The following is a 57,671-nucleotide window of genomic DNA, read 5'->3' as shown; positions in this document are numbered from 1 at the left end:
TCAGCAACTTGGTCAAGGTTTTCCTGTGCTTCTACTTCTTGCTCTGGCTGATTATTTTGCTCAGACATTGATACTCTCCGAAATCTTACAACTGTTGCTAATTATGGGGATTGAAAAATGCCTTTCAAGAGCTAATTGCGCAATTAATCGATATTTCATTGATAATTGATTCAATTTTCGCCGATTTGGGACAAACCACACACAAGCGTCCTTGATATATTTCCTGAGAGAAATAAGGAACACTTAATAATAGATAATCTTGCAACGCATCGAATGGAAATTTTTCATGGTACATAACTGACATCCCCATTTTCATCGCTAGTTTTTCTTCAACAAAGTCTAAAAATGGCGCACCAATTTGGTTTAGCTGCTGATTAGTAAGCGCACCATATAAATGGTGGCTACCAATCACAATACTATTATCAACATTCAATTGCGCCGCAAGCGCTTTAATCCACATTCCAAGAGAGCCATGGCAGAACATCGGTGCACTTTGTCGCATCGCAGCCATTCGACGCAATCCTTCAGCAAGGTTATGTCCCGCAAAAACCGTATTGAGCCATGCGTTAAATTGATTCCTAAGCGAATCGTTTGCTTCAAATGGTTTGGTAATTTGAATATTTTGGCTGTTTCCTTCTTTGTCGAAAAGCAGAATAAGCCAGTTTTCAACACTAAAATCCAGCACTTCAGCGCGATAAATATGCTGTTGCATTGCCTCGGGTAAACTCACCAACACACAGACTTGAAAGTGTTGGCTTAAACGATGAGAAAACTCGGTGAGTTGTTGTGCCGAAGGTTGCCAATAATCAGCTATATTTGAAAGCTGAAAGAACTCTTCAAACCAATATCTAAAGCCAAGTTCAGTTGGCACCCGTCCTGATGACGTATGTGGTGCATATAACAGGCCTGATTTTTCCATACGCGCCATCGCATTTCGCACAGTCGCACTACAGATGTTAATTTGCTTCTGCTTAACTACATGACTAGAAGCAACGGGGGTACCTTGACCATTGCAATAGAGGTCCATCACTGCAGAAAAGATGAGTTGATCACGGGCACTTAATTTCATAATTATTATTTATGGCCTGATGATTAAAAATCAAGATATACTGTAGGCAAGACTTTAACAGTGACGATTTTATGGCACAAGTATTTAATAATATTGGATTGATAGGCAAACCGAATCATCAAGGTGCGGCTATTACGCTTGCCAAATTACATACCTTTTTAACTGCATTAGGTTACCAAGTTTATGTTGAAAGCCGTGTTGCCGAACCAATAGTCAGTGAAGAGTTCAGTGCTTCCCTTGTCGAGATTGGTCGTAATTGTGACTTAGCCATCGTAGTAGGCGGAGATGGTAATATGCTGGGTGCGGCAAGAGTGCTCGCCCGGTTTGATATTGCTGTTATTGGCGTTAACCGCGGTAACTTAGGCTTTTTAACCGACCTTGATCCAGATAATTTTGAACGAGAGCTTGAACAAGTATTAGCTGGCAAGTTCAGCGAAGAAAAGCGCTTTTTATTAGAAGTTGAAATTTACCGCCACGAAAAGCTTAAAAGCTCAAATACAGCAGTAAATGAAGCTGTGCTTCATGCTAACAAAGTCGCTCATATGATTGAATTTGAAGCATTCATTGATCGCGAGTTTGTCTTTTCGCAAAAATCAGATGGTCTGATTGTGTCTACCCCAACAGGCTCAACAGCTTACAGCCTCTCTGGCGGTGGCCCAATTCTCAATCCAAAATTAAATGCCATTTCTTTGGTACCTATGTTTCCGCATACCCTCACTAGCCGTCCACTGGTGGTCGATGCAAATAGTGAAGTGAAATTAGTACTGAGTCCTGCAAATGATGTTGACCTGCAGGTAAGTTGCGATAGTCATGTGGTGTTAGCTGTGCTTGCAGGTGATGAAATTGTAATAAAGCGAAGCGAACAGCAGCTTAGACTCGTGCATCCAAGCAAATATTCGTATTACAATGTGTTGCGCCAGAAGTTAAACTGGGGCAGCCGTTTATATTAATAATTAAAAAATAACGAAATAAGGAACAAGAAAGTGGGGTTTGTAGTATTTTTAGCCACCGTTTTACTAATTGTATTATTGACGACCTATTTGATAATCGATAATAACCGCAAAAAAGCCATTGCGCTTGTTAAACAACAACAAAATGAACGCATTGAAGAAGTAAGCAATCGCTACCAGCAAGTGGTACAAAAATACGGAAAAATGCGCATCATAAAACCAAAAGATTTAAGCAGTTTGTCACAAATCAATAATAATTTTTTTGTGATGCAAAGCAAAAATGATGAAAACATTTGCCACTACGAAAAAATTATTGGTCAATTAACTGATTTGCTAGAAATTGAACTCAGTAAATTTGATATCGCTGAGGATAAAAGCCAACTGACCAAGCAAATTTATTCTTTTACCGAGCAATTACCGAGTTCAGGGCACCAGTTTAATAGTGATTTTTATATTCACCAATTACCTTCGTTAAGCCAGCAAGTGATAACTACTCAATCACATATTCAGGAACAACCAGAAGCTGAATTAGAAATCGAAGCTTAACGTATAGAGGTGTTAAACGCGCTTTAGCACCTCTCATATCCCCAATTAATTATTTGACCAATAAATTTAATATCCTCAAGTGTAAATAATCGTAATTTTTAACTTGCCTATTTTTTAATTACTGTATAAATTAACAGTTAATGTACTGTATGGATAATCAGTTATGTTAACGTCATTACAAGTAACTAATTTTGCAATTGTTGAACACCTTGATATCGAGTGGCAATCAGGCATGACCACTATTACGGGTGAAACTGGTGCGGGTAAATCTATTGCGATTGATGCACTTTCTCTATGTTTGGGCGAGCGTGCAGAAGCCTCAATGGTTAGAGAAGGCGCAGATAAAGCGCAAGTATCGGCAGTATTTGATATTCAAAACTTGCCTGCGGCAAAACATTTTATAAATGAGCACGAACTTGGCGATAACACCGAATGCGTAATTCGTCGTGTCGTTGCAGCCAATGGCCGCAGCAAAGCATTTATAAATGGGGTTATGGTTCCTGCCGGTCAATTAAAAACGCTTGGCAATTTATTGATTTCAATTCACGGTCAACATGCGCATCAACAGCTAAATAAAGCAAACTATCAACTTTCAGTAGTCGATAGCTTTGCCGATCACACTGAGCTTTTAAACGAAGTTAAAACATCGTACAACCAATTACAATCGCTTGAGCGAGAGCAAAAACAGTTAGCTCAAACGCTACAACAGGCTGCAGCTGAAAAACAACTGCTTGAGTACCAGGTTGCTGAATTAGACGAATTTGCCCTAGCAACTGGCGAGTATGAAGAAATTGAGCAGCAACATACCTTATTAAGTAATGCAAATTCATTGCTAGAAGGCACGCAAAAAGAGTTACAAATTATCTATCAACAAGATAATTTCAACGCTTACTCTATGGTGCAATCAAGCGCAAACCAAATCGCAGAGCTTGCTAGCCTTGATAAGAAACTTGCACCTATTGCAGATTTACTCTTTGAAGCAAGCATCACGCTTGAAGAAGCCGCCCGTGAATTAAGCCATTATCAAGACAGTGTTGAAATGGATCCGAGCCAATTATCTGAACTTGATGAGCGTATATCACGTGCGCTTGATTTAGCTAGAAAACATGATATTACCCCTGAAGAATTGCCAAACCTGCATGCCGAGTTACAACAAAACCTTGCAAATATAGAGCAAAACGATGAGCGATTTAATGAGTTAGAAGCTGAAATAGCCAGAGCAAAAGAGCATTATTTTGCTTGTGCTAGCGTACTATCTGAAAGTCGCTCAGCCGCGGCAAAGGCATTGTCAGAGCAAGTCACCAAGTCGCTTGTCAGTTTGTCGATGGAAAATGCAAAATTTGCCATTTGCATAGAGCATCAAGAATCGGTTACCAGTAGTAAAGGGTCTGACACAGTTGATTTTCAGGTTGCTGCCAATACAGGTCAACGCTTACAACCACTGCATAAAGTAGCATCTGGCGGTGAGCTTTCTCGTATTAGCCTTGCCATTGAAGTGATTATTGCTGACAAGATGACAACACCAACGCTTATTTTTGATGAAGTAGACGTGGGTATTTCAGGACCAACCGCTTCAGCTGTAGGTAAACTACTTCGTCAATTAGGTAAAAGTACACAAGTTATTTGTGTCACTCACTTACCGCAAGTAGCATCAAGTGGTCATAACCAATTTTTTGTTAGTAAAACTGACGATGGCACACAAACAAATACGCGCATGACAGTGCTTGATAACTCAGGCCGTATTGATGAAATTGCGCGTTTACTCGGTGGTACAAATATCAGTGATATTACGCGCACTAATGCCTCTGAGTTGCTATCGCAATATCACTAAGCGATAACAATTTTCAAATAAGATAAAGGTGGGCAATGCCCACCTTTTTATGTTCTAAATAAAATTGAATCGATGAAGATTAAACCTCAAGATAATCCATGATACCTTCTGCAGCATTTCGCCCTTCATAAATAGCGGTAACCACTAAGTCAGAGCCCCTAACCGCATCACCACCAGCAAAGATTTTTGGGTTAGATGTTTGATGCGTAAATGCACCTTGTTCTGGCGCAACAATACGTCCCCATTTGTCGAGTTCAACATCGAACTCACTGAGCCAAGGCATTGCATGCGGTTGGAAACCAAACGCCATAATCACAGCATCGGCTGGCAGGATATGTTCTGAGCCAGCAACCTCTTCAGCACGACGACGACCATTTTGATCCGCCTCACCAAGTTGTGTTTTAACCATTTTAACACCAGTCACCTTACCGCTGTCATTGAGCACTACGCCCTTAGGTTGCACATTAAACAGAAACTCAACGCCTTCTTCTTTGGCATTTTTTACTTCACGAACAGAACCAGGCATGTTTGCTTCATCACGACGATAAGCACATACGACATTGCTAGCGTCTTGACGAATTGAAGTACGCACACAGTCCATCGCTGTGTCCCCCCCTCCCAGAACAACAACACGCTTACCCTGCATATTAATGTATGCATCAGAATTATTGTCATAACCCATTTGGTAATTAGTATTGGCAATTAAGAACGGTAAAGCATCATACACGCCATCAGCATCTTCATTTTCAAGACCTGCACGCATATTTTGATAGGTGCCCACGGCTAAAAAGACAGCATCGTACTCATCTATAATCGACTGAAGTGCGATGTCTTTGCCTACTTCCGTATTAAGTACAAACTCAACACCCATACCTTCAAAAATTTCGCGGCGATTTTCCATTACTGACTTTTCGAGTTTAAATGACGGAATACCGAAAGTCAGTAAGCCACCAATTTCTGGGTGACGATCAAATACCACAGGTTTTACACCATTTCGCGCTAGAATATCAGCACAACCTAACCCTGCAGGACCTGCACCAATAATCGCGACTTTCTTGTCACTCCAAACCACATGTGACATATCAGGCTTCCAGCCCATTGCGAAAGCAGTATCAGAAATATATTTTTCGATATTACCAATGGTCACAGCACCAAACTCATCATTCAGCGTACATGCACCTTCACACAGTCTATCTTGCGGGCAAACACGACCACACACCTCGGGAAGGCTATTAGTACGATGAGATAACTCAGCAGCTTCAATTACTTTGCCCGCTTTAATTAACTTCAACCATTGTGGAATGTAGTTATGCACTGGGCATTTCCATTCACAATATGGATTTCCGCAATCTAAACAGCGATCTGCTTGCGAATCTACTTGCTTAGCCGAAAATGGCTCATAAATTTCAACGAACTGCTTTTTACGTGACGAAATAGGCTTTTTACGCGGATCGACACGTTGCACATCGATAAATTGATATACGTTTTGCGACATACTACTTCTCCTATTGCGCCTGTATTCTAAGTTCTGCACTTGAGCGTGCTCTGTGACCAAGTAATCCTTGAACATCGCTTGATTTAGGCTTAACTAACCTAAACTTGCAAATAAATTGCTCAAAGTCAGCGAGAATTTCTTCAGCACGATTCGACTGTGTTGCCTCTAAATGTTCACCAATTAAACCGCGTAAGTGCTCATGGTGAATATTAAGATCTTCAAGTTCTACTAGCTCGACTAACTCTGTGTTGATGCGTTTATCAAAGTCACCTTTTTCATCAAGAACGTAAGCAAAACCGCCTGTCATACCTGCACCAAAGTTAATGCCTGTATCCCCTAGCACACACACAATACCGCCTGTCATATATTCACAGCCATTATCGCCCAAGCCTTCAACCACTGCGATTGCACCTGAGTTACGTACCGCAAAGCGTTCACCTGCGCGACCTGCGGCAAATAAACGTCCTCCTGTAGCACCATATAAGCAGGTATTACCGGCAATGGTTGCTAAATGAGATTTAAACGATGAACCAATTGGTGGGCGCAGTGAAATTTTACCGCCCGCCATGCCTTTACCAACATAGTCATTTGCATCACCAGTTATATGGAGTTCTAAACCACCGGCATTCCAAACACCAAGCGATTGGCCTGCTGTGCCCTGCAGCTCAATAATAATTGGATCGGCAGCTAGGCCCTGATTACCATGTTGATCCGCAATGTAACCAGACAACAACGCACCTACTGAACGATCAGTATTACGAATTGCAGCGCGAAGCTTGATAGATGTTTTGCCATCAATTGCCTCTTTCGCTTGTGCTAGTAACTGCTCGTTTAGCTTACCTTCATAATGGGACGTATTAGCAGCGCTACAATAGAGCGTTTCTCCACTTTTGTTATTTGGTGTTGCAATAACAGGCGAAAGATCGAGCTTACTTTGTTTTGCGGTTGTGCCTTCAAGCACTTCCAATAAATCGGTACGACCAATTAAATCCACTAGTTTACGAACACCTAGGCTTGCCATAATTTCACGGGCTTCATGTGCAATAAACTTAAAGTAGTTCATCGCCATTTCTGGTAAGCCATGATAATGCTTGGCACGCAGTGTTTCGTCTTGCGTTGCAACACCGGTTGCACAGTTATTTAAATGACAAATTCGTAAGTATTTACAACCAAGCGCAACCATTGGACCCGTGCCAAAGCCAAAGCTTTCTGCACCTAGAATTGCTGCTTTAATGATGTCTAAACCCGTTTTTAAACCGCCATCTGTTTGCAGACGAATGCGGTGTCTTAAACCATTCTCTACCAGCGCTTGTTGCGTTTCAGCAAGGCCTAACTCCCAAGGACAACCAGCATATTTAACAGACGTTAATGGTGATGCACCTGTACCACCATCATAGCCTGCAATTGTAATTAGGTCTGCGTACGCTTTGGCAACACCTGTAGCAATCGTACCAACACCTGGCTCAGATACCAGTTTGACCGAAATCATTGCGTCTGGATTAACTTGCTTTAAGTCGAAAATTAGCTGAGCTAAATCTTCAATTGAATAAATATCGTGATGTGGCGGTGGCGAAATTAAGGTAACGCCAGGTACCGAATAACGCAGCTTAGCAATGTATGGCGTTACTTTTTCACCTGGTAACTGACCACCCTCACCTGGTTTTGCGCCTTGCGCTACTTTAATTTGAATGACATCGGCATTTTTAAGGTAATGTGGCGTTACCCCAAAGCGCCCTGAAGCAACTTGCTTGATACGTGAGTTCTTTTCAGTACCGTAACGTGCTACATCTTCACCACCTTCACCCGAGTTAGAACAGCCACCTAAGCGGTTCATAGCGATGGCTAATGCTTCGTGAGCTTCTGGTGATAATGCACCAATACTCATAGCAGCAGAATCAAAACGTTTGTATAACTCAGTCGCATCTTCAACTTCGCTAACATCAATCGCGGTTTGACCTGTTTTGAGTTTTAATAAATCACGAATGTTTGTTACAGGGCGATTATTTACCAAATCTGCGTATTTTTCGTAGTCTTGGTAATTGCCCGAACGTACCGCTACTTGCAGTGTTTGAATAACGTCTGGGTTATATGCATGGTATTCACCATTATGTACATATTTTAATAATCCACCATGCTCCAGTGGTTTACGCTTAATCCACGCTTTACGTGACAGGTTCAGCAAATCTTGATGGAAATCGCTAAAATCTGCGCCTTGAATACGTGAGACCACGCCAGAGAAGCAAAGATCAATGACTTCATCGCTAAGCCCTACAGCTTCAAACAACATTGAGCAGCGATAACTAGCAACGGTACTAATGCCCATCTTCGACATGATTTTGTATAAGCCTTTGTTTATCGCATTGCGATAAGCCAAGGTTACATCACGGTATGATTTATCTAAGCTACCGTTATCAACCATTTGCGTCAGTGTTTCATACGCTAGATACGGATAAATAGCCGTTGCACCAAACCCTAACAACACCGCAAATTGGTGTGGGTCACGACAGCTTGCTGTTTCAATAATGATGTTCGTATCGCAGCGTAAATTTTTACTTACTAAACGACGCTGTACTGCGCCAACGGCCATTGCAGCTGGAATTGGTAATGTGTCTGGTGTTAAGCCTTTATCGCTTAACACAATTAACACGGTACCGTGACGAGCTAGTTCTTCTGCTTGATCGCATACTGTTTCAATCGCGGACAATAACGACTCATCTTTATCGTAGTTAATAGATAATGATGCAAACGAATAATGTGCCTGATCAGCCGATAAAAGCTGAGTCATATCCGAGTAAGTAAGTACCGGCGAGGAAAACTGTAGACGCTTAGCGTGACCCGTTGTTTCATTAAATACATTTTGTTCACGGCCAATACAGGTGGCCAGTGACATTACATGATTTTCACGTAATGGGTCGATTGGTGGGTTAGTTACCTGCGCAAATTTTTGACGGAAATAGTCATACACTAAACGAGATTGCGATGAAAGCACCGCAAATGGCGTGTCATCCCCCATCGAGCCTGTTGCCTCTTGGCCCGAATTACCCATTGGACGAATAACTTGGTCTAGCTCTTCATTACTGTAAGCGAATTGCTTGTGGTAAACAGACAGTAATTCATCATCAAATTCACGTTGGCCAATAAGGTTTTTGTCTTCTAGGTCTTCAAGCGGCTTTAAACGCTTAACATTGTCACTAAGCCATGCTTTATATGGGTGACGGGCTTTTAAATCTTCATCAATTTCTGATGACTGCCATACTTTGCCATGCAGCGTATCAATGACTAATAACTCACCCGGTCCTACGCGACCTTTTTCTTTTACTTCGTCAGCAGTGTAATTCCAAATCCCCACTTCTGAGGCTAAGGTAATGTGATTATCTTTAGTGATGACATAGCGAGCTGGACGAAGACCATTACGGTCAAGGTTACAAGCGGCAAAGCGACCGTCTGACATTACAAGGCCCGCCGGACCATCCCAAGGCTCCATATGCATTGAGTTAAAATCATAAAATGCTCGAAGATCTTCATCCATCGCGCGGTTTTTTTGCCATGCAGGTGGCACGAGCATTCGCATCGCACGGAAAATATCCATACCACCGGCTAAAAATAGCTCAAGCATGTTATCTAAGCTCGAACTGTCTGAGCCTGACTCATTAACAAACGGTGCTGCTGATTGTAAATCTGGTAATAGTGGTGAAGAAAACTTGTATGCACGTGCTCTCGCCCATTGACGGTTACCTTCAATAGTATTGATTTCACCATTATGTGCTAAGTATCTAAATGGTTGCGCAAGTGGCCAGCGTGGCTGGGTATTAGTAGAAAAACGTTGGTGGAATACACAAATGGCAGACTCCATTCGCATATCTGCTAAGTCAAGGTAAAAGTTTGGTAAATCTGCAGGCATCATTAAGCCTTTATAAACCGTTACCAAACCTGACAAGCTTGCAATATAAAAATGCTCATCAGTGATTTGCTTTTCAATGCGGCGTCGTGCGATGTACAAGCGACGCTCTAAATCTTTCGGGCGCCAACCTTCTGGTGCTGAAATAAAAATCTGTTGGAAACTTGGTAACTGCTCAAGTGCAATTGGTCCTAAACTAGCAGGATTAACTGGTACATCACGCCAACCCACTAGGGTCAGTGTTTCTTTTTCTAATTCATCACTAATAATCTGTTTATTTTGCTGTGCAATAACAGGGTCTGGGCTTAGGAAAAGCATACCCACGGCATAGTTTTTACCTAAGTGCCAATCATTTTCAGCAGCAACGGCTCTGAAAAAACTGTCTGGCTTTTGTAATAGTAAACCACAACCATCACCAGTTTTCCCATCTGCAGCAATACCTCCTCGGTGCTGCATTCGATCTAACCCGGTAATTGCCGTGCGAACTAACTTGTGACTCGGTTGACCTTCAATATGCGCGATAAGGCCAAAACCGCAATTATCTTTTTCTAATTTCGAGTCATATAACATGTTGGACTCCTCCCTTGCTACAGCTTAAGTGAACAATACAGTTGTGATTGACGGAAGCGTTGGCTTAAACCTATCGAATAAATATTTCAATTCGAGAAGTCGCAACATTTTTGTTAACGCGAAACAAAGGTTGCTTGGTTGGTTTTTGCCGTGTGTTCACCTGCGCGATGCTCAAAATTAACCAAGATAAGGTATATAGTCAACACAATTATGAATACATATTCATGTTATTGAATATTTTTCATTTATACATAAAATCAACAAAAGTACCGCTAAAGCGCCCATAAAAAGGGTTTTTTAATTATTAAGATCATTTTGACACCGGTATCATATTAATGTCATGTAAATGAAAATAGGTCTCAAATGTAGTTTACGTAAACGTAAACTATGCATATTAATGAATAGTTATTCATGGTAATACCAATTAACCGGATTTTATTTTTTTAAGTTGAATAAACTTATAGATTGCAGATTAATTTTAATCTTTTGGAGTGCAGTTTTCTGATTTCTGCTTAATTTCAGCAAGGGTGCCTAACTCAATAAACTCAGCAAGTTTTGCATTTATTTCTGTTTGAAGTGATTGCCAATTGGTCGACTTTTTACTTATCGCAAAATAAAAGTCATTCTCTTGAAACGGCGGGTGTACAAGTTTGATTGCGTTATCTTCAATACCTTTATCATTTGCGAGCAAGTAATTTGCCACATTGGGATCTGCAACAATGTAGTCTACACGTCCAGCCAACAGCATTTTTAAGTTCTGTGCATCATCACGCGCTTCGATAGCATTAAAAAAGCCTAAATCTAGGTGTTTATCGAATTCAGGCGTGTTTTGGTAACCCCTGACAACACCAATCCTCGCCCCTTGAATCGATGAAAAAGACCCATCATAGTTACTTTTAAAATCGTTTCGACTAATTAAGCCAATAAGCCCACCAGGGTAAGGGATTGATAGATCAAGATTATTACGTCGAAATGAGTTTGGAATTACATCACTAGGGGCCGTAACCTCAATAAAATATTCAGGGAACAAAATATCAGCTTTACCTAGTTCAGCCATTCTCACAGAGCGAGCCCAAGGGAGAAACTCTATCGTAATGCGGTAACCTAATTCTGAGAAAAGTGCACCAGTCAGCTGAAATACCCAGCCGTTTCCACACACTTTTCGATCTATATATGGCGGCCAATCAAGCGTCACTAATCTAATTATCTTTTGTGAATTTGATTGCGATTGTGGAATGATTTCAAAGCTATTTGCTGCGAGTTGTTTAACACTAGAGATTTTTGTTTGATTTTGATGCTGATAAACAAGTTTATCAGTAACCGCTAAACCTTCGATGGTATATATAAGTAGAAAAAAATATATAATAAAGTAGCGGTAAAGAACTGTCATACTAAGCTTAAAACATCAATTAATGCTTTAAGCTTAGCAAATGTAGAGGGGAATCAATTAGTAATTCACTAAAAATTATTCTGCCTCTTTATTCTTTGCAGCAACTTCAGTGATCAGTGGCTGAAGTTCACCACGCTGAAACATTTCAACAATAATGTCACAACCGCCAATAAGCTCGCCTTCTACCCATAATTGTGGGAACGTAGGCCAGTTTGCATAAGCTGGTAGCTCAGCACGAATATCTGGATTTTGAAGAATATCAACATACGCAAACTGCTCGCCACACGCCATTAATGCTTGTGAAGCTTGTGATGAAAAACCGCAGCTCGGTAATTTTGGAGAGCCTTTCATATACAGTAGAATCGAATTTTCTGCGATTTGTTGTTTGATCTTATCTAAAGTTTCCATTTACTACCTCGACACCCTAGTCACATAAGGTGAATTTTCTTTAAGTTAATACTATGCTATTTGCCTGAATTCGTGGTTTAACAGTGACTAACTGACTATAAAATAACCGCAAATTTTTATCTAGCATTGCTGTTTATAAAAACTTGAGTAAAATACTCGGGTATAGTTTAACACTTATATCGGACATCTTCATGTAAAAAGTTGTCCGCTTTTTAACGCCAACGGAGAAATAAAATGGCTTTTGAACTACCGTCACTACCTTATGCAATCGATGCGCTTGAGCCGCATATCTCAAAAGAAACTCTAGAATTCCACCACGGTAAGCACCACAACACTTATGTTGTTAAGCTTAACGGTTTAGTTGAGGGCACTGACTTCGAAGGTAAAACACTTGAAGAAGTAGTATGTAGCTCAGAAGGCGGTGTATTTAACAACGCAGCACAAATTTGGAACCACACTTTCTACTGGAACAGCCTATCTCCAAATGGTGGTGGCGAGCCATCAGGTAAAGTTGCTGAATTAATCAATGCAAAATGGGGTTCTTTTGCTGAATTCCAAGCTGCATTCAATGACAAAGCGGTTAACAACTTTGGTTCAAGCTGGACGTGGTTAGTACAACTAGCTGACGGCAGCCTAGACATCGTTAACACTTCAAATGCAGCAACACCACTAACTGAAGAAGGTGTTACGCCAATCATTACTGTTGACCTTTGGGAACACGCTTACTACATCGATTACCGTAACGTTCGTCCTGAATACCTAAATGGTTTCTGGGCATTAGTTAACTGGGAATTTGCAAACGCAAACCTAGCTTAATCTATTCCAATGTTAGTAAAGCACCTTAGCTTTACTAACATTTCCTCTTTCCCATTACAAAAAACTTACCCACTATTGCACAATATTCAACACTCTGAAAAATAGTGAAGTTTTTTCTTTAAAAATCTTTTATTTACCTCGCACATTCAAAAAACCCGTCTAACCTTATAAGTAGTGGCTAGTTTTATTGCAGTTGCAAACTTTCCGGTATTTAGGAGGTCTTTATGACAATATTTGATCATTTTCAATCTCGTTACGAAGCCGCAAAAGAAGAAGAATTTACTATTGCTGAGTTTCTTGAGATTTGTAAAGAGGATAAATCAGCCTATGCCAGCTCAGCTGAAAGGCTATTAATGGCGATTGGCCAACCCGAAATGGTAGACACATCGCAAGATCCAACTCTCAGCCGTATATTTTCAAACCGTGTTATTCCACGCTACCCTGCTTTCCAAGAATTTTATGGTATGGAAGAAAGTATCGAGCAAATTGTTGCTTACTTGAAGCATGCAGCACAAGGACTCGAAGAGTGTAAACAAGTGCTTTATTTACTTGGGCCTGTAGGTGGCGGTAAATCTTCACTTGCTGAAAAACTTAAATATCTAATGCAAAAAGTGCCAATTTACTCTTTAAAAGGTTCGCCGGTTAATGATCACCCACTGTGTCTTTTTGATCCCGTTGAGGATGGTGAGATTCTTGAAAAAGAATACGGTATAAGCAATCGCTACATCAAAACTATTATGTCACCTTGGGCGACAAAACGCTTGCATGAGTTCAATGGCGATATTACCCAATTTAAAGTAGTAAAGCGTTACCCCTCTATACTTGATCAAGTGGCAATTGCAAAAACTGAACCTGGTGATGAAAACAATCAAGATATCAGTGCATTAGTCGGTAAAGTGGATATTCGCAAACTCGAACACTATGCACAAAATGATGCCGACGCGTATGCCTATTCTGGTGCCCTTTGTCATGCAAACCAAGGGTTGATGGAATTTGTTGAAATGTTTAAAGCACCGATAAAAGTGCTTCACCCATTATTAACAGCTACACAGGAAGGCAACTATAACGGCACCGAAGGCCTCTCAGCTTTACCGTTTAATGGTATGATTTTAGCTCACTCTAACGAATCAGAATGGCAAACCTTCAAGGGCAACAAAAACAATGAAGCGTTCTTAGACCGTGTATATATTGTCAAAGTACCATATTGTTTACGTGTAAATGAAGAAATCAAAATTTACGATAAGCTACTGCAGCATTCAGAGTTAAATGAAGCGCCATGCGCTCCGGGTACGCTTGAAACACTCGCCCAATTTTCGGTACTTTCGCGTATTAAAGAGCCTGAAAACTCAAGCATTTATTCAAAAATGCGCGTGTACGATGGTGAGAGCCTAAAAGACACCGATCCAAAAGCTAAGTCGTACCAAGAATACAAAGATTATGCTGGTGTAGATGAAGGTATGAATGGTTTATCCACTCGCTTTGCATTCAAGATTTTGTCGCGCGTGTTTAACTTTGATCATACCGAAGTAGCAGCAAACCCTGTTCATTTATTTTATGTACTTGAACAACAAATTGAAAGAGAACAATTCCCGCAAGAAACGCAAGAGCGTTACCTTGAATTTTTAAAAGGATTCTTGATTCCCAAATACGTTGAGTTTATCGGCAAAGAGATCCAAACCGCCTATCTAGAGTCGTACTCTGAATACGGCCAGAATATCTTTGACAGATATGTTACCTATGCCGACTTTTGGATCCAAGACCAGGAGTTCCGCGATCCAGATACTGGCCAGTTATTTGATAGAGCAGCGCTCAATGCTGAACTTGAGAAAATTGAAAAACCCGCGGGTATCTCTAATCCAAAAGATTTCCGTAACGAAATTGTTAATTTTGTACTAAGAGCACGTGCCAATAACAATGGCAAAAACCCTGTTTGGACAAGTTATGAAAAACTAAGAACGGTCATCGAAAAGAAAATGTTTTCAAATACCGAAGATTTGCTCCCAGTTATTTCATTTAATGCAAAAACCAGTGCTGAAGATCAGCAAAAACATGAGGATTTTGTTAATCGTATGGTCGAAAAAGGCTACACAGCGAAACAAGTTCGCTTGCTCAGTGAATGGTATTTACGCGTTCGTAAGTCGCAGTAATTGAGTAGTAATAGTAACGAAGACTTACGGAGGCGTGTATGGCACATTTTATTGACCGACGCTTAAACGGAAAAAACAAAAATACGGTAAACCGCCAACGTTTTATAAGACGGTATAAACGCCAAATAAAAGAAGCGGTATCGGATGCAATTGCTAAAAGAAGCGTTACTGACGTTGAAAATGGCGAAAGCATCTCGATTCCAAGCCGTGATATGCAAGAACCGATTTTCCACCAGGGAAAAGGTGGAAAACGGGATATGGTTCACCCGGGTAACGACCAATTTAGCCAAGGGGATAAAATTAAACGTCCTCTTGGTGGACAAGGCCAAGGTGCTGGCGAAGGCGATGCTAGTGACTCGGGTGAAGGCCAAGATGATTTTGTTTTTTCAATTTCAAAAGATGAATATTTGGATTTGCTTTTCGAAGATTTAGCTCTGCCTAACCTCAGAAAAAACCAGCTTAACAAACTTGTTCAAATGAAAACCCACCGTGCTGGGTACAGTAACGACGGCGTACCTTCCAATATTGATATTGTGCGTTCATTACAAGGCTCTGTGGCAAGACGTATTGCTATGACTGCTGGTAAAAAACGCCAGTTGGCCGAATTAGAAGAAACGCTTGCAAAGCTACAAACAAACAAGAAAGAGAATCAAAGTGAAATAGCTCTACTTGAAAAAGAAATTGAGCAACTAAAAAATAAAATCGCTACCGTGCCTTTTATTGATACCTTTGATTTACGTTTTCGAAATTATGAAAAACGCCCTGAGCCTAGCTCAAAAGCAGTGATGTTTTGCTTAATGGATGTTTCTGGTTCAATGGATCAAGCAACAAAAGAGACTGCCAAACGGTTTTATATCTTGCTTTATCTATTCCTCACGAGAACATACAAAGACATTGAAGTTGTTTATATAAGGCATCACACACAAGCAAAAGAAGTAGATGAACACGAATTTTTCTACTCGCAAGAAACTGGCGGCACAATAGTATCCAGTGCATTAAAGTTAATGGATGAAATCATAAAAGAGCGTTACGACTCAGAACAATGGAATATTTATGCAGCTCAAGCTTCTGATGGCGACAATTGGGCTGATGATTCTCCACAATGTAGCGATTGGCTAACAAATAAAATCCTGCCAGTGACGCGTTATTATGCTTACATTGAAATCACAACGCGAGCACATCAAAGCTTATGGCGAGAATATCAAGTACTTGCTGATACTCACGAAAATTTTGCCATTCAACATATTAAATCTGTAGAAGATATTTACCCTATATTCAGGGAGCTATTTAAAAAAGATGCCACTGCAGATGTAGCTTAATAAAAGGACTAGTTATGAGTAAAAACATACTAAGTGATGGTCCTGATTGGACATTCGATTTACTCGGAGAATATCAAACCGAGATTGCTAGAGTTGCAGAGTTTTACCGCCTTGATACCTACCCTAATCAAATTGAGGTAATCACTGCTGAGCAAATGATGGATGCGTATTCCAGCGTCGGTATGCCTATCGGTTACAGCCATTGGTCTTTTGGTAAGAAATTTATTCAAACAGAGCAAAACTACAAACGCGGTGCAATGGGTCTTGCGTATGAAATTGTAATTAATTCTGATCCCTGTATCGCATATTTAATGGAAGAAAACACCATGCCCATGCAAGCTTTAGTAATGGCGCATGCATGTTATGGACACAATTCTTTTTTTAAGGGTAATTATTTATTTAAAACATGGACTGATGCCAGTTCGATTATTGATTATCTGTTATTTGCAAAAAACTACATAGCTGAATGTGAACAAAAATACGGTGTAGATGAAGTTGAACAACTTCTCGATTCATGTCATGCCTTAATGAATTATGGCGTAGACCGCTATAAACGCCCTCAGCAAATTTCACTTTTTGAAGAACAAAAAAGGCAAAAAGAGCGTGAAGATTATTTGCAGTCGCAAGTAAATGAGCTTTGGAAAACCATTCCATCACAACACAATGAAACAGAAACACAACAGGCACGATTTCCCAATGAGCCACAAGAGAACATTCTTTACTTTATTGAAAAACGCGCCCCTTTACTAGAAATTTGGCAGAGAGAAATAATTCGTATTGTGCGTAAAATTTCGCAGTATTTTTACCCACAAAAGCAGACCCAAGTGATGAATGAGGGATGGGCTACATTTTGGCATTACACCTTGTTAAATCATTTATACGATGAAGGTAAACTCACTGACGCCTTTATGTTAGAAATACTCCAATCGCATACCAATGTAGTCTATCAACCTCCTTATAACTCGCCATATTATTCTGGTATTAACCCCTATGCGCTCGGGTTTAATATGATGGTTGATATTCGTCGAATTTGTGAAAACCCAACTGAGGAAGATAAATATTGGTTCCCTGAAATTGCTGGCAGTAACTGGCTCGACACCCTTCATTTTGCGATGGAAAATTTTAAAGATGAAAGCTTTATTAGCCAGTTTTTATCTCCCAAATTGATGCGTGACTTCAAGTTTTTTTCCATTTTAGATAATGAAAAGGAAACTCACCTTGAGGTTAGTGCAATTCATAATGAGTCTGGCTATCGTGCTATTCGCCAAGCATTATCAGAGCAATATAACTTAAGCAATCTAGAGCCTAACATTCAGGTGTTTAATGTTGATATTCGTGGCGATCGTTCACTTACATTACGCTATACACCGCATAACGATATTCCTTTAGCAAATACCAAAGATGAGGTAATTAAACATCTTCACCGTTTGTGGGGGTTTGATGTGATATTAGAACAAGAAATGGCAAGTGGTGAAATAAACGAACTAGCTCGATGTCCGCTTGCAACAGCAAACACCGCTTAAATAAAGTTTAATAAAAAAGGCTGGTTACCAGCCTTTTTTATTATCGAATTGTCAATTACAAGTATTTGCTTAAATCTACTTTATCTACTTGCTGAACCGGCATATATTTTTTTGCATACTCTTTGTAAATACCAGAACGTAAAAACAATTTGAACACTTCAATATCAACGTGTTCATCCAAGCACATTTTATGCAAAATATCGATTGCTACACTCAATGGTTTGGCTTTTTTATAAGGCCTATCTGACGCTGTTAAAGCCTCAAATATATCCGCTAATACTAAAATTCTTTCTGGAATAGATAGATCTTCCGCTTTTAATTTTCTTGGATAACCTGTGCCTTTTAAAGTCTCATGATGAGTTGATGCAAAACGCGGTACATTCGCTAGCTCTTCTGGGAATGGCAACGAATCTAGCATTTTAATCGTGCCAATAATGTGTTCATTAATAATAAATCGGTCTTCACTGGTAAGCGTACCGCGCCCTACTTTAAGGTTATAAAGCTCACCTAAATTAGCCTTATGTTCAGGTATCTCAACATTAATACCTAAGTGGGGAGCATATTCAACTGCATGCTCGCGTTTTATAATATGCGATGTTTTATCTGCCAGTAACTGTTCTTTTACTGGCAAACATTCGTCATCATCATTTAATAAAAACATCTCTTCTAACGGAGACAGCCCTACTCTATCACTGAGATTGCGCTGCCAAGTACGTTTGGCAATTGCTTCAAGCCGCTCAAGTTTATCGTCTTCCATAAATTCGCCACCTTGGTTAATTTTGGCAACAAATTCATACTCTTCATTAAGTGATTGTCGTGTTGCGATTAACGCAGATTTTAATTCGTTTTCACGCGTTGGGTGTTGTATTAACTGCTGATAAAAATCAATTTCAGCATCGCGTAACAACACTTCAAAACGCATACGTATCTCATGAATACGATTATAAATGCATTCTAATTTACTACCTTTATCAACTATATGTTCAGGGGTTATTATTTTGCCGCAATCATGCAACCATGCCGCTAATTTGAATTCACGCTTTTTGTCATCACTATCCAGCTTAAATGCTTTAAAGTACGCATCTTCACTATCACTCGCATAATTAGCCAACATCAATCCAAGTTCAGGCACTCGATTACAGTGACCTGCAGTATATGGCGATTTATCATCAATTGCTTGTGCGATTAATTTTACAAATGAATCCAGCAGTTCAGCTTGTTTCGCTTCATAAGCTTTAATCGACTCAGCCATTTGATTAAGCGAATCAAACACCTCATCAATTTCTTTAATAAAGCTGTGTTCAACTTCAATCGCATCATAATTACGTTGTTGTATTTTTAAGTTTTCAATACTTAAACGGCGCATTGCCGCAACAATGGGGCTTGCAACAAAATAAGTCAGTGGCATTAGCAAACATAAGATTAAAATGGTCACTATAATTGATTTAGTAACATAGCTAAGCCCTTCTGCATAAGCGAGTTTTGTTGGGATCAATAGGGCTAAATAGTTTTGTTCTTCCGTGCCAAGCGTTGTTGGTGCAATAAAGAGTAAATAATCGGTATTGTTAATTTCGACAACCTGTAAGCGATTATGATTAGCATTGTCAGTGGAGAGTGTAATTAACTGTTTGTATGGTACTACGTTAGAAGCATCAACTGCTTTCGCATTAAGATCGAACGTTAACCATTGCTCAGATAAAAAAGCGAGTTCTTGCTGCGTAATATTTTCAAGTGCGAAATTCAGCAAATCGACAATTTTTTTATTTTTTGCCACCATGCGTAAGTTAGTATCAAAACTTAACAAGCTTGCATCAATATTCTTATGAAATTGCAGTCCTTCTATAAAAAACATTTTTGCGGTATAAGCTAGGATCAGCTGGCTATCAATTGCGGCATCAACTTTACCATCTTTAACAGCCAGTAAGGCAGCTTGCAAATCGCTCACTTCAATAATACTGATTTCTGGATAGCTCTGTTCTATAGCAGAAATGAGCGACCAGCCTTCAGGTATAGCTAACCGTTTATTGTTAAGTTCTGACAGTGACGAAATTGTGTTATTGCCTGGCAATGTTGCAAGTGTTAAGGGCAAATTAAGCAGCGGCTTGGAATAGGTTCCCCAACCTTTATTACTCAATGTTTGATGAACAGGTTGCAACACATCAATTTTATCATTTTGATATAAACTAACTAATTCCGACCAAGCATAACCATTGATAAAGTTAATTTCTAAGTTAAGTTTTTGCCCCAGTAAAGAGATTAATGCCGGCGTGTAACCTTTTGGCATACCTGAAATTGAAAAGTCGATCGGTGCCCAATCTAATTCATTACTCACACTTAAAGCACCTATTCTTTCTACCAATGCTTGTTGTTCTTCAGAAAGTACCAAAGGTTGCACCTTAAGCGATGCCTTTTCTTCAGCACTTTTATTACTGAGTAATAGCTCACCTTGGCTATCATAAATATAGGCTTCAATGCTGTCTGAATTGCCATTACGCTCGAAGCTACTGTTCAGTTGTTTAGCAATTGTTTGTAATGTTAAGTCAACAGCAACAACGTGGTTAGTACCATTGACGATTTTTGAATAGGTTTGCCCTGATGCCTGTAAATGATGGAACAAATAAGGTGGTGACTTTACTACATGTTTGGTGTTGGCATTGATAAACCAGTGTCTACTGCTAGCATCGTAATCGCTCTCTTCGAGCTTGCTATGTCTCACCTGCAACTTATCATTGAGGAACTCTGTTTTCCTTACTCTTCGCCCATTTTCTGTATAAATATGAATTTTAACAAAGCGATCTTCCATTGCGGCATTCAGTTGTTTGCGTACTTTTTGATTGGTCTCTAGATTTATCAATTCATAAAAGTCGCCATTATCAAAGCCGTAGTAAATAGCATAGAAATCGTTATGATCAATGAGTAGATCGGTAAGAATTTGGTCTGCTTTACCAGCCAGCGTATGCCCTTCAATTAACGACGAGTACTTAGCGAGTAATGATGCGGTATTTTTAGCAGTATCATCCATTTTAGATACCGATAACTCTACTTGCTTGGATACTTGCTCTGCAAACTGTTGACTAGCACTGACCGTTATTTGTTTAGAAAAATAATATTGTAAGCCTATAGCAACGGATGCTGTAATCACAGCTATTAGCAAGCATATAAATGCGAGAGTCACGCGAAATGTAATTTTAGTACTTGAAAACATCGTCCTTGCCTGTTTTTTTATTTAGAGTTTAGGTCTATTTTTAAGCAAGTACCAAATACTTATTGTTTGTTTTATATAAATTTTTTATCTTAATTCATGCGCTTTTCTAAATTGACCTTGGTAATCAAAAATTCGCTCCACCACTTTATGTTTACCTTTGTCTCGTTTTGCAACCACAAAGTCCGGTACCTTAAGTAGTGATTGATGAGTAACTACTGAGTTAGGGTTAGAAAAATCAATTTTACTGGTAACACCCACGCGCAAAAACTGCCGTTTAAAATAAAATGACGCTTTTTCTGAGGATAAGCTAAAGTATTCGCTAACGTCTGCACCATCTTCATCATGATAAGTCACTTTCAGCCTCTGGTTTTGCGCTTCTAGTTGCATGCCACTCACCCGCAGCACTAGGGCATTTTTCAAATTTAACGCGTCACGCAGTTTATCATCAGGGTCTACTATTGGTTGTTTGCATTGATGGCATACTCTTGCTGCGATGTCATTTTGTGCACCGCAGTGCTCACATTCCTTAAAGCGAAAACGAAAATCACATTGTTCGCTCTGCTCCCCGTCTTCTAGTATGCCCTGACAGCGTCTGCCGAAATGTTCAATCACCTTGCCATCACTGTCAGTTTTCCCCCAAAAAGTATTAGCAAAACCACAACCAGGGCAAAGCACCTGTACGGGTTCACTATCACTATCAGGTTTCACGCTGCCTACTTCAGGATGAAATAAGTCAAAGCCATTTGCCGCATAGTCAACCACTAAGCATTCAGTTTTACCTGGGGCTAAGCGCAAACCACGACCAACGATTTGTTGATACAAGCTAACTGATTCGGTCGGCCTTAATATCGCAATAAAATCAACATGTGGCGCATCAAACCCCGTAGTAAGTACAGAGACATTAACCAGATATTTAATCTGTTTTTCTTTAAACTGTCGAATAATCGCATCACGTTCAGCATTATGGGTATCACCAATCACCAAAGCCGTTTCATCACTTGGTAAATAACTTTGAATTTCCTGAGCATGCTGAATAGTTGATGCAAATATCATTACACCAGTACGATCAGTAGATAGCGTTAAAACCTGATCAATAATCGCTTTTGTTGCCCGCTGATTTTCTTTAAGCAGTTGATTGATATCCTTTTCACTAATACGTCCAAACGCATCTTTACTCAGTGAGTCAAAATCATAGTGGGTGATCGCCGCGTCGATTAACTTTGGTGGGGTAAGGTAATTATTTGAAATCATATACCTTAATGGCAATTCATAAATGCAATGTTCAAACGGGGCATGTTGATCCCCCCTGACAAAACCGTGGTAATGAAAGCGATAAATAAAGCCCATGCCGAGTCGATAAGGCGTTGCAGTTAAACCCAGCACCTTAAGTGCCGAATTATTGCTTCTAATGTGCGAGATTAATTTTTGATATTGCGTGTTTTCGTCACCAGAAACACGGTGGCACTCATCAATAATAATTAATGAGTATTCCTCATCTAAAGCATTTAAATTATTTCCCAAAGATTGCACACTGGCAAACGTCACCTGCTGGGCAAGTGATTTTTGCTTAAGACCGGCAGAATAAATACTCGCTTTCAAGCCAAAGCTTTCATATTTCTCATGGTTTTGTTCTACTAATTCCTTAACATGAGTAACCACCAAAATTTTCTTACGAGCAAGCCTTGCCAGTTCGGCAATAACTAAACTTTTACCAGAACCTGTGGGTAATACAATGACTGCTGAACTGTTCGATTTGCGAAAATGAGTAAGGGTTTTTTCAACCGCTTCTTGTTGATAAGGTCTTAGTTGATACGCCACAGTTAAAATACTTAGTTCAATTACTACTAAGCGATTATGCCATGTTGCACAAAAATCATAAAATCAATCCCGTTATTAAAAACCACAATAATAGTTTCTTTTATCAAGTGGCAGTGTTACTATAGCGCGCCTTTTTTAGGTGAGAGCTTTGGTCGCGAAGCTTTCAACAAACTTTAAATTATTATTGGAGACATTTATGTCTAACGAATTATACACATTAGATGCAGAAGTACGTTCTGACTTAGGTACTGGTGCGAGCCGCCGCCTACGCCGTGCTGACAAAGTTCCTGCTGTTCTTTACGGTGCAGAAAAAGAAGCTGTATCTCTTACTCTAGCTCACAACAAAGTGATCAAAGCGCAAGAAGATGAAGGTTTCTACAGCCACATCCTTACTTTAAACATTGGCGGTGAAAAAGTTGAAGCTATCCTTAAAGATATCCAACGTCACCCGTTCAAGCCTAAAGTAATGCACTTAGATTTCCAACGCGTTGACGCTAACCACAAGATCCACACTAAGGTTCCTGTACACTTCATCAACGAAGAAGCTGCAACTAAAGGCGGTAACACAGTTGCTCACCTTGTAACTGAAATCGAAATCACATGTCTTCCAGCACAACTTCCTGAGTTCATCGAAGTTGACGTAGCTGCGCTAGAAGTTGGTGCTACTTTACACCTATCTGATATCGCTCTTCCAGCTGGCGTTGTTTCAGTTGAGCTTGCTAAAGGTGCAGATCACGACCAAGCAGTTGTGACTTTAAACGCTCCTAAAGGCGCTGCTTCTGAAGAAGCTTCAGAAGACGCTGCAGAATAATTATTAAGGTGTTAGCACCTTGAATAATATTCAAATGCTTGTGGGCCTGGCTAATCCAGGCCCCGAATACGCAAAAACCCGTCATAATGCTGGTGCATGGTTCATCGAAGAACTTGCCAAACGCTACAACTGCATTCTCAAACACGACTCTAAACATCACGGCCTAGTTGGCAAAGTGATTATTCAAAATCAAGAATTCAAATTATTGATCCCCACTACTTTTATGAATTTAAGTGGTAAAGCGGTCAGTAGTTTAGCTAACTTTTACAAAATTCCTGTCGAAAATATTTTAGTCGCACACGATGAAATGGATCTTGAACCAGGCATCGCCAAATTAAAAAAAGGTGGTGGACATGGTGGCCATAACGGACTAAAAGACATTATTAGTAAAATGGCAAACCAAAAAGAATTTATGCGTTTGCGAATTGGTATTGGTCACCCAGGTCATAAAGACAAAGTCACTGGCTGGGTACTAGGTAAAGCTCCCGCCGCAGATCAAGCTCTAATTGATGATGTGGTGGATGAGGCAGTTCGCTGCATGGAAATACTAGCAAAAGACGGTGTGTTAAAAGCACAAAACAGATTACATACATTTAAACCAGTCGCTTAAGACTGGTTTAACTTAGTTTAAGGTTTATTATTATGGGTTTTAAATGTGGCATCGTTGGTCTACCAAATGTAGGTAAATCAACACTATTTAATGCACTTACGCAGGCTGGTATCGAAGCTGCAAACTTTCCATTTTGTACCATCGAACCAAATACAGGCGTTGTAGCGGTTCCAGATTCACGCCTTGATCAACTCGCTGCAATCGTAAATCCACAAAAAGTACTGGCAACAACAATGGAATTTGTTGATATTGCTGGTCTTGTAAAAGGTGCATCGAAAGGTGAAGGTTTAGGTAACCAATTCCTTGCAAATATTCGCGAGACAGACGCAATTGGTCACGTTGTACGTTGTTTTGAAAATGAAAACATTGTACACGTTGCAGGTCAAATTGACCCTGCAGACGATATCGACGTTATCAACACCGAATTAGTACTTGCTGATATGGAAGCGGCTGATCGTGCAGTGCAACGTAACGCAAAGAAAGCAAAAGGCGGCGACAAAGACGCGAAATTCGAACTAGTTGTGCTTGAAAAAGTGAAAGCGCACTTAGATGAAGGCCTGACACTTCGTTCATTAGAGCTTGAAAAAGAAGAAAAAGCAGCAATCCAGTACATTAACTTCTTAACGATTAAGCCGACAATGTACATTGCCAACGTAAATGACGATGGTTTCGAAAATAACCCATTCTTAGATAAAGTGCGTGAGATTGCAGCGCAAGAGAATGCGGTGGTTGTGCCTGTATGTGCTGAAATCGAAGCTGAGCTTTCAGAATTAGACGACGAAGACAAAAAAGAGTTTATGGATGACTTAGGCTTAGAAGAGCCAGGTTTAAACCGTGTAATTCGCGCGGGCTATGAATTGCTTAACTTACAAACTTACTTCACTGCTGGTGTTAAAGAAGTTAGAGCATGGACTATTCCTGTTGGTGCAACTGCACCGCAAGCGGCAGGTAAAATCCACACTGACTTTGAACGCGGCTTTATTCGTGCTCAAACCATCGGCTTTGATGACTACATTGAGTTCAAAGGCGAATCAGGTGCTAAAGAAGCAGGTAAAATGCGTCAAGAAGGTAAAGACTACATCGTTAAAGATGGCGATGTAATGAACTTCTTATTTAACGTATAAGAAAACAGTGTTTAAAAAGGCTCGCATTTGCGAGCCTTTTTTATTTTTCGAGCATTATATCCCTGTCATGCCGCTAACTCAGTAATCACATTACAGTGATAAATCATTGCTTGAGTAAATTTTTCATTCAAATCTTATATTAACTTCTCACCATAAGATCCAATTATTCTGAAAAAACACAAACAGCGCATTACGACTATACTGTGTAATTCAAAATTTAAATCGTCAACCTGTATAATATTTAACTCAAATAACGATGTGTTGTGCGGTTTTTTGCTCAGTTCGAATAAAAAAAACGCAAACGACTCGGAATATTCATTTTTTTGAAAAAAAGGTGTTGACGGATTTGGGGGTAATCAGCATAATACGCCCCGCATCAGCGATGATGACAACGAACAAAACATGGCTACGTAGCTCAGCTGGTTAGAGCACATCACTCATAATGATGGGGTCCCCTGTTCAAATCAGGGCGTAGCCACCATGTTTTAAAACATGCTACCATAGTTTTGTTCAAGTATGCGGGAGTGGCGGAATTGGTAGACGCGCTGGATTTAGGTTCCAGTATCTTCGGATGTGTGAGTTCAAGTCTCACCTTCCGCACCATGTTCTGATAGGAACTAAAACTATCTACTACCATTGCTGGAGTATCGCCAAGCGGTAAGGCAGCGGGTTTTGATCCCGCCATTCCCAGGTTCAAATCCTGGTACTCCAGCCATCTCTTCTAGAGATACCCTGTGCGGGAGTGGCGGAATTGGTAGACGCGCTGGATTTAGGTTCCAGTATCTTCGGATGTGTGAGTTCAAGTCTCACCTTCCGCACCATGTTCTCGATAAGAACTAAACTAATCACTTTCTCGAAAGAGTAATCGTTGGAGTATCGCCAAGCGGTAAGGCAGCGGGTTTTGATCCCGCCATTCCCAGGTTCAAATCCTGGTACTCCAGCCATCTCTTCTAGAGATACCCTATGCGGGAGTGGCGGAATTGGTAGACGCGCTGGATTTAGGTTCCAGTATCTTCGGATGTGTGAGTTCAAGTCTCACCTTCCGCACCATGTTCTCGATAAGAACTAAACTAATCACTTACTCGAAAGAGTATTCGTTGGAGTATCGCCAAGCGGTAAGGCAGCGGGTTTTGATCCCGCCATTCCCAGGTTCAAATCCTGGTACTCCAGCCAACGGCTACGTAGCTCAGCTGGTTAGAGCACATCACTCATAATGATGGGGTCCCCTGTTCAAATCAGGGCGTAGCCACCATGTTTTTAACATGGACTACCAAAAACAGTTCTCTGTTTGAAATATCCTTGTGCGGGAGTGGCGGAATTGGTAGACGCGCTGGATTTAGGTTCCAGTATCTTCGGATGTGTGAGTTCAAGTCTCACCTTCCGCACCATGTTTCTTTATCCTTTTATCCTTTTATCCTTTTATCCTTTTATCCTTTTATCCTTTTATCCTTTTATCCTTTTATCCTTTTATCCTTTTATCCTTTTATCCTTTTATCCTTTTATCCTTTTATCCTTTTATCCAAAATAATTTACTTTCGTTTACTCCTCTATGGATTAAATTCTAAAAAAAGGCCATTATAAATAATGACCTACAGCATATTTTAACATCTGGCTTTTTATCGGGCTTAATTTACTTAGGCCTGTAATCGCGCTTTGCCGTAATATTTTTAATGGTGTGATTTCGTTAGAAAACGCAAAATAACATGCATCCATCATACTCATCATTGCTAAGTTAGGGATTCGGCGTTTTTGCTCGTAATCTTTTAATGCTTTGGCTATATTCGCTTCCTTTGACAAACTATTCACTAATTGCGCAACATCTTTAAAACCTAAGTTTACACCCTGCCCTGCTAATGGGTTGATAGCATGAGCGGCATCCCCCACTAACACACAACGACTTTTGCTGTATTGATTTGCATGTTGGCGTGTCAGAGGGAAAACCGCGGTTTTAAGAATTTCAAAATCCCCAGGCAGTTCAGGATAGTTTGTTACAATGGCATCCTTTAAATTATTTTTATCACCGTCAGCGAGTTTTCTTAACGTGTCCTCGTGGTGATACCAAATTAAATTCGCATAAGGTGCCTGCATTGGTAAGAACGCAACTGGCCCTGTTGGTTGAAACTCTTGCCAAGTAATATCTTGCTGCTCAGCATCTAATTTAATTAATACCCCCATACACGCTTGTTGGTATTGCCAACCAGTAGTACCAATACCTAATAGCTCTCGCGTATGTGATCGTGCTCCATCGGCTACAACAACCAAATCGGCTTCAAGTGTCTGAGATTCAAAACACAAGGTCTCTTTATCATTATGATGTAAGATCCCTTCCAACTTACCCAAATCACTTAGCACCGAAATATTGTGGTGACTGAATTCTTGCCAAATACTGGTCTGAATCACATTATTTTCAATAATATGCCCTAAGTGCGACTGACCAATTTCTTGATTGTTAAATATCAACGGCGATTTTTGGTAATCCTGTACACTCAGTCGTTTGTACTCTGCACTACGTGATTTTCTAATATGCTGCCACGCACCTAATTCTGAAAGTAAGTTTTCGGAAAATAAATTAAGTGCCGAAACACGTATATCTATTTGATCACTACTTAGTACTTTATTTTCATCAATCGGATTATTTTCAACTAACTGTATGGTATGGCCTTGTTTGGCTAATGCCACTGCAGCAGCAGCCCCAACCATGCCACCACCGATAATACAAATTGATAAACTCATAGGAAAAATCTCTCAGCTTTAAGTACTTATTATTCTAACGTAAGCACTCAGCAAAAGTTTGATTTTGATTCATATTTTTTACGAAAAAATCAAAAGTCATAAATCAGTTTTAGGATTTCGTTAATAACTGCTGATGATTTTGCAAACATATTTGAATCCACCTACGCTTAAGGATAAAATACGCGTCCTTTAAGCTGTAAGTAATTTGTTGAGGCACGAAAACATGGGTAAAAAGCTGCATATCAAAACATGGGGCTGTCAAATGAACGAGTATGACTCGCAAAAAATGGCAGACCTATTAGATGCTAGCAATGGTTATGAATTAACTGAAGAAGCTGAAAATGCAGATGTAATTCTTCTCAATACGTGTTCAATTCGTGAAAAAGCACAAGAAAAAGTATTTCACCAATTGGGCCGTTGGAAACTGTTAAAAGATGACAACCCTGATTTAGTCATTGGTGTAGGTGGTTGTGTTGCGTCTCAAGAAGGCGAAACTATTCGTCAACGTGCGCCTTTTGTCGACATCGTTTTTGGACCACAAACATTGCACCGTTTACCTGAAATGATTAAGCAAGTTCAGGAAGAAAATGGCTCTGTAATTGATATTTCTTTCCCTGAGATTGAAAAATTCGACCGTTTACCTGAGCCAAAAGCAGAAGGTCCAAGTGCGTTCGTATCTATCATGGAAGGCTGTTCTAAGTACTGTACTTTCTGTGTTGTACCATACACGCGTGGTGAAGAAGTAAGCCGCCCACTTGATGACGTATTACTTGAAGTTGCACAACTTGCCGAGCAAGGCGTGCGTGAAGTAAACCTACTAGGCCAAAACGTAAATGCATATCGTGGTGAAACGCACGATGGTGAAATTTGTTATTTTTCAGATTTACTGCGCTATGTTGCTGCTATCGATGGCATTGACCGTATTCGTTATACGACTTCTCACCCAGTAGAATTCACGCCTGATATTATTGAAGCCTATGCTGATGTGCCAGAGCTTGTTGACCACTTACACTTACCTGTTCAAAGTGGTTCAGATCGAGTACTGGCATTAATGAAGCGTGGTCATACAGCACTTGAATACAAATCAACTATTCGTAAGTTACGTAAGATCCGCCCTAATTTAAGTATGAGCTCAGACTTCATTATTGGTTTCCCTGGTGAGTCTAAAGCGGATTTTGAAGCGACGATGAACCTTATCAATGACATTGGTTTTGATATGAGTTTCAGCTTTATCTACAGTGCGCGCCCAGGTACACCAGCTGCTGATTTACCTGATGATGTACCAGAATCAGAAAAGAAAGAACGTTTATACATTTTACAAAACCGTATCACGCAAATGGCGCAAGATATCAGCCGTAAAATGTTTGGTACTGAACAACGTATTTTGGTTGAAGGCCCATCGAAAAAGAATCCAATGGAGCTTCGCGGCCGTACTGAGAACAACCGCGTTGTTAACTTCGAAGGCCCTCATTCAGTGATTGGTCAATTTGTCGATGTAAAAATTACTGAAGCCTTACCTAACTCACTTCGTGGTGAGCTAATTCGTACCGAAGCAGAAATGGATCTGCGTAAAGACGTTGCGCCAAGTGATATTTTAGGTAAAGCACAAAGCCAAGAAGCTAACGAATTGGGTGTAGCAACATTTACACCTTAGTTTTAAATTTGGTGTGGCACTAATTGCCACACCAAGCCAAGGAACCCATTTTGAGTACCCAGTTAAAAACTTTAGAAACTTATCTCGAACCTTCTGACAACAAACGTCTTGCTTCACTATGTGGCCCATTCGACGAAAATATAAAACAAATCGAACGTCGTCTTGGTGTTGAAATAGCTCATCGTGAAAACCACTTTAAAATCACCGGAAATGCACATAATGTAATTGCGGCAACCGAGATTATTAAAAACCTTTATATCGAAACACAGCCAGTGAAAGGTATCAGCAAAGATATCGAACCTGATTTAGTGCATTTAACTATTCAAGAAACCACGGTACTTGAGCAAGACGATGATTTATATCGAGACGAACTTGTAATTAAAACCCGCCGTGGTGTTGTAAAGCCTCGCAACCCAAACCAAGCAACCTATATCAAAAATATATTATTGCATGACATTGCCTTTGGTATTGGCCCCGCGGGGACAGGTAAAACATACCTTGCAGTTGCAGCCGCGGTGGATGCATTAGAACGTCAAGAGATCCGTCGTATTTTGCTGACACGCCCCGCAGTAGAAGCAGGTGAAAAACTGGGCTTTTTACCAGGTGATTTAAGCCAGAAAGTCGACCCATATCTGCGCCCACTTTATGATGCACTATTCGAAATGCTGGGTTTTGAGCGAGTTGAGCGTTTAATCGAAAAGAATGTGATTGAAGTTGCACCGCTTGCATATATGCGTGGTCGTACATTGAACGATGCATTTATTATCTTAGATGAAAGCCAAAATACCACGGTAGAGCAAATGAAAATGTTCTTAACCCGTATTGGCTTTAATTCAAAAGCCGTGATTACTGGTGACATTACGCAGGTTGATTTGCCGCGCGGTGCGCGCTCAGGGCTTCGTCATGCAATTGAAGTATTAAGCGATGTAGAAGCCATCAGCTTTAACTTCTTTAAGTCACACGATGTTGTGCGTCACCCTGTTGTTGCAGCGGTTGTAGAAGCGTACGAAAAACATGATGAAGTTGAACGCTTAAAGAAAGTCGAAAAGAAAAAACAGCAAGAGCTTGAAAAAGCCAATGCAGAGAATGAGTCAAAAGCCTAATGATAGATTTAGATTTACAAATTGCTCATGAATTTGACAACTTGCCGACCTTTGAGCAGTTTGAACAGTGGGCGAATAAAGCGCTTGCAAGCTTAAAACCGGATGCCGAACTTACGATACGCATTAGTGATGCCAGCGAAAGCCAGCAATTAAATCATGAGTATCGTGGTAAAAATAAGCCAACGAATGTACTGAGTTTTCCATTTGAAGCGCCACCAGGTATTGAGTTACCTCTCATAGGCGATTTAATTATATGCCCCGAAATTGTGTTACAAGAATCTATCGAACAAGAAAAGGGGTTTCATGATCATTTTGCGCATATGGTTATCCATGGATGCTTGCATTTAATGGGCTATGACCATATAGATAGCGAAGAAGCGTTAGAGATGGAATCACTAGAAAAACAGCTACTTGCTGATTTAAACATCGATGATCCCTATCGCGACTAATTTTGTTTTTGAAATTCAAACTAAATTTGGTATAACAGGCTTGGATTAGCCAATAATTAATCCTTACTTTTATTTAAATGGAGCTAATAAAGCGCTTATGAGCGACGAAAATTCGCAATCTAGTCAGGGTTCTTCTGGTAAAACTTGGTTAGACAAAATCACCCAAATGTTACAAGGGGAACCCCAGAATAAAGAGCAGTTAGTCGAAGTTATTATCGACGCTGAAGAAAGAGATCTTATAGACCCTGAAACCAAAGATATGATGAAAGGTGTTTTGGGTGTATCTGAACTAAAAGTTCGCGACATTATGATCCCTCGTTCGCAAATGATTACACTGGATGTAGAGCAATCAATTGCCGAATTATTGCCAGTTATGGTCGAATCCTCGCACTCACGCTTCCCTGTGGTATGCGAAGACAAAGACCATGTTGAAGGCATCTTACTCGCTAAAGATTTATTACCGCTTATTTTAAAAAATCAAGAAGAGCACCCACCACTACGTGATTACTTACGCCCAGCTGTTGTTGTGCCCGAAAGTAAACGTGTAGATACACTGCTTAATGAGTTCCGTCAGCAACGATATCATATGGCAATTGTAATTGATGAATACGGTGGCGTATCAGGCTTGGTAACAATTGAAGATATTCTTGAGATTATCGTCGGTGAAATCGAAGATGAGCACGATGACGAAGAAGAAACGCAAGATATCCGTCAAGTTGCAAAACATGTTTACCTAGTGCAAGCACTGACACCATTGGACGTCTTTAACCAGTATTTTGGGAGTTATTTTGATACCGATGAAGCTGGCACGATTGGTGGTATAATCCTTCACGCATTTGGTCATATGCCTTCTCGCGGTGAAACAATCGAAGTTGAAGGCATCCAGTTTAAAATCACCAATGCCGATAGTCGTCGTATTTTACAAGTGCAAGTAACGCTGCCAAAAAACGATGAACCTAACGAAGACGACACAATAGAAACTTAAACGTGTTTTACGCTTCTCACAAACATAAAATGCTGGCATTTATTGCCGGCATTTTAACTGTTTTTAGTTACGCCCCCTTTAACCTCTGGTTTGTAGCACCATTTGCCGTTGCTACGCTTTTCTATGTAAATCAAAACGTTTCAGCTAAATCAGCTGCCAGAAATGGATTCTTTTTTGGTTTAGGCTGGTTTGGTGCAGGCATTAGTTGGGTGCATGTATCGATAGCACAATTTGGTGGTCTTCCTTTAATCGCATCTTTGCTGTTAATGTTACTGCTGGTGTCCTACTTAGCCGCTTACCCGACACTAGCGTGTTGGCTAACGCACAAACTTAGTCGTACTAATTCGCTATCTATTTCTTATATAGCCATGTTTATTCCACTCTTTATTTTAATGGAATACCTACGTGGCACACTTTTAACGGGGTTCCCTTGGTTAAGTTTTGGCTACACTCTAACCGATAGCCCATTCGCAAAATTCGCACCTTGGATTGGCGAGATGGGGTTAACGGCCCTAGTGTTGTTGATTGCTTTCGCGCTATTTTCATTAGTGAAGAAAAGCATCAAACCTTCATTAGTGGCTAGTTTTATTATCGCTGTTGCTTTAATTAGTGTTCAACTTTCAAACCCTGTAAGTTATCGCGATAAAACAATCGATGTTGTGCTCGTGCAAGGTAATATTAAGCAAGAGCTTCGATTTGCACCTGAAAACTTCTGGCCTACCATGGCGAAGTATCAGGATATGACTCGTCCTAATTGGCAAGCGGACCTTATCGTTTGGCCAGAAGCGGCAATTCCTGAAATTGAAGTACTGGTAGACGATTACCTTGCAAATCTTGATAAAGCCGCGGCATTTAATAATACCGCACTAATTACCGGTATTTTAGATTATCAACTGGGCACCAAAACGGTTTATAACAACTTAATTGCTGTTGGTAAAAAAAATGCAGAAGATACAGAGGGTCACTACCGCTACTTGCATTCGAATCGTTATAACAAACATCAATTGCTACCAATTGGCGAGTTTGTACCATTTGAAGAGTTACTTCGCCCTATTGCCCCTTTGTTTAATCTAGATCACTCCTCTTTTACCCGAGGGGAAGCAAAACAGGCAAATTTAATGGCAAACGGTTTTAATGTTCTGCCAGCAATTTGTTATGAGATTGCGTTTACAGATTTAGTTCGTGGTAATTACACAACCGATTCAGATCTTTTATTTACCGTAAGTAACGATGCTTGGTTTGGCAACTCACACGGTCCACACCAACATATGCAAATAGCTCGCATGCGCGCGTTAGAGCTCGGTTTGCCATTAGTGCGGGTTACGAATAACGGAATAAGCGGGGTTTACGACCCGATTGAACAACAAGGGCACTATTTACCGCAATTTGAAGCCGCAGTTGAACGCTTTCAAGTACCATTGCTAACTGGCAATACGTTTTTCAGCCAATTCGGCAACCGTTCTTTGTATCTGTTTTTACTGGTGAGCTTAGTGATAAGTTTAGCTGTTCAATACCGCTCTGGTTTATATAGAGAATAACTGGTATCCGCTTTGAGGCTCTAACAAGGGGTCATTGTTTTATCTAACAATTACATCTAAGTTTATATTGTCCCTTGTTTAAAGCAGCTTCTAAGGAATTGTATTGCTTCAGCTAAGTGAAACACACCGTTTAAGTAAAGCTATTGTTATCACAATCTTTCTTAGTGCTTTAATCCATTTAACCACCTTTATGTTAGCTAAAACCATGATGGCTGATTGGCGATGGGTCAACATTCCGGTGCATACTGCAATAGAAGTGCTAGGTGGTGTTATCGCTCTGTTGGTATGTTTTTTATTAGTCAATTTAGAGCAAAGCAATCGCGGTACTAGTTATAACATTATTATCGCTGCGGCCATTGGTGTCATGGGTATTTTAGATATTGCCCATGCCCTACTTGCCCCAGGCAATACTTTTGTGTGGTTGCACAGTGCAGCTACTTTCTTTGGCGGTATGATTTTCGCTTTAATTCTGCTGCCAAGCCAATATGCACAAGTATTGAATGCACGCTTTGTTTGGCTAATGCTGATGTTTGCATTATTACTGTCGACTTTTGCTGTTGTTCAACCTCACTTTATGCCAGAAATGGTAACAAATAACGAATTTACTTCCCTTGCCGTCTTTTTAAATATCTCTGGTGGTGCTGCTCTATTGCTTTGTGCTGGAAAGCTGTTTTTTCAATACCGACAGTTTCGTAAAATTGACGATTTGCTTTTCATCTTACACTGTTCCATGTTCGGGTTTGCCGCCATTATGTTCCATCAGTCTTTTCTCTGGGATATCTCTTGGTGGGGATGGCATATTTTGCGCTTACTCGCTTATGGTGTCGCGCTTTGGTTTGCACTGCTCAACGAACGATTTCTGTTTGCCCAATTACAGAACTCAAACCAATCCCTTGTTGAAAAAGAAAGGCAAACTAAGGCTTCTTTAGACATTGCACATAAACGCATTGCGATGTCAGAAAAGCAACAAGCCGCGGTGCTTGCAGGTCTCTCCGATGCCATTATTGTTATTAATAATAAAGGTATAATTAAACTGTTTTCGAAAAGTGCCCAAGCTATGTTTGGTTGGCATAAAAGTGATGTTTTAGGAAAAAATATAACCTTATTGATGAATGAAAAGTTTGCCGCACAGCATGATGACTATGTCGCAAATTACCAAATGAAAAGCACCCCATCTATGATTGGCAAAAATCGTGATCTGATTGCGAAACGTAAAGGAGGTAAGGAATTCCCAATTGAACTTACAATAAGTCATGTGCTGCTCGATGACGAACATCATTACGTCGGAGTGATTAGAGATATCACAGATAGAAAAGCCCAAGAAGCGTTGACAAAACAGGCCAAAGACGCCGCTGAAAGTGCTAATAATGCAAAAAGTGCATTTTTGGCCAATACAAGTCATGAAATTCGCACCCCCATGAATGGTGTCTATGGCAACCTGCAATTACTGAGTGAGCTATCACTGAACAAAACGGCCAAAAACTATGTCAACAATGCACTCGACTCAACTAAAACGTTAATGACTGTTGTAAACGATATTCTTGATTTTTCTAAAATAGAAGCTGGCAAATTAACCATTGAAAAAACGGAATTTTTATTAACAGACATTCTTAATAATATTCATGCTAATTTAAGCCCAACAGCTCATGAAAAACACATTTCGTTTCATATTCTTAATCAAGTTGAACACGATAATTGGATTGGCGATCCTATCAGAATCAAACAAGTGCTACTGAATATTACAGCAAATGCGATTAAATTTACCGAGCAAGGGAGTGTCACCTTGTCGGTGGTATACGATGGCAAAAAACAAATCATGTCATTTATTATTAATGACACGGGCATTGGAATGACACAAAGTAGTATTGAAAAGCTGTTCAAACGCTTTGAACAAGCTGATGACTCGATTACACGTCAGTATGGTGGTACAGGGCTTGGTATGTCCATTACGCACTCTTTGGTTGAGCTGATGGATGGCCATATTGAAGTTAAGAGCGAGGTCAAACAAGGTTCATGCTTTATCGTTAAGCTTCCTATGAGTTCGGGCTCTAAAAAACAAACCACAACTAAACAGCAAACCTCTGCGCTTGATTTAGAAAATAAGCACATTTTACTAGTTGAAGATAATCCAATAAATCAATTACTCGTCAAAGCAATGCTTGCGCCGAGCAAGGCTAAAATCACGCTTGCAGAAAATGGTGAACTTGCGCTTTCCTATTTTAATAATTCTATTGATTTGATTTTAATGGATATTCAAATGCCAATTATGGATGGTATAACCGCGACAAAGAAAATTAGAGAAAAGAATAAAACCGTGCCAATCATTGCCTTAACAGCCAATATTATTGAATCGGATTTAAGAGAATATAACTCGGCAGGATGTAATGATTGGGTTGGAAAACCCATCGAAAAAAATCTGCTGCTTGAAAAGTTAAAAACCTACTTAATAAACTAATAAATAGCTAGCAAAGATACACTAGCTATTTATTACTCACTGAAGCGAAATTACCGCCTATTCTTCTACGCCACCGTTAATGACTTCCGCGAAATGACTCAAGCGACGTAGTGCTAAATCGTGAATGGTGTCTTTACCGTAAGTCCCTTTTGCGGATAACTCACCTGCTGATTTATTTAACAAGATTTCAAACGCTTGATCGACCTTATCGACTGCGTAAATCGTAAATTGTCCTTTCGCTACCGCATCAACGACCTGAGCGTTTAAAACTAAGTTATGTACGTTAGACTTAGGAATAATTACCCCTTGCTCACCACTCAAACCACGCATTTGGCATAATTTGAAAAAGCCTTCGATTTTTTCGTTTACACCACCAATCGCTTGTACTTCACCATGTTGGTTAATTGAACCTGTAAGCGCAATTCCTTGATTGATCGGTAAACGTGTAATGGCTGAAACCAATGCACACAGCTCTGCCAGTGACGCACTGTCGCCATCAATAGAACCATAACTTTGCTCTATGGCAATGTTTGCGCTGAGTGTAAGCGCAAAATCTTGTGCGTATTTGTTACCTAAATAACCGGTTAAAAGCATTACCCCTTTACTGTGAATCGACTTACCTAAATCGGATTCACGCTCAATATCAACAATGCCATCGCTGCCAGCATAGACTGTCGCGGTAATGCGTGCGGGCGTACCAAAGCTGGTATCACCAATATGAAGTACGGTTAAGCCATTTACACAACCTACTTGTGTGCCTTCAGTTTGGATAAGTACATGACCTTCTTTGATTTCCGTCATAAAGGATTCGCTGATCTGGCCAGTACGATATTGTTTACCTGCGAGCGCTTCATCAATGTGGCTAGCAGCAATTGTGTTATCGCCATCTTGCTTTGCAAAAAAAGCTGCTTCATTGGTTAATTCGATGACATCTGCAAAACGCGCTGAAAGCTTTCGTTGGTGCTCCGCTTGGCGATGACTAAAGCGCAGTAATGCTGCAAATGCATCTGATGACAGCGTCATATCAAGCGTATCAGTTGCGTACTTTTGTACACGGCTGATTAACTGGAACTGATATTTATCAGTGGCGGGGATATGGTAATCAAAATCTGCGAGTACTCTGAAAAGCTCATTAAACTCATCATCGTATTCTTGCATCACATAATAAAGATCACGCGAACCTAATAAAATAATTTTCACATTTAGAGGAATTAACTGTGGCTTCAGGGTAAAGCTCGCGCCGACACTTGAATCTTGCGCCGCTAAATCTGTTTTAATCTGTTTGCTTTTAAGACTGAGTTTAAGGGCATCCCAAACCTGGCTGTTGGACATCAGCTTTTCTGCATCCATTACCAAATAACCACCGTTGGCACGGTGTAGCGCGCCTGATTGAATTGAGCGGAAGCTCGTTACAATGGAGCCTGATTGTGAAGTGTATTCTACCTTGCCAAAAATATTGCCAAACGTCGGGTTTGGTTCATAAACAACAGGCGCCCCCTCTTCTTTATGACTGACAATAATATTGGGAGCGATATACTCTGTAAGCATTGCACGCTTATCAAGATCCTCTTTATTGTTATCGTCGCTCTCTTCACCTAGCCACTCAAGCACGGCATCAATAAGCTCCGCTTTGAGCTCTTTTAAATACTTAACTATGCCTAAATGGCTGGTGTATTTATGCTCCAGATCTTTTAACAGCGGTTTAATCGCAGCTTCTACTGTTTTTTGTTTTAACTCTCGTAACTTTTCCGAAGATTCACGTTTCCAGCGAGGTAATTCGATCAATGCTTCGTTTAATGCATTTTCTAACCGTGAAATCACATCATAGAAAAATTGTTTTTGTTCATCATCAAGGCTTGCAAACTCTGCATCATCAAGTTGTTTACCCTCTATTACGGGCGCAAAACTGATGACACCAGATTCTTCAAATAAGGCGACATTGTTTTGGTTAGCTATTTTTTCAACGATCTCGAGTGCTTCATCATACTTTTCGTTAAAACTACTATCGATTGCTTTTTTCTGACGTTGGTAATTGGGGTTATCAAATGCCGCTGGAAAGGTATCTAAGATTTCATCAATCAGTGAATCGATATCATCGCAAAATAGTTTGCCTTCGCCTGCTGCCATGAAAATGGCACTCGGCTGACGGTGTTCATCAAAATTGTTTAAGTAAAGCCAGTCGGGGGGCGTTTGCTTAGAGCGACTTTGGGCTGCAAGCTTCTCTTGCACCATAGTAAAGCGGCCAAGTGCAGGTTCACCCATCACATAAATATTATATCCCGGCAAATCCATGCCTAAAGCAAAGTCTATGGCACTTTGCGCCCGTTTTTGACCAATGATTGTGTATTCATCTGGATACGCCTGTGCCATACAGGTTTCTATTGCGTGCAACTCTATTTGAGGTGCTAACACATCTGCACCTAATTTATTCTTTTCGCCAATGTTCATCTTACTACCGTCCTTATTAGCGCTTGCTCGCTATCGCATTTTTTGTATGAGTCTACTCAAGTCCTTATAAAATAACACCTGAAAGTTTAAATATTTATGGCGCACTGGCAATGCGATGAAATTCAACAGCATTACACTCAGTACACGCATCTAGCTGACTAGGGTGAGTGAAATGTTTAATCTCTCCACATTCACGACATTGGAACTCGCCAAAGGAAACCCATTCACCTTGTTTATAAATACCATTATGTTCAAAATCATCTAAAATTAACGACCATTCTAGTTGTGTTTTGTCCACTAAATGTGACAGTGCTAACCACCATTCTTCGTTAAATTCAGCCCCGGCCAAATCTTGTTCTTTTTGCTTTTCGCGAAGCTGCTTGAACTCCTCAAGGTCTCGCTTTAAGTAGTAGCTATAATCTTGAATTTGCTCTTTGGAGTATTTACCAATTGCAGATAACTCTTTTTGAAAGTCAAAAAATGCTTTTTGAATACCCTTTAATTCATGCTCACTTAAATCTTCAAGCCATGATTGAAAACGCTTAATGTAGTTATTGTAACTGTCTTTCATTTTGCACCTCCATTTCCTTTTACTTTCAGTATAGTCAGGTTCCAAAAAATATCTTGTTTCAAGCAGTTAACTGAACACTAATGCAGCTGTTCAGCACTAACCGAATCTCTCTCAATAGGCGCGAAAAAGTACACAAAAAACTTACTCATAATCCACTGCTAAGGGTGTATTAGCGCCGCAATTTACGCTATGCTAAGCGCCAATTTTTATTTATTTTGCAAGTAGTTTGGAAATTAGAATGCAAGAGCAATACAGCCCGCAGGATATCGAACAGAAAGTTCAAAAATATTGGGATGAAAATCAAACATTTAAAGTAACTGAGCAAGAAGGTAAAGAAAAGTTTTACTGCCTCTCAATGTTCCCTTACCCAAGTGGTCGCCTGCACATGGGTCACGTACGTAACTACACCATTGGTGATGTAGTGTCACGTTTCCAACGCTTGCAAGGTAAAAACGTAATGCAGCCTATGGGTTGGGATGCGTTTGGTCTACCTGCAGAAAATGCCGCAATTAAAAATAATACGGCACCGGCAAAATGGACTTACGAAAACATTGACTACATGCGCAACCAGTTAAAGCAACTTGGTTTTGGTTATGACTGGGATCGTGAAATTGCGACCTGTCACCCTGAGTACTACAAGTGGGAACAATGGTTCTTCACAAAGCTTTATGAAAAAGGCCTTGTATACAAAAAAATGTCAACGGTTAACTGGGATCCAGTTGACCAAACTGTTCTTGCTAATGAGCAAGTAATTGACGGTCGTGGTTGGCGTTCAGGTGCTGTTGTAGAACAAAAAGAAATTCCACAGTGGTTTATTAAAATTACTGACTATGCGCAAGAGCTCCTTGATGACTTAGACAAACTAGAGCACTGGCCTGAGCAAGTTAAAACGATGCAGCGCAACTGGATTGGTCGCTCTGAAGGCTTAGAAATCGACTTTAAACGTGCTGATAACGGTGAAACATTTACGGTTTACACGACTCGTCCTGATACGTTCATGGGCGTAACCTATGTGGGCGTTGCAGCAGGTCACCCTATTGCACAAGAAGCCGCTAAAAATAATCCTGCGGTTGCAGCCTTCGTTGAAGAATGCAAAAACACCAAAGTTGCTGAAGCTGATATGGCAACGATGGAGAAAAAAGGTATCGATACGGGCTTTAAAGCAATTCACCCATTAACTGGTGAAGAAGTACCTGTATGGGCTGCTAACTTTGTACTAATGGATTACGGTTCGGGTGCGGTAATGGCTGTTCCAGGTCACGACCAACGTGACTTTGAGTTTGCAACTGCCTACGGCCTAGAAATCAAACAAGTAATTGCACCTTTAGAGGGATCTGAACTAACAGCAGATATCGCCAATGAAGCATTCACTGAAAAAGGCGTTTTAATTAACTCTGGCGAATTCGATGGTCTTGAGTTTGAAGCAGCGTTTAATGCGATTGCTGATAAACTGGAAGGCATAGGTGCCGGTAAACGTAAAGTAAACTTCCGTCTTCGTGACTGGGGCGTTAGCCGTCAGCGCTACTGGGGTTCACCAATCCCAATGTTAAACAAAGAAGATGGCTCTGAACTTGCTGCAACAGAAGATATGTTACCAGTGCGCCTTCCTGAAGATGTAGTAATGAATGGTGTTACATCACCAATCAAAGCTGATCCTGAGTGGGCGAAAGCAACCGTTAACGGCGAGCAAGTATTCCACGAAACTGACACATTCGATACATTTATGGAGTCATCTTGGTACTACGCGCGCTACTGTAGTCCACGTTACGATGAAGGCATGATAGAACCAGGTGCAGCGAATTACTGGCTTCCAGTAAACCAATACATCGGTGGTATTGAGCACGCAATTCTTCATTTACTTTACGCGCGTTTCTTCCACAAGCTATTACGTGACTTTGGCCTTGTAAATTCTGATGAGCCGTTTGAACGCCTATTATGTCAAGGTATGGTATTAGCAGAAACGTATTTCCGTAAAGACGAAAAAGGCGGTGATGTTTGGATTTCACCAAGCGACGTTGAAAGCGAAAAAGACGACAAGGGCCGTGTTGTAAAAGCATGGCATAAAGACGACGGTCAGCCAGTTGAATCAGCTGGTATGAGTAAAATGTCTAAGTCTAAAAATAATGGCATTGACCCACAAACGGTTATTAACCAATACGGTGCGGATACAGTGCGTTTATTCATGATGTTTACCGCACCACCAGAGCAAACGCTAGAATGGTCTGACTCAGGTGTTGAAGGCGCGCATCGCTTTATTAAACGTGTATGGAAGTACGCAAACGAAGTAATGGCAAATGAGCGAACAGCCCTTGATGCGGCATCACTTTCAAACGAGCAAAAAGTACTTCGTCGTGAATTACACAAAGCCATTGCAAAAGTGTCTGATGACTTAGATCGTCGTCAAACATTTAATACCGCTATTGCCGCAGTAATGGAGTTACTTAACAAACTAGTAAAAGCACCATTAAACGATAGCAACGATATTGCTATTGGTTATGAAGCACTTGAAGCACTTATCATTATGCTTTCACCAATCACGCCGCACGTTTGTCATGAATTATGGCTAAACCTTGGCAAGCAAGGTGAAGTCGTTGATGCACCATGGCCTGTGGTTGATGAATCAGCGATGGTTGAAGACGAGAAGCTAGTTGTCGTGCAGGTTAACGGTAAAGTACGCGGTAAAATTACCGTTGCTGCTGACGCTGACCAAGACGCTGTTGAAAAGGCTGCATTTGCTGAACCAAATGTAACTAAGTTCACAGATGGCTTAACCATTCGCAAGGTTATCTTTATTAAAGGTAAACTACTTAACGTGGTTGCAAACTAATGTTTGCACCACGCTTTTTACAAAACACAGCTTTATTGCTGTGTTTTGTGCTTTTAGTTGGTTGCGGTTTTAAGTTGCGCACAGCGTCGGTACTGCCAAACGATTTGCAAAACCTTGTGGTGACGGCAAATAACCCTGATTCGCAACTTTTTGCCGAGCTGCAAAAAAGTTTGGCGTTAAGCAATATCAATACAACAGATAGTTCAAGCTCAAGTGCGGAACTCAAGGTGCTTAATGATTCGTTGACGCGCCGTACTTTAAGTTTGTTTCCAAACGGTCAGGTAGCTGAGCACGAACTTATTTATACCGTTCGTTATCAACTTATCCGAGACAAACAAAAACCAATTACAAATAGTTTTGAGTTAACGCGTAACTATCAAGATGATCCTGACAATGCACTTGCAAAATCGCGCGAAATGGAACTTATTTTGAATGAGTTACGTGCGCAAGCAAGCAACCTTATCATTCGTCAACTTGGGCAGTATTAATGCGCATTTATCCAAATCAAGTAGCAAGTAATTTAAAACAAGGCTTGGCGCCCTTTTACTTGTTGTTTGGTGAAGAAGCATTTTTACTTAATCATGCAGCAACTCAAATAAAATCAACTGCAAAGGCACAAGGTTTTGACGAAGTCATCCGGTTTGCTGTTTCCCCACAATTTGACTGGCAGGAAGTTGCACAAGAGTATGCTAGCTTATCACTCTTTTCAAATCGCAAAATAATTGAGCTTGAGTTAGCTGACAGTAAGCCAAATGCTGCCGCCAGTAAGCTACTGCAATCGCTCGCGCAAAACCCAAATCCTGATTGCATTTTAATGCTAAAAGGGGAAAAGGTAGGCAGCGATATCCAACGCGGCGCTTGGTTTAAAGCTTTTGATAAAGACGGTGTGTTTATTCCATGTTATGCACTACAAGGTAATCAGTTATTTACATGGTTAGAACAACAATGCCAACAACTTGGACTCCAACTAACACCTGATGCTAAATCACTACTCGTTGAATACAATCAAGATAATTTGTTCGCAATAGCACAAGAACTTGAAAAGCTCGCATTGCTTAATCCAACGGACAGTATCTCCGCTGAGGTTTTAGCACCAACTTTAGTCAATCAATCACGTCTTGATGTGTTTGATTTAAGTGATGCATTGCTTAAAGGTGATAGTGAGCAAATTAGTAAAGTTGTACTCAAGCTAAAACAAGAAAACGTTGAACCAACAATTATCTTGTGGGCCCTTGTCAGAGAGTGTGAAAATCTAGAAGCGATGTCACGTGCCGTTTCCCTTGGTGAAAGTATCAGCAGTGTGTTGCAACAGTTTAAAGTATGGAAAAACAAGCAAGCAATTACTGAACGTGCGCTAAGGCGCATTGAGTCAACCCAACTCAGCGCCATTATGGCAGCACTAGCCGAATTTGATTTGGCGTACAAACAACACCTCCATATTGATGCATACCAACACTTACTGCATATCGCGTTAATGTTCGTTGGCCCAATGCCCTTTGCATTGCCATACAACAATAAAGTAGAGCAATACGCTAACCTATGATTGTTATTTTAGGCGGTACTTTTGACCCAATTCACCAAGGCCACCTCGCCTTAGCCACACAAGCTAATCAGATACTCGCACCTAACAAGGTGCTATTTATGCCATGCAAGCAACCGGTTCACAAAGCGACATCAGGCATTACTAGTACACACCGTATTAATATGATTCGCCTTGCAATTGAAGACGAAGCTAACTTTGAACTCGACTTACGCGAAATCAATCGTGAGACACCCAGCTATGCCGTAGAAAGCATTGCGAGCTTTCGTCAGCAACATGCCAATGAGCCCATTTTTTTTATTATCGGAATGGACTCACTCAATACACTACATAAATGGTTCAAGTGGCAAGAATGCCTAGAAAATTGTAATTTTTTAGTGTTTCAACGTCCAAAAGAACAGTATCACCCCCATCCTGATGTTGCAGCGTATATTGTGGGTGATATCGATGAGGCTGGTCAACACCTGCCGCTTGCAGGGGGGATTTTCTTTGCAAAACACCAACAAGTTGCGATTTCATCCTCAGAACTGCGCGCAAATATTACGCAATACCACAATGATTTCTTACCAGTTCCGGTTTGTGACTACATAAAACAGCATCGTCTCTACCAATAAACCTGCTAGGCGTGTTAAAATTTACTAATTAAACGTAATAAACCAGTTACTAGGAAATATTTTGGATCCACGCGAGTTATTAGACTTTGTCATCGACAAAGCAGACGATATCAAAGCCGTTGATATTACTACCCTTGATATGACAGAAAAATCTTCAATCACTGACTACATGGTAGTTTGCTCTGGCACCTCTAAGCGCCATGTGCAATCAATTGCCAATAATGTTGCCCTTGAAGCAAAAGCACAAGGTATTGAAATTATTGGCACTGAAGGCCAACAAGAAGGTGAATGGGTTCTACTTGACCTGGGTGATGTGGTACTTCACGTGATGCAAGAAAGTGCGCGTGATTTTTACCAATTAGAAAAGCTTTGGAGCTAATAGCGTGCGCATTCAGCTAATTGCTGTTGGTACTAAGATGCCAGCTTGGGTTGAAACCGGTTTTCAAGAATATCAGCGTCGTTTTCCACGCGATATGAGTTTCGAGCTCATTGAAATCCCTGCTGGCAAACGTGGCAAAAACGCCGATATTAAACGCATTTTGCAACAAGAAGGCGAAAAAACTCTAGCCGCAATTCCTAAAGGGAACAAAATCGTTACCTTAGAGGTCACAGGTAAAGCACTCGATACGCATCAACTCGCGAAAGAAATGAGTAAATGGCAACTGGATGGTCGCGATATCAGCCTTTTAATTGGTGGGCCTGAAGGGCTTGCACCTGAATGTATCGCTGCGTCAGAACAAAAGTGGTCACTTTCAAATTTGACACTTCCCCACCCACTTGTTCGAATTATTGTCGCAGAAAGCTTGTATCGTGCGTGGAGTTTGAATAATAATCACCCGTACCATAGAGAATAAGAATAAAATCAAATAGATGTTTAAACAACGCGCTACGATAAGGGACCATTCAGCCGAGGCTAATTTAGTTGCTCGACGTGCGTTTGTGGCATTTATTTTTGTTTTGATCGTGATTGGCATTCTGTTCATGAATGTCTTCAATCTTCAAGTAAATCAGCACCAAAGTTATAAAACACGCTCCAACGAAAATCGCATTAAAGTTATTCCAATTGCCCCAAATCGCGGTTTAATCTATGACCGCAATGGTGTGTTACTGGCAGAAAACCGACCCGTCTATAATTTAGAGGTCATTCCAGAAGAGTCGAAAGATCTCAATAAAAGTTTAACTGAAGTTTCAGCTTTATTTGATATCTCGCAAGAGCGGCAAGACGAGTTTCTGAAAAGCATCAAGCGTAAACGCCGCTTCAAAAGCCAAATACTCAAGTCACGGCTCACGCCAGAACAAGTCGCACTTTTTTCAGTTAATCAGCACAAATATCCTGGTTTTAGTGTTGAAGCACGTTTGGCAAGGCATTACCCCTATGGTGATGCCCTCACTCATGCAATCGGCTACGTCGCAAAAATGAATAAGTCAGAGCACCTTGAACTGGAAATGGAAGGGCGAGATGTTAATTACCGTGCGACACGTGATATCGGCAAACTAGGCATTGAAAAATATTATGAAGAGCTACTGCATGGTGTTGTTGGCAGTGAAGAAGTAGAGATTAATAACCGCGGCCGCATTCTACGCACCTTAAAGTCAACCGCTCCCGAACCTGGTAAAGATTTAATTCTTACCTTAGACATAGGGCTGCAACAAATAGCCCAAGCCGCGCTTGATGGAAAGCGTGGTGCAATTATTGTTATGGATGCTCGCGATGGCGGGGTTTTAGCCTTTTATTCGAATCCAAGTTATGACCCAAATTTATTCGTGCATGGTATTAGCGGCAAAGATTATAAAGCCCTTCTCAACAAAGACAGACCGCTAGTAAATCGCGTGACAAAAGGGGTGTACCCACCTGCTTCAACTATTAAGCCTCACTTAGCAGTACTGGCGTTAGATGAAGCAGTGGTCACTGAATCAACTCAAATGCACGACCCTGGCTTTTTTAAACTACCCAAAGCAGATCACCGCTGGCGAGATTGGAAACCTTGGGGTCATGGTAAGGTTGATGTTTATAAAGCGATTGAAGAAAGCTGTGATACTTACTTTTATGAAGTTGGATACCGCCTAGGCATCGATAAAATCAGTGCATTTATGTACCAATTTGGCTTTGGCCAACTTACTGGCATTGATATCTATGAAGAAAAAACCGCTAACTTACCGTCACGAGAATGGAAAGAAGTAACGTATAAATTACCTTGGTATCCAGGCGACACCCCCAATATTTCAATTGGTCAAGGCTATTGGACAGCTACCCCAATGCAAATTGCCAATTCAATGAGCATTATGGTTAATAAGGGAAAACGTTATCAACCTCATTTAGTGTCGGCGACTAAGCTGAGCGATCACGTTCAAATTATCTCCCGTGACGAAAAGCCGCCCATTGAATTAAAAGACGAGGCAAACTGGGATATTGCACTTCGTGCGATGTACAATACCGTTCACCTTAGCAATGGTACAGCTCATAAAGCATTTGTTGGTGCACAATACACTGCTGGCGGTAAAACAGGCACGGCACAAGTAAAAAGTATTGCCCAAGGTGAACGTTATGATGCTGAGAAACTCGATGAACGTCACCGCGATAATGCCATGTATGTTGGTTTTGCCCCTTACGAAAAGCCAGAAATTGTTGTCGCTGTTGCGGTAGAGAATACGGGTGGCGGCTCTACTGTCGGGGCACCTATTGCCCGCACATTAATGGATTACTATTTTTCAAATAAACCTGAATCGCTGGTAGGTAAACCGTGAAGGCCTTAAACCATAATAAATCCATATGGGATAAACTCCATCTTGACTGGCCTTTGTTAATTGCCATCTTGGCTTTGATGGCGGGTAGTTTGGTCGTTGTTTATAGTGCCGGTGGTCAAAATATTGATTTGGTTATCCGCCAAATTACGCGCATTGGCTTAGGTTTAGTTGTGATGTTTGCACTTGCACAGGTTTCGCCGAGTAATATGCGGCGTTGGGCACTGCCGATATATCTAGTGGGTGTTGCTTTACTTGTAGCGGTAATATTTTTTGGTGTCTCCAGTAAAGGGGCGCAGCGCTGGCTCAATATTGGTATTCGCTTCCAACCATCGGAAATTATGAAGTTAGCGATGCCGATTATGGTTGCATGGTACATCAGTCGCTACCACTTGCCACCTAAGTACCGACACCTCGCTATTGGCTTATTGATTGTGGCCATTCCAACACGGTTGATTATGAAACAGCCGGATCTGGGCACCTCAATCTTAATAGCCAGTTCAGGTCTATTTGTACTTTTCTTTGCCGGTTTACATTGGCGCTTAATTCTCAGTGCACTTGCCGTTGCACCTGCTGCTATATATGGTTTTTGGCATTATGGTATGCATGATTATCAAAAAACCCGTGTACTCACTATGCTCGATCCTGAAAGTGATCCACTTGGCGCGGGCTACCACATTATTCAGTCAAAAATAGCCATTGGCTCTGGTGGTATTGAAGGTAAAGGTTGGACCCACGGCACCCAATCACAACTAGAATTTCTACCTGAGCGCCATACCGATTTTATTTTCTCGGTACTCAGTGAAGAGTTTGGCCTGATTGGGGTCACAATCTTACTCAGTCTGTATTTATTTATCATTGCTCGAGGCTTGTATATTGCTGTCAGCGCACAAGATGCATTTGGCAAATTATTAGCTGCGAGTATCACCCTGACTTTCTTTGTTTATGTTTTCGTAAATATTGGAATGGTATCAGGATTATTACCTGTAGTAGGGGTTCCCCTTCCCCTTATCAGCTATGGCGGTACGTCCATGGTAACCCTGCTTGCAGGGTTCGGTATTATTATGTCTATTGCAACCCATAAGCGTATTTTGGTGAAATAACACAATGAAACACCTACTACTTTTACTTATTTTAGTTTTCCTTACAGCCTGTGCTCCTTCTGGGCGTTACAGTATGCGTCATGATGCGGCACCGATACGCGCGCCCTACCCAGAGGAAATGCGTGATGTCACTGTGACCTCTGAAAAGACAAGCGTTTCAGCTAGCCGCCCCTATGTTGTTCACGGAAAGCGCTATACCCCTTTGCACAGTGAGGCGGGATTTACAGAAACCGGTATTGCCTCTTGGTACGGTAGAAAGTTTCACGGTCACGATACATCCAATGGTGAAACTTACGATATGTTTGCGATGACCGCAGCCCATAAAACATTACCCTTACCAAGCTTTGTGAGAGTCACAAATTTAGAAAATGGTAACTCAGCGATAGTGAGAGTGAATGATCGCGGCCCATTTCATGATGATCGTATCATTGACTTATCTTATGCAGCTGCATATAAGCTAGGCTATCATCGCCAAGGTACAGCGAAAGTAAAAATAGAAGCCTTACTGCCGCAAACAAACCACCATAATGCGTATATTCAAATTGCTGCGGCTCAAAGTGTGGAGCAGTTAGGTGTGCTTGCAAAAGCACTCACCTCAGAATATCAAGTAGATAGCAAAATTGTAAAAAAAGATGGAATTTATCGCCTTCGCCTCGGTCCAATTGAAGACGCGCAAGTGGCAAAACAATTACTGGATAAAATTAAAGCGAACAATCACCAAAATGCATTCATGCTTTACAGTGAGTGATTGCTTTAGGATAATTAACCAAAAATACCCAAAACTAAGACAATTGACCCAAAAAGCCAATGAATCGAATTAAACAAACAGTTATTGCGGCAATCGCAGCCGCATCGTGCTTTACTGTGCAAGCACAAATCATCCCTGCTCCACCTCAAATCAATGCGAAAGGCTATTTTTTAGTAGACTTTACGACCGGTAAAGTAATCGCTGAAGGTGAAGCGGATACAAAACTCGCTCCAGCTAGTTTGACTAAAATGATGACCAGTTATGTGATTGGTCTTGAAGTTGAAAACGGCAACATTTCTCTTGATGACGAAGTAACCATTAGTGAAAAAGCGTGGGCAAAAAATTTCCCAGATTCTTCAAAAATGTTCATTGAAGTTGGTAAGCAAGTTACGGTTGAAGACCTGAATCGCGGTATTATTATTCAATCAGGTAATGACGCATGTGTTGCAATGGCTGAGCATATCGCTGGAAGTGAAGCAGCGTTTGCTGATTTAATGAATGCCCATGCACAAAAGCTCGGTATGACCAATACACGCTTCATCAACAGCCATGGTCTAGACACCAATGAGCATTACACGACTCCGCGAGATATGGCGACTTTGGGTGTAGCGCTTATCCGTGATGTGCCTGCTGAGTATGCTCTCTACGCAGAAAAATCTTTCACTTACAACGGCATTAAACAATATAACCGTAACTCGCTGTTATGGGATGAAAACCTAAACGTTGATGGCATTAAAACAGGTCACACGAGTGAAGCTGGCTACAGTCTTGTTACTTCAGCGAAGAAAGGCAATATGCGTTTAGTTTCTGTTGTGATGGGTACTAAAAGCGAACGCTCACGTGCAACGGAAAGCCGTAAATTACTCAACTATGGTTTCCGCTTTTTTGAAACAGTAACACCATATAAAGCGGGTGATAGCTTTGCCGAGCAGCGTATTTGGATGGGCCACAAAGAAACAGTATCGCTGGGTATTTTAGAAGATACGCCTATCACTATTCCACGTGGTCAAATGAAAAACCTTAAAGCTAATTTTGAACTTGATCAAACACTTGAGGCACCTATTGAGAAAGGTGTAAAAGTGGGTACCTTGTTCTTACAACTTGATGGTGAAGATATTGCACAATATCCACTGGTCACGTTAGAAGAAATTAACGAAGGTAGTTTCTTCAGCAAGATTTATGACTATATTCGTCTGCAAATCAGTAACTAGTCCTTCAAACTCGAAAAAAAGCGCCAATTGGCGCTTTTTTTGTGAATTCTAGCAACTGCTTTTCATGGTCTAAAATACCTAAAAAGATAAACAAGTGCTTAAACACAGATAAACATTATTAATAAGCGTTTTTTTGAATTTATGTTAGACTAGCGGGCATTTTCTTATGACCAGCTAAATGGTCGTAATAACCCTATAGTTACTGAGGTGAAATGTGGTTAATCCAGTTAAAAATACAAAATTTGACGAGTTTTTAGAGTTTCCTTGTCCCTTTACTTTTAAGGTAATGGGTCTTGCAAACGTCGACCTAACTTCGCAAGTTTTAGCTGTGATGCAAAAATTAGCCCCTGGCGACTACGCTCCAAAAACCAAAGCGAGCAGTAAAGGAAACTATGAGTCGGTAAGTCTGGTTGCAACCGTCACTAGCAAAGAACACATCGAATCAATTTATACTGAGCTTGGCTCAATTGCAGACGTACGCTACGTACTATAAGGCCAACACACATGCCTAAATTGATCGTTCGCCAGCTTAACCGTCAAGATTACGAACCTGTATGGCAAGCAATGCAACACTACACAGATACCCGTGACGATGAGGCTGCTGATGAGATTTGGTTAGTGGAACACAACCCAGTGTTTACACAAGGCCAAGCAGGTAAAGAAGAACACTTATTAATGACTGGCGATATTCCGGTGGTTAAAGTTGATCGTGGTGGACAAGTTACCTATCACGGCCCCGGTCAACAAGTACTGTATGTACTGTTTAATTTGCGTCGGCTGAAAATTGGCGTGCGTGAATTAGTTACGTGGCTTGAAGAAACAGTAATCGATACACTGAAAGACTTTGGTATAAATGCCTATGCGAAAGCGGATGCCCCAGGCGTTTATGTAGATGACAAAAAAATCGCCTCACTAGGTCTTCGTGTGAGACGCGGTTGTTCTTTTCATGGTCTTGCATTAAACATTGATATGGATATGGAACCTTTCTTACGTATCAATCCATGCGGTTATGCCGGCATGGAAATGCTTCAAACCAAACAGATAAATGGTCCGCAAACGCTTGCAGAAGCGTCAGATGGGCTGGTTAAGCACTTAGTCAAGCGACTAGGTAATACTGAATATGAGCAAGTAGTAGGTTTTTAATCAATGACTAAACCTGTAAAAATGCAACCGGGTGTTAAACTCCGTGATGCTGAAAAAATGGCACTTATCCCCGTCAAGGTAATGCCAACTGAAAAAGAAGAAATGCTACGTAAGCCTGAATGGCTGAAGATCCGCCTGCCTAAATCAAGCGAGCGCATCGATGGTATTAAAAGCGCCATGCGTAAACATGGCCTTCACTCTGTGTGTGAAGAAGCATCATGCCCTAACCTTTCAGAGTGTTTTAACCACGGCACAGCAACATTTATGATTCTGGGTGCAATTTGTACTCGTCGTTGTCCATTTTGCGACGTGGCACACGGTCGTCCATTAAAACCGGATGCTGAAGAACCAGAAAAACTGGCGCTTACTATCAAAGATATGAAGCTAAGCTACGTTGTTATCACCTCAGTTGACCGTGATGATTTACGTGACGGTGGAGCACAACACTTCGCTGATTGTATTCGTGAAATTCGTAAGCACAATCCTGGCATCACCATTGAAATTTTAGTGCCGGATTTCCGTGGTCGCATGGAAAAAGCCCTCGAGATTTTAATTGATACACCACCTGATGTATTTAATCACAACTTAGAAACTGCACCTCGCCTTTATAAACTTGCGCGCCCTGGTGCGGATTACAAGTGGTCATTGGAATTACTGCGTCGCTTTAAAGAAGCGCACCCAAATGTAAAAACTAAGTCTGGCTTAATGGTTGGCTTAGGTGAAGAAATCAGTGAAATTGAAGAAGTACTGCGCGATTTACGCGAACATAACGTTGACATGTTAACTGTTGGTCAGTATTTGCAACCGTCAAAGCACCACTTACCAGTAAAACGTTACGTGCCACCAGCAGAGTTTGATGCACTAAAAGACTATGCCGATGAGATTGGCTTTAGTCATGCAGCATGTGGCCCATTTGTTCGTTCAAGCTACCATGCAGACTTACAAGCAGCAGGCAAAGAAGTGAAATAATCACGTTAATAAAAGCCAGCTAAATGCTGGCTTTTTACTTAATTTTACTAAAATACCATTCACACTAGTTTCAAGCATCCCAACTCGCTTCCTTTTCTAACAATAAGTGATTTTAATTTAAATTAAGCGTAAGTTAATAAACAGAGCGTAAACTTGCTGTCACGTTAAATACTTTCGCAATCACTCAAAATAAAGGAACTACTATGAATCGTTTTGCCAAGCCATTGCTTTTATGTTCATTGATGGCAACTGCCTCTGTCACATTATTAGGCTGCCAAACAGCACCAGAAGAAAAAGTGATGAGTACATTACAAACAGAAGTGTACTACTTAGATCGCAGCATGCTGCCTGCTAATTCTGAATTAACAGTGACACTTGAAGATGTATCTAAAATGGACGTTGCCTCAACAGTGATTAGCAGTAAGGTAATTACACTAAACAGTGCTCCACCATATCAAGTTTCACTTGATTATGATAACGCATTAATCAAAGAAAACATGCGCTACAATGTACGTGCACAAATTCGAAAAGACGGTAAGTTACTTTATAGCTCAACGCAATCTAATAGCCCTTTCGCGAACTCTGATACCCCTTTAAAGGTAAAAATGACTAAAATCATGCCATCGGTAAAACCGAATGTCCCTTTAACCAATACCTATTGGAAAGCAATAACGCTTAATGGTGAGCAAGTTAATACGCCTGAAGGAGCACGTGAATTATTTGTGCAATTAAAAGCCGACGGTAAGGTGAAAGGCTTTGCTGGTTGTAATAATTTTATGGGCGGCTACACTTCGAAACAATTCGGTCTTCGTTTTAACGGCATGGCATCCACAATGATGATGTGTCATGGCACTGCTAATGACTTAGAAATGAAGATGCATCAAGCACTTAATGATACCTTTGAATACAAAATCCAAGGTGAAACATTACAGTTATTCGATGAATCAAAAAACCAAGTTGCCCACTTTAAAGCAGTTTATTTTAATTAACACCCCGCAATTAAAATGATAAAGCCGCTCTCAGAGCGGCTTTCCTTTATTCTTCTACTAACTGTTCGCTTCGGTAAAAACCACCTTCGCTTGACAATAATGATACGAGTTCAGGTAAACATTCATCCATCGTTTGTTTCAATGTCCATGGCGGATTTATTACTATCATGCCAGATGCAGTCATACCATGCTCATCAGTATCAGCCTGGGTTGCTAATTCAAATAATTGAATATTACGGATGCCCGAAGCAATTAACCCTGCCTCCATGGCATCTATGCGCTCTCGTGACACAACAGGGTACCAAATCATAATGGTGCCGCTATTAAATCTCTCAACTGCTTTTTTGACTGTTTTAACAACTTGTTCGTAATCTGATTTGATTTCATAAGGGGGATCAATTAAGACACAACCTCGTTTTGCCTGTGGTGGTAAAAGACCAAGCACCCCTTTAAAGCCATTCTCTTTTCTTACAAAGGTCTGTTTGCGACGACGGCTTAGCTCCGCCATATTATGTTTTAGGCTCTCGCTATCTTTTGGGTGCAATTCAAACAACCAACGCTTGTCGTTTTCACGTAACAGGCTATCAGCTACCATAGGTGAACCAGGATAAATCTCAAGTTCGCCCTGATTAAACTGTTTTACTTTGGCTACATATCGCTTGATTGCATCATTATCACCTTGGTACTGCCATAACTTTGCGATGCCCTCTAGGTATTCTTGTGTTTTTTGCGCTTCAGCTGTGGCCAAGCGATAAACGCCAACACCAGAGTGCGTATCAATATATTCAAGCGGTTTGTCTTTTTTAGTTAGGTAAGAGATCGTTTCAATTAATACCAAATGTTTTATTACATCTGCAGGATTTCCCGCATGAAACGAGTGGCGATAGCTCAGCATAAACAGCCCTATATGAAATTTTCCGTCATTATACCCATTTTCAAAGCTAAGTATGGACAGAAATTGTTCGGTTGATTCGTTTTTGCCAAATTAACCTGAACTTAGTCTTGGTATTGTCATCAAAAACCCATATTTATGTCATATCTTTTCTTTTATAAAGGCGTGCTATTATGAGCGACAATTTATACTCTACGCTACATACGTTAGTTGATCAGTTAATTTCACAAAACCAAACACTCAAAGACGAAAAACATTATCTTGAACAGGCGTTAGCCAAAACTAAAGACGAACTGGAAACAGCTCAGCTTGAATTAATGGAGTTAGAAGAATCAACAAACTCGCAACATGCATCATTAAATGAACTTGTATCAAAGCTCAATCAAGCGGCAAGTTAATTTATGGCAGAAGGTGATAATCGCGGACTCGCAATTACCCTACTTGGCAAGCAACACATGGTTGCTTGCCCTAAAGGCAAAGAAGATGACTTGCTAGCTGCAGCACATAGATTAAACACTGAGTTAAATGAATTTAAACAGCGTGCACATACTAAAAGTGAAGATAAAGTGTTGCTTATGGTAGCGTTAAATTTATGTCATCAATTATTAAGTTCAGAATCTGAGCATGCTCAGCAACTTAACACTCTGATCAGTAAATTATTACTGGCATCAAAATAACTTTTTCAATACGCAATAGCGTTTAATTGCTTCAGAGCCAAGATTGGACTCATCTACTGATGGATTAAACGCTTTTTTTGCGTGAGTTATAATGCAAATTTGAACTCAACTAAACAAATTTGCTCAACACTTAAACTAATCAATCGCTGTAAATTATTTCCAATTACTCAGCCTAAAACTCAGAATTTTCTGGAAATTATTGACCTATTGCGATATTAATGTGTCACTTAATTTTGCAAACATCACGCTGGCTATGCAAACATCACAACTATTTGGCATTAAACTATTAGTAATTAGTTTTGTTTTTTTTGTCATTTTGATTGTTGATGCGGTAATGATTTGCCAATTATTGAACAGCCAAAACTCAGTGACTGTTATCCAAGTTCAGTTATGGGGAAGTTGCCTTGTTGCTGGCGGTATTGTTGGTGGGCTCTCTCTTTTACAACTGCAAAAAATTAGTGTGATGCGTGTTTCTAGCTATTTAATTATGGCCTTGATTTTTATAGCCTTACCCTTTGTGTTTGCAACAAGCCCTTATTCTTTAACAAGTTTTTTTAATTTCTTTTAAATCCAAACGTTAGCAACTTTTTGCATTTCTGTCATTTCTGATACTTTTTTATTTACTACACTTATCTAAATACGCTTTTATTAAAGGTTAAGATAAGGTTCGTTTTTATGATTATAAGGTGCACCACGAAGCTCGTATTTACCGCGATTCTTGTATTGTGTCTAAGTACAAATGTGTTTGCTGCATCAATCAAAACAAATCTTTGGCTGACAATTGCAAATAATCAGCAATTACCCTATCAACAACACCCACTCATAGAAGAAAAATTAAAATGGTACTTAAGCCAGTCATTTTATGCAGATGATATATCGCTCAGAGCTAAGCCTTATTTTCATTACATTGTTACAGAACTGAAAAAACGGAAAATGCCCCTTGAACTTGCATTATTGCCAATTGTGGAAAGCCAATACAAAATGACCACATCGCATCGCGGTGCGGCAGGCATATGGCAATTAATGCCTGTTGTGGCAGCGCATTATAATGTGCCAATAAACGACCATTATGATGGGCGCTATGACTTAGTACTATCAACTCAGGCCGCATTAAACTATTTACAGCATCTATACGTCACCTTTAATCAAGACTGGTTGTTAGCATTGGCTGCTTACAATGCCGGTGAAGGAAAAATCAAACAAGCCATAGCTCAGAATAAACGCAACAAACAACCTATCAGTTTTTGGCATTTAACATTACCGAAAGAAACCAAAGAATATGTGCCTAAACTATTAGCCTTAGACAAACTGGTTAAAACGCGACCGCGATTTTTTACAGCAATTGAAAACAAAGCAGTGACCCGCGTTGTTGATATAGAACAGCCTTTCTCGATTTTAGTAATTGCGGAGTTACTGAAAATCCCAAATACTGAAATTCTGAAGTTTAATCACGCCTACATTGCTGATAAAAGTGCACCTACAGGACCGTATCATCTGTTGTTACCTAATAAACTTGCCACCACCTTAGAACAAGTCTTAATATTCAGCAGCATGGGTGCCAAAGGTTATAAAGTGAAAAAGGGTGACTCACTTTATCGTTTAGCTAAATTAAGTAATACATCGATTGCAAAACTGAAATCGTTAAATCGACTTTCAAATGATACTTTACTCATTGGCCAAGAGATAATATTACCTGCAAGCAGTAAAAGCATGCCCACGCTGGTAAGGGAGTATGCAATAAGCCGTTACATTAAACGCGTTAAGCCCGAGCTTGAAACACTTGAGTTAACCTACACAGTTAAACCAAGTGATTCCCTTTGGCATGTTGCCACCCTTTTTGATGTTACTGTAAAGCAAGTACGTAGTTGGAATAACCTTAATCACACGAGTATTATTAAGCCCGGCCAAACACTGAACATTAAAATAACCCAATCCAAAAAAGCACATGGCCAAAGCGAGGTTGTGACGGATATCGCCCAGCAAATTCCCTATTTTTCGTTAACCAATACTGCTTCTTTAAACAATTGATTTTCGCGTCTTAAATCGATTTCAGATATACTGCAAAAAATTGTTAATGTTAGGATTGTTATGCAAATCGCAAAAGATACCGTTGTAGAATTCCACTACACCGTTTTTGAAGGTGAAAACCAGTTAGAATCAAGCAAAGATGGTGCGCCATTAGCCTACCTTCACGGCCATGAGAGTATGTTACCAGGTCTAGAAAAAGCGCTAGATAATAAGTCAGCTGACGATAGTTTTAGTGTAGAACTTGAAGCGAAAGATGCATATGGTCCGCGTCATGATAATGCGGTGCAACGTATTCCTCTTAAGCACTTACAAGGTGCAAAAGTGTGGAAGCCTGGCATGACAGCATTAGTGCACACCGACCAAGGTCAACGCCAAGTTACTATTATTAAAGTAGGCCGCTTCAATGCCGATTGCGATTTGAACCACCCTTTTGCCGGTAAAGACTTGAAATTTGATGTTGAAGTTGTGTCAGTTCGTGCTGCAACAAGCGAAGAATTATCTCACGGTCACGTGCACGGCGCTGGCGGTTGTGGTCACTAATCAATGAGTAAAGTTGCAATCGTAACAGGCGGGAGCAAAGGCATTGGCGAAGCGACTGTAGCGCGTCTATTAGCTGATGGGTGTCTTGTTTATAACTTGGATATTACCCCTTCAGAGACAGGTCAACATGTTCACTGTGATGTAAGCGATGTCGATGCTGTTGCCAATGCAGTAACCACTAT

General features: G+C 40.5%; 48 protein-coding genes and 9 tRNA genes (2 of these 57 cut by a window edge). 45 read left to right on the top strand and 12 right to left on the bottom strand.

The window, feature by feature from the left end:
* Both grpE and OM33_RS09260 read right to left on the bottom strand, forming a co-directional pair.
* Nucleotides 1-68, bottom strand: the 5' portion of a protein-coding gene (gene grpE / locus OM33_RS09265; protein ID WP_038641091.1) for a nucleotide exchange factor GrpE. 514 nt of this gene lie to the left of the window's left edge; the window shows 68 of its 582 coding nt (coding positions 1-68); its start codon is at nucleotides 66-68; the stop codon falls past the left edge of the window.
* 56 nt (nucleotides 69-124) lie between these two features.
* Nucleotides 125-1,069, bottom strand: a complete 945-nt coding sequence (locus OM33_RS09260) for an HrcA family transcriptional regulator (RefSeq protein ID WP_038641090.1) — start codon at nucleotides 1,067-1,069, stop codon at nucleotides 125-127.
* 71 nt (nucleotides 1,070-1,140) lie between these two features.
* Here OM33_RS09260 and nadK point away from each other — a divergent pair, with 71 nt between their 5' ends.
* The 3 genes from nadK (at nucleotide 1,141) to recN (ending at nucleotide 4,396) form a co-directional block, all read left to right on the top strand.
* On the top strand, nucleotides 1,141-2,019 hold the full coding sequence (gene nadK, locus OM33_RS09255) for an NAD(+) kinase (protein ID WP_038641088.1): 879 nt from the start codon (nucleotides 1,141-1,143) through the stop codon (nucleotides 2,017-2,019).
* Nucleotides 2,020-2,052: 33 nt separating this feature from the next.
* The gene (locus tag OM33_RS09250) at nucleotides 2,053-2,565 is read left to right on the top strand and encodes a hypothetical protein (RefSeq protein WP_038641085.1); all 513 of its coding nucleotides are present in this window, start codon (nucleotides 2,053-2,055) and stop codon (nucleotides 2,563-2,565) included.
* Nucleotides 2,566-2,728: 163 nt separating this feature from the next.
* The gene (gene recN / locus OM33_RS09245; RefSeq protein ID WP_038641084.1) at nucleotides 2,729-4,396 is read left to right on the top strand and encodes a DNA repair protein RecN; all 1,668 of its coding nucleotides are present in this window, start codon (nucleotides 2,729-2,731) and stop codon (nucleotides 4,394-4,396) included.
* 79 nt (nucleotides 4,397-4,475) lie between these two features.
* Here the strand turns inward: recN and OM33_RS09240 are convergent, their stop codons facing one another.
* The 4 genes from OM33_RS09240 to OM33_RS09225 all read right to left on the bottom strand — a co-directional run bounded on the left by OM33_RS09240 (nucleotide 4,476) and on the right by OM33_RS09225 (nucleotide 12,157).
* Complete coding sequence (locus OM33_RS09240) at nucleotides 4,476-5,891, bottom strand: FAD-dependent oxidoreductase (protein WP_038641082.1); 1,416 nt, start codon at nucleotides 5,889-5,891, stop codon at nucleotides 4,476-4,478.
* 10 nt (nucleotides 5,892-5,901) lie between these two features.
* Nucleotides 5,902-10,359, bottom strand: coding sequence for a glutamate synthase large subunit (gltB, locus tag OM33_RS09235; protein ID WP_038641080.1), 4,458 nt, complete (start codon nucleotides 10,357-10,359; stop codon nucleotides 5,902-5,904).
* Between the two features lie 478 nt (nucleotides 10,360-10,837).
* On the bottom strand, nucleotides 10,838-11,749 hold the full coding sequence (locus OM33_RS09230; RefSeq protein WP_038641078.1) for a substrate-binding periplasmic protein: 912 nt from the start codon (nucleotides 11,747-11,749) through the stop codon (nucleotides 10,838-10,840).
* Nucleotides 11,750-11,824: 75 nt separating this feature from the next.
* Nucleotides 11,825-12,157 (bottom strand): Grx4 family monothiol glutaredoxin, encoded by a 333-nt coding sequence (locus OM33_RS09225; RefSeq protein WP_010560386.1) that lies wholly within the window; start codon nucleotides 12,155-12,157, stop codon nucleotides 11,825-11,827.
* A gap of 234 nt (nucleotides 12,158-12,391) precedes the next feature.
* Between OM33_RS09225 and OM33_RS09220 the strand changes: the two genes are divergently transcribed.
* The 4 genes from OM33_RS09220 to OM33_RS09205 all read left to right on the top strand — a co-directional run bounded on the left by OM33_RS09220 (nucleotide 12,392) and on the right by OM33_RS09205 (nucleotide 17,962).
* Complete coding sequence (locus OM33_RS09220) at nucleotides 12,392-12,973, top strand: Fe-Mn family superoxide dismutase (protein ID WP_038641076.1); 582 nt, start codon at nucleotides 12,392-12,394, stop codon at nucleotides 12,971-12,973.
* 224 nt (nucleotides 12,974-13,197) lie between these two features.
* A complete protein-coding gene (locus tag OM33_RS09215; RefSeq protein ID WP_038641074.1) occupies nucleotides 13,198-15,120 on the top strand; it encodes a PrkA family serine protein kinase in 1,923 nt (640 codons plus the stop codon).
* A gap of 38 nt (nucleotides 15,121-15,158) precedes the next feature.
* Nucleotides 15,159-16,439 carry a YeaH/YhbH family protein gene (locus tag OM33_RS09210; protein WP_038641072.1) on the top strand — a complete coding sequence of 427 codons (1,281 nt, stop codon included), beginning with the start codon at nucleotides 15,159-15,161 and terminating at the stop codon, nucleotides 16,437-16,439.
* 14 nt (nucleotides 16,440-16,453) lie between these two features.
* Nucleotides 16,454-17,962 carry a SpoVR family protein gene (locus tag OM33_RS09205; protein ID WP_038641070.1) on the top strand — a complete coding sequence of 503 codons (1,509 nt, stop codon included), beginning with the start codon at nucleotides 16,454-16,456 and terminating at the stop codon, nucleotides 17,960-17,962.
* A 55-nt stretch (nucleotides 17,963-18,017) separates the two neighbouring features.
* Here the strand turns inward: OM33_RS09205 and OM33_RS09200 are convergent, their stop codons facing one another.
* On the bottom strand, nucleotides 18,018-21,167 hold the full coding sequence (locus tag OM33_RS09200; protein WP_038641068.1) for an HD domain-containing phosphohydrolase: 3,150 nt from the start codon (nucleotides 21,165-21,167) through the stop codon (nucleotides 18,018-18,020).
* Nucleotides 21,168-21,251: 84 nt separating this feature from the next.
* Complete coding sequence (locus OM33_RS09195; protein WP_038641066.1) at nucleotides 21,252-22,985, bottom strand: DEAD/DEAH box helicase; 1,734 nt, start codon at nucleotides 22,983-22,985, stop codon at nucleotides 21,252-21,254.
* A gap of 196 nt (nucleotides 22,986-23,181) precedes the next feature.
* On the opposite strand from OM33_RS09195, the gene OM33_RS09190 reads away from it, so the two are divergent.
* The 12 genes from OM33_RS09190 (at nucleotide 23,182) to OM33_RS09135 (ending at nucleotide 26,918) form a co-directional block, all read left to right on the top strand.
* Nucleotides 23,182-23,796, top strand: a complete 615-nt coding sequence (locus tag OM33_RS09190; RefSeq protein ID WP_038641064.1) for a 50S ribosomal protein L25/general stress protein Ctc — start codon at nucleotides 23,182-23,184, stop codon at nucleotides 23,794-23,796.
* Nucleotides 23,797-23,815: 19 nt separating this feature from the next.
* Complete coding sequence (gene pth / locus OM33_RS09185) at nucleotides 23,816-24,406, top strand: aminoacyl-tRNA hydrolase (protein WP_038641062.1); 591 nt, start codon at nucleotides 23,816-23,818, stop codon at nucleotides 24,404-24,406.
* Nucleotides 24,407-24,438: 32 nt separating this feature from the next.
* Complete coding sequence (gene ychF, locus OM33_RS09180) at nucleotides 24,439-25,530, top strand: redox-regulated ATPase YchF (RefSeq protein WP_038641060.1); 1,092 nt, start codon at nucleotides 24,439-24,441, stop codon at nucleotides 25,528-25,530.
* 404 nt (nucleotides 25,531-25,934) lie between these two features.
* Nucleotides 25,935-26,011, top strand: a tRNA-Met gene (locus OM33_RS09175).
* Between the two features lie 37 nt (nucleotides 26,012-26,048).
* Nucleotides 26,049-26,133, top strand: a tRNA-Leu gene (locus OM33_RS09170).
* A 37-nt stretch (nucleotides 26,134-26,170) separates the two neighbouring features.
* Nucleotides 26,171-26,245, top strand: a tRNA-Gln gene (locus OM33_RS09165).
* Nucleotides 26,246-26,266: 21 nt separating this feature from the next.
* Nucleotides 26,267-26,351 (top strand) — tRNA-Leu (locus tag OM33_RS09160).
* 48 nt (nucleotides 26,352-26,399) lie between these two features.
* Nucleotides 26,400-26,474, top strand: a tRNA-Gln gene (locus tag OM33_RS09155).
* A 21-nt stretch (nucleotides 26,475-26,495) separates the two neighbouring features.
* A tRNA-Leu gene (locus OM33_RS09150) sits at nucleotides 26,496-26,580 on the top strand.
* Between the two features lie 48 nt (nucleotides 26,581-26,628).
* A tRNA-Gln gene (locus OM33_RS09145) sits at nucleotides 26,629-26,703 on the top strand.
* A gap of 2 nt (nucleotides 26,704-26,705) precedes the next feature.
* A tRNA-Met gene (locus OM33_RS09140) sits at nucleotides 26,706-26,782 on the top strand.
* 51 nt (nucleotides 26,783-26,833) lie between these two features.
* Nucleotides 26,834-26,918, top strand: a tRNA-Leu gene (locus tag OM33_RS09135).
* 187 nt (nucleotides 26,919-27,105) lie between these two features.
* Here the strand turns inward: OM33_RS09135 and OM33_RS09130 are convergent.
* Nucleotides 27,106-28,263: an FAD-dependent oxidoreductase gene (locus OM33_RS09130; protein ID WP_038641058.1), complete on the bottom strand. Its 1,158-nt coding sequence runs from the start codon at nucleotides 28,261-28,263 to the stop codon at nucleotides 27,106-27,108.
* Between the two features lie 223 nt (nucleotides 28,264-28,486).
* On the opposite strand from OM33_RS09130, the gene miaB reads away from it, so the two are divergent.
* The 6 genes from miaB to OM33_RS22035 all read left to right on the top strand — a co-directional run bounded on the left by miaB (nucleotide 28,487) and on the right by OM33_RS22035 (nucleotide 36,447).
* Nucleotides 28,487-29,917: a tRNA (N6-isopentenyl adenosine(37)-C2)-methylthiotransferase MiaB gene (gene miaB / locus OM33_RS09125; RefSeq protein ID WP_038641056.1), complete on the top strand. Its 1,431-nt coding sequence runs from the start codon at nucleotides 28,487-28,489 to the stop codon at nucleotides 29,915-29,917.
* 50 nt (nucleotides 29,918-29,967) lie between these two features.
* A complete protein-coding gene (locus OM33_RS09120) occupies nucleotides 29,968-31,020 on the top strand; it encodes a PhoH family protein (protein WP_038641054.1) in 1,053 nt (350 codons plus the stop codon).
* Nucleotides 31,020-31,469 (top strand): rRNA maturation RNase YbeY, encoded by a 450-nt coding sequence (gene ybeY, locus OM33_RS09115; protein WP_038641053.1) that lies wholly within the window; start codon nucleotides 31,020-31,022, stop codon nucleotides 31,467-31,469. The genes OM33_RS09120 and ybeY overlap by 1 nt, the downstream gene beginning before the upstream one ends.
* 97 nt (nucleotides 31,470-31,566) lie before the next feature.
* On the top strand, nucleotides 31,567-32,454 hold the full coding sequence (gene corC, locus OM33_RS09110) for a CNNM family magnesium/cobalt transport protein CorC (protein WP_038641051.1): 888 nt from the start codon (nucleotides 31,567-31,569) through the stop codon (nucleotides 32,452-32,454).
* A gap of 29 nt (nucleotides 32,455-32,483) precedes the next feature.
* Entirely contained in the window at nucleotides 32,484-33,992 is a 1,509-nt protein-coding gene (gene lnt / locus OM33_RS09105; RefSeq protein ID WP_052141060.1) for an apolipoprotein N-acyltransferase, read from the top strand.
* 103 nt (nucleotides 33,993-34,095) lie between these two features.
* Nucleotides 34,096-36,447: an ATP-binding protein gene (locus OM33_RS22035; protein WP_052140956.1), complete on the top strand. Its 2,352-nt coding sequence runs from the start codon at nucleotides 34,096-34,098 to the stop codon at nucleotides 36,445-36,447.
* A 57-nt stretch (nucleotides 36,448-36,504) separates the two neighbouring features.
* Here OM33_RS22035 and OM33_RS09095 read toward each other — a convergent pair whose 3' ends face one another.
* Nucleotides 36,505-38,895: a Lon protease family protein gene (locus OM33_RS09095; RefSeq protein ID WP_038641047.1), complete on the bottom strand. Its 2,391-nt coding sequence runs from the start codon at nucleotides 38,893-38,895 to the stop codon at nucleotides 36,505-36,507.
* Nucleotides 38,896-38,989: 94 nt separating this feature from the next.
* A complete protein-coding gene (locus OM33_RS09090) occupies nucleotides 38,990-39,466 on the bottom strand; it encodes a zinc ribbon-containing protein (protein WP_038641045.1) in 477 nt (158 codons plus the stop codon).
* A gap of 238 nt (nucleotides 39,467-39,704) precedes the next feature.
* Between OM33_RS09090 and leuS the strand changes: the two genes are divergently transcribed.
* From leuS to OM33_RS09020, 14 genes are all read left to right on the top strand, one after another.
* Nucleotides 39,705-42,293 carry a leucine--tRNA ligase gene (leuS, locus tag OM33_RS09085; RefSeq protein WP_038641043.1) on the top strand — a complete coding sequence of 863 codons (2,589 nt, stop codon included), beginning with the start codon at nucleotides 39,705-39,707 and terminating at the stop codon, nucleotides 42,291-42,293.
* Nucleotides 42,293-42,781: an LPS-assembly lipoprotein LptE gene (locus OM33_RS09080; protein WP_038641041.1), complete on the top strand. Its 489-nt coding sequence runs from the start codon at nucleotides 42,293-42,295 to the stop codon at nucleotides 42,779-42,781. Before leuS ends, OM33_RS09080 begins: the two co-directional genes overlap by 1 nt.
* Nucleotides 42,781-43,836: a DNA polymerase III subunit delta gene (gene holA / locus OM33_RS09075; protein ID WP_038641039.1), complete on the top strand. Its 1,056-nt coding sequence runs from the start codon at nucleotides 42,781-42,783 to the stop codon at nucleotides 43,834-43,836. Before OM33_RS09080 ends, holA begins: the two co-directional genes overlap by 1 nt.
* Nucleotides 43,833-44,447 (top strand): nicotinate-nucleotide adenylyltransferase, encoded by a 615-nt coding sequence (gene nadD / locus OM33_RS09070; RefSeq protein ID WP_038641037.1) that lies wholly within the window; start codon nucleotides 43,833-43,835, stop codon nucleotides 44,445-44,447. The genes holA and nadD overlap by 4 nt, the downstream gene beginning before the upstream one ends.
* A gap of 61 nt (nucleotides 44,448-44,508) precedes the next feature.
* A complete protein-coding gene (rsfS, locus tag OM33_RS09065; protein ID WP_038641035.1) occupies nucleotides 44,509-44,826 on the top strand; it encodes a ribosome silencing factor in 318 nt (105 codons plus the stop codon).
* 4 nt (nucleotides 44,827-44,830) lie between these two features.
* The gene (gene rlmH, locus OM33_RS09060; RefSeq protein ID WP_038641033.1) at nucleotides 44,831-45,301 is read left to right on the top strand and encodes a 23S rRNA (pseudouridine(1915)-N(3))-methyltransferase RlmH; all 471 of its coding nucleotides are present in this window, start codon (nucleotides 44,831-44,833) and stop codon (nucleotides 45,299-45,301) included.
* 16 nt (nucleotides 45,302-45,317) lie between these two features.
* Entirely contained in the window at nucleotides 45,318-47,192 is a 1,875-nt protein-coding gene (mrdA, locus tag OM33_RS09055; RefSeq protein ID WP_038641031.1) for a penicillin-binding protein 2, read from the top strand.
* Nucleotides 47,189-48,292 (top strand): rod shape-determining protein RodA, encoded by a 1,104-nt coding sequence (gene rodA / locus OM33_RS09050; RefSeq protein ID WP_038641029.1) that lies wholly within the window; start codon nucleotides 47,189-47,191, stop codon nucleotides 48,290-48,292. Before mrdA ends, rodA begins: the two co-directional genes overlap by 4 nt.
* A gap of 4 nt (nucleotides 48,293-48,296) precedes the next feature.
* Nucleotides 48,297-49,040 (top strand): septal ring lytic transglycosylase RlpA family protein, encoded by a 744-nt coding sequence (locus tag OM33_RS09045; protein ID WP_038641027.1) that lies wholly within the window; start codon nucleotides 48,297-48,299, stop codon nucleotides 49,038-49,040.
* Nucleotides 49,041-49,099: 59 nt separating this feature from the next.
* Nucleotides 49,100-50,251, top strand: a complete 1,152-nt coding sequence (locus OM33_RS09040; protein ID WP_038641025.1) for a serine hydrolase — start codon at nucleotides 49,100-49,102, stop codon at nucleotides 50,249-50,251.
* Nucleotides 50,252-50,465: 214 nt separating this feature from the next.
* Nucleotides 50,466-50,744 (top strand): DUF493 family protein YbeD, encoded by a 279-nt coding sequence (gene ybeD / locus OM33_RS09035; protein ID WP_038641023.1) that lies wholly within the window; start codon nucleotides 50,466-50,468, stop codon nucleotides 50,742-50,744.
* Between the two features lie 11 nt (nucleotides 50,745-50,755).
* Nucleotides 50,756-51,394 carry a lipoyl(octanoyl) transferase LipB gene (gene lipB / locus OM33_RS09030; protein ID WP_038641021.1) on the top strand — a complete coding sequence of 213 codons (639 nt, stop codon included), beginning with the start codon at nucleotides 50,756-50,758 and terminating at the stop codon, nucleotides 51,392-51,394.
* Nucleotides 51,395-51,397: 3 nt separating this feature from the next.
* Nucleotides 51,398-52,363: a lipoyl synthase gene (gene lipA / locus OM33_RS09025; RefSeq protein ID WP_038641019.1), complete on the top strand. Its 966-nt coding sequence runs from the start codon at nucleotides 51,398-51,400 to the stop codon at nucleotides 52,361-52,363.
* A 203-nt stretch (nucleotides 52,364-52,566) separates the two neighbouring features.
* Nucleotides 52,567-53,352, top strand: a complete 786-nt coding sequence (locus OM33_RS09020) for an META domain-containing protein (protein ID WP_038641017.1) — start codon at nucleotides 52,567-52,569, stop codon at nucleotides 53,350-53,352.
* Nucleotides 53,353-53,398: 46 nt separating this feature from the next.
* Here the strand turns inward: OM33_RS09020 and OM33_RS09015 are convergent, their stop codons facing one another.
* Complete coding sequence (locus OM33_RS09015; RefSeq protein ID WP_038641015.1) at nucleotides 53,399-54,247, bottom strand: 23S rRNA (adenine(2030)-N(6))-methyltransferase RlmJ; 849 nt, start codon at nucleotides 54,245-54,247, stop codon at nucleotides 53,399-53,401.
* 170 nt (nucleotides 54,248-54,417) lie between these two features.
* Here OM33_RS09015 and OM33_RS09010 point away from each other — a divergent pair, with 170 nt between their 5' ends.
* The 6 genes from OM33_RS09010 to OM33_RS08985 all read left to right on the top strand — a co-directional run.
* Nucleotides 54,418-54,642, top strand: coding sequence for a hypothetical protein (locus tag OM33_RS09010; RefSeq protein WP_038641013.1), 225 nt, complete (start codon nucleotides 54,418-54,420; stop codon nucleotides 54,640-54,642).
* Nucleotides 54,643-54,645: 3 nt separating this feature from the next.
* Nucleotides 54,646-54,921, top strand: a complete 276-nt coding sequence (locus OM33_RS09005) for a cell division protein ZapA (protein WP_038641011.1) — start codon at nucleotides 54,646-54,648, stop codon at nucleotides 54,919-54,921.
* A gap of 220 nt (nucleotides 54,922-55,141) precedes the next feature.
* Nucleotides 55,142-55,489 (top strand): hypothetical protein, encoded by a 348-nt coding sequence (locus OM33_RS09000; protein ID WP_038641009.1) that lies wholly within the window; start codon nucleotides 55,142-55,144, stop codon nucleotides 55,487-55,489.
* 107 nt (nucleotides 55,490-55,596) lie between these two features.
* Nucleotides 55,597-56,949: a LysM peptidoglycan-binding domain-containing protein gene (locus OM33_RS08995; protein ID WP_081991039.1), complete on the top strand. Its 1,353-nt coding sequence runs from the start codon at nucleotides 55,597-55,599 to the stop codon at nucleotides 56,947-56,949.
* A 60-nt stretch (nucleotides 56,950-57,009) separates the two neighbouring features.
* Nucleotides 57,010-57,489 (top strand): FKBP-type peptidyl-prolyl cis-trans isomerase, encoded by a 480-nt coding sequence (locus OM33_RS08990; RefSeq protein ID WP_038641007.1) that lies wholly within the window; start codon nucleotides 57,010-57,012, stop codon nucleotides 57,487-57,489.
* Between the two features lie 3 nt (nucleotides 57,490-57,492).
* Nucleotides 57,493-57,671: the start of an SDR family NAD(P)-dependent oxidoreductase gene (locus tag OM33_RS08985; RefSeq protein ID WP_038641005.1), read on the top strand. 547 nt of this gene lie beyond the right edge of the window; 179 of the gene's 726 nt are visible here — the first part of the coding sequence; it begins with the start codon at nucleotides 57,493-57,495; its stop codon lies off the right edge, out of view.

The sequence above is a fragment of the Pseudoalteromonas piratica genome, assembly GCF_000788395.1.
GTDB classification, from domain to species: domain Bacteria; phylum Pseudomonadota; class Gammaproteobacteria; order Enterobacterales; family Alteromonadaceae; genus Pseudoalteromonas; species Pseudoalteromonas piratica.
The sequence above is the reverse complement of the archived record's forward strand: the minus strand, read 5'-3'. Positions and strand labels throughout refer to the sequence as shown.

Excerpts from the sequence above, each read along its gene's own strand:
- OM33_RS09260 (WP_038641090.1), bottom strand. The coding sequence starts at position 1,069 with ATGAAATTAAGTGCCCGTGATCAACTCATCTTTTCTGCAGTGATGGAC.
- nadK (WP_038641088.1), top strand. The coding sequence starts at position 1,141 with ATGGCACAAGTATTTAATAATATTGGATTGATAGGCAAACCGAATCAT.
- recN (WP_038641084.1), top strand. The coding sequence starts at position 2,729 with ATGTTAACGTCATTACAAGTAACTAATTTTGCAATTGTTGAACACCTT.
- OM33_RS09240 (WP_038641082.1), bottom strand. The coding sequence starts at position 5,891 with ATGTCGCAAAACGTATATCAATTTATCGATGTGCAACGTGTCGATCCG.
- gltB (WP_038641080.1), bottom strand. The coding sequence starts at position 10,359 with ATGTTATATGACTCGAAATTAGAAAAAGATAATTGCGGTTTTGGCCTT.
- OM33_RS09230 (WP_038641078.1), bottom strand. The coding sequence starts at position 11,749 with ATGACAGTTCTTTACCGCTACTTTATTATATATTTTTTTCTACTTATA.
- OM33_RS09225 (WP_010560386.1), bottom strand. The coding sequence starts at position 12,157 with ATGGAAACTTTAGATAAGATCAAACAACAAATCGCAGAAAATTCGATT.
- OM33_RS09220 (WP_038641076.1), top strand. The coding sequence starts at position 12,392 with ATGGCTTTTGAACTACCGTCACTACCTTATGCAATCGATGCGCTTGAG.
- OM33_RS09215 (WP_038641074.1), top strand. The coding sequence starts at position 13,198 with ATGACAATATTTGATCATTTTCAATCTCGTTACGAAGCCGCAAAAGAA.
- OM33_RS09210 (WP_038641072.1), top strand. The coding sequence starts at position 15,159 with ATGGCACATTTTATTGACCGACGCTTAAACGGAAAAAACAAAAATACG.
- OM33_RS09205 (WP_038641070.1), top strand. The coding sequence starts at position 16,454 with ATGAGTAAAAACATACTAAGTGATGGTCCTGATTGGACATTCGATTTA.
- OM33_RS09200 (WP_038641068.1), bottom strand. The coding sequence starts at position 21,167 with ATGTTTTCAAGTACTAAAATTACATTTCGCGTGACTCTCGCATTTATA.
- OM33_RS09190 (WP_038641064.1), top strand. The coding sequence starts at position 23,182 with ATGTCTAACGAATTATACACATTAGATGCAGAAGTACGTTCTGACTTA.
- ychF (WP_038641060.1), top strand. The coding sequence starts at position 24,439 with ATGGGTTTTAAATGTGGCATCGTTGGTCTACCAAATGTAGGTAAATCA.
- OM33_RS09130 (WP_038641058.1), bottom strand. The coding sequence starts at position 28,263 with ATGAGTTTATCAATTTGTATTATCGGTGGTGGCATGGTTGGGGCTGCT.
- miaB (WP_038641056.1), top strand. The coding sequence starts at position 28,487 with ATGGGTAAAAAGCTGCATATCAAAACATGGGGCTGTCAAATGAACGAG.
- ybeY (WP_038641053.1), top strand. The coding sequence starts at position 31,020 with ATGATAGATTTAGATTTACAAATTGCTCATGAATTTGACAACTTGCCG.
- corC (WP_038641051.1), top strand. The coding sequence starts at position 31,567 with ATGAGCGACGAAAATTCGCAATCTAGTCAGGGTTCTTCTGGTAAAACT.
- lnt (WP_052141060.1), top strand. The coding sequence starts at position 32,484 with ATGCTGGCATTTATTGCCGGCATTTTAACTGTTTTTAGTTACGCCCCC.
- OM33_RS09095 (WP_038641047.1), bottom strand. The coding sequence starts at position 38,895 with ATGAACATTGGCGAAAAGAATAAATTAGGTGCAGATGTGTTAGCACCT.
- OM33_RS09090 (WP_038641045.1), bottom strand. The coding sequence starts at position 39,466 with ATGAAAGACAGTTACAATAACTACATTAAGCGTTTTCAATCATGGCTT.
- leuS (WP_038641043.1), top strand. The coding sequence starts at position 39,705 with ATGCAAGAGCAATACAGCCCGCAGGATATCGAACAGAAAGTTCAAAAA.
- OM33_RS09080 (WP_038641041.1), top strand. The coding sequence starts at position 42,293 with ATGTTTGCACCACGCTTTTTACAAAACACAGCTTTATTGCTGTGTTTT.
- holA (WP_038641039.1), top strand. The coding sequence starts at position 42,781 with ATGCGCATTTATCCAAATCAAGTAGCAAGTAATTTAAAACAAGGCTTG.
- nadD (WP_038641037.1), top strand. The coding sequence starts at position 43,833 with ATGATTGTTATTTTAGGCGGTACTTTTGACCCAATTCACCAAGGCCAC.
- mrdA (WP_038641031.1), top strand. The coding sequence starts at position 45,318 with ATGTTTAAACAACGCGCTACGATAAGGGACCATTCAGCCGAGGCTAAT.
- OM33_RS09045 (WP_038641027.1), top strand. The coding sequence starts at position 48,297 with ATGAAACACCTACTACTTTTACTTATTTTAGTTTTCCTTACAGCCTGT.
- OM33_RS09040 (WP_038641025.1), top strand. The coding sequence starts at position 49,100 with ATGAATCGAATTAAACAAACAGTTATTGCGGCAATCGCAGCCGCATCG.
- lipB (WP_038641021.1), top strand. The coding sequence starts at position 50,756 with ATGCCTAAATTGATCGTTCGCCAGCTTAACCGTCAAGATTACGAACCT.
- lipA (WP_038641019.1), top strand. The coding sequence starts at position 51,398 with ATGACTAAACCTGTAAAAATGCAACCGGGTGTTAAACTCCGTGATGCT.
- OM33_RS09020 (WP_038641017.1), top strand. The coding sequence starts at position 52,567 with ATGAATCGTTTTGCCAAGCCATTGCTTTTATGTTCATTGATGGCAACT.
- OM33_RS09015 (WP_038641015.1), bottom strand. The coding sequence starts at position 54,247 with ATGCTGAGCTATCGCCACTCGTTTCATGCGGGAAATCCTGCAGATGTA.
- OM33_RS09010 (WP_038641013.1), top strand. The coding sequence starts at position 54,418 with ATGAGCGACAATTTATACTCTACGCTACATACGTTAGTTGATCAGTTA.
- OM33_RS09005 (WP_038641011.1), top strand. The coding sequence starts at position 54,646 with ATGGCAGAAGGTGATAATCGCGGACTCGCAATTACCCTACTTGGCAAG.
- OM33_RS08995 (WP_081991039.1), top strand. The coding sequence starts at position 55,597 with ATGATTATAAGGTGCACCACGAAGCTCGTATTTACCGCGATTCTTGTA.
- OM33_RS08990 (WP_038641007.1), top strand. The coding sequence starts at position 57,010 with ATGCAAATCGCAAAAGATACCGTTGTAGAATTCCACTACACCGTTTTT.